Here is a 55954-nt window from a genome sequence, read left to right on the forward strand (position 1 = left end):
GTGCGAATCTCGCCGTAGGTGACCTGGAGGTTGTGCCGCGCCAGCAGGTCCTGGCGGGTGTCGTCGTCCATCCCGCGAAGCTCGACCGGCGTGTGGGACGTACAGACCGGGCAGTGACAGGGGAACTGGTCGAGTTCGTCGAGCAGTTCGGTGCCCCGGACCGTGAGATAGCGGTCGTCGCGGGCGTATAGCGCGTAGGCGGCCGAGTCAAAGAGGTCACAGCCAAGCGCGGCGGCCATCGCGAACATCATCGGGTGGCCGGCGCCGAACAGATGGACCGGGCCGACCTCGCCCAGCCCGCGCTTGCAGGCCGCGACGACGTCGGCGAGGTCCGCGTAGCGATACTCGTTCATGAGGGGGACGACCGCACCGAGCGGGAACACGTCGAGCCCGGTCGTCGTGGCGTGTTCGCCGGCCCGCTCGCGCAGGTCGGAGTACGTCGACCCCTGGACCGGCGCGGAGACGAGCATCTCGCCCGTGTCGGTCGTGGCGGCCCGCTCCAGACGGTCCTGTGTCGTTTCGAGTTCGGACTCGGCGCGCTCGCGGTCGACGTCGGGCGGCGTCGGGATGTCCACCGGCGTCCCGATGTCGCTCCCGATGTCGTACTGGAACTGGAGTATCTCCTCGGTCGTGACGTCGATGTCGCCGTATTCGGCCAGCTGGAACGACCCGGAGTCGGTCATGATAGCGCCGGAGAAATCCAGCAGGTCGTGCAGTCCCTGTTCGAGGGCCGGTTCGCGGAGTTCCTCGGAGCCGTGGAGGATGTAGCTGTTCGTGATGAGAATCTCGGCGCCAAACTCTGACTCGAGTGCCGACGGGTCGACCGTCTGGACGTGGGGGTTGACCACGGGGAGGATGGTCGGCGTCTGGACGGTGACGCCGGCGCGTGGCACTTCCAGTTCGCCCAGGCGGCCCGCAGCGTCGTACTGACGGACCTCGAAGTTGGTCATTGTCCGTCGTGGGTGGGGCCGGCGCCTAAGGGTTGTGTTCCCTGGCCAGGTCGGCCGGGTCGGTCCGGTCGACGAGCCCGTCGAAGTCGTCGTCGAAGCTGAGGACAGTGTCGATGTCGTGTGTTTCGGTAAACGCGACTGTGGTCGCGTCGGTGAAGCTCAGCTGCTGGTCGTCGTAGCGTTCGAAGCTGTCGACGGCAGTCTCGAACACTGCTTTCGAGAGGTTCTGGAGGCGGAACAGTTCGGGAAAGTCACCGGCTCCACGGAGTCGGCGGCCGACTCGCATCGCTTCGGCGTGGCTGTCGGTCCGCGTGAGCGTCAGCGTCACCGTTTCGTCGTAAATGTAGTCCGTGACGTACGGCTGTCCATATCCGCCCTCGAGTATGGCCGATAACGCCGTCACTGCCGTATCGTGTCGGCTTGCACCTCGGTCTGCATGCGCGTAGAACACCCCGGAGTCGACGACGACCGTCATCCGTAGAGGATGTCGTCGATATCTTCTTCGTCGGTCTCGACACCCGAGTCGAAGGTACCATCGAGAAAGGCGTCAATCTCCGCATCGGACGCAGGCACGGTCGATTCTCTAAACGAGTCGACGACTTCCGCACGCGATTCGTAGGCGTCGTCGATGAGCCGAGAGAGCAACTCCTGCTGTGTCACCTTCCTGTCGGCCTCCAGCCGTATCTTGGCCTGTAGCTCCTCGAGGCGGGCCTTGGCCTCGTCGTCGACCTTGACTGCGGTCGTCATAGTAACTCAGTTACTTCCGTTACTGAATAAATGTTCGGAGGTCACCGCTCGAACAGCGCGTAGTACATGATACCGACGGCCGAGCGGCCGTCCCGCAGTTCTCCCTCCCGAACCGACTCCAGCAACTCGTCGAAGGCCGTCGTCTCGACCCGAATCGATTCGTTGAAATCGAGGTCCTGCTCGGCAGTCGGTTCACAGTCCGCAGCGAGGAAGTAGTGGAAGACGGAGTCGGCGTAGCCGTTGGCGGGCTCGGCGGTGTAGAGATGGTCGACTGTCTCGGCCTCGTAGCCGGTTTCTTCGCGGAGTTCGCGGGCGACGGCGTCGCGGGGCTCGTCGTCGCTGTCCTCCACGCTCCCCGCGGGCAGGGCGCGGTTGACCCGCTTGACCGCCTGGCGCCACTCCTCGATGACGACCACCTCGCCCTCGGGGGTCAGCGGCAGGACGACGACGCTGTCACCCTCCCGCAGGAAGTCGAAGTCGGTCTCGGTCCCGTCGGGCAGTGCGACGTCCTCGTGGACGATGTCGAACCCCGGACAGCTGTAGGGGATGTCGGCGGCGAGGGTCTCCCAGGCGAGTTCGTCAGTCATACCGGTTCCTGTGGCCCCAGTAGTAAACTGGTTACCGTCTCTCGCTCAGAGCTTCTCCTGGTCGCGAGCCTGCTGGTTCCGCCGCGTCGCCTGGTCGAGACGCTTCCGGGCGGCCGCCGACAGCGGGTCCGGCAAGTCGCCGCTGGCCTCGGTTATCTTCGTGCTGACCCGTTCGAGACGAGCGGCGACGGTCTCCAGTTGTCGGTCCGCGTTGCCGCGGTCGCCGTCTTCGGCCCGCTGGGCGGCCCGTTCGGCCGCATCGACGACGGCCCCGAGCGCCTGTGCGAGCCCGCCGATAGCGTTCTGCTGTCCGCCGCTGTCGTCATCGTCGTCATCGTCGGTATCACCCTCCTGGAGGTCGGCCACCTGTGTCTGCGTCTCCGCGGCGATATCCGCGACGAACGTCGCGAGCGATGCCTTCCCGGTGTTTGGCGCCCCGAGACCGACCGAGTCGTCGGCGTCGGGGTCGGGGTTGACGCGGACGGCCCCGACCGCGTCGTCGGTGTCCCTGACCTCCGTGGTGTAGGCGCCGCCCTGATGGACGTAGGCCGCGTCGGGGCCGTCAAGCGGCGCGTCGTACAGCCGCCCACCGAAATCGTCCTCGATGGCGAGCCGGTTCAGCTCGCTGTCGGCGTCGGCGGGGTCGAGTTCGAGCTTCCGTGCGTGCTCGCGTGCGACCAGGGGAATCTCCCCGTCGACGCCGGCCGGCGCCTGCACGCCGTCGTCGGTGACTGACACCGATTCGCTGTGGGGGCCGCGCCGGCCCGGTTGACGGTCAGCCGGTGGTCGCCGGCGGGGACGTCCGTGACGGCGGCGACCCCGCCGAAGGTCGGGACTGCCTCGGGGTCGCTCTCCAGCAGTGCGACGCCCTCGAACGCCGAGGACTGCGTGGTCACCCCCTCGCCCTCGGGCGCGTCGTCGTCGGAGACGGCCTCCGAGACGCTCGCGACGACGGTGTTGACGGCCGCCGCCTCGCCGATGGCGTCGTAGCGGTCGGCGAGAGCCGACCGGTGGTTGGGCTCCGAGATGTCCGCCGCGGGGTTCTCGTACCGGGCCTGCCCCCACGGTGCGCCGGTCGTCGAGATATGGCCCGAGACGGCGTCCTCACCGAACTCCGGGACCGCGAACTCGAAGCTCAGCTGCGGGCCGGTGAAATCGGTGATATGCTCTATCTCGGCGGTCGGCGCCAGTTCGTACTCGATGTCGGCGTCCGTTCCGGACCGCTCGGCGTGGTCGAACACCAGCCCAGTCTCGCGGTTCGGGAGTTCCGGCAGCGAGTCGGTGAGCGTCTCGAGCGAGCGCACTGTCAGCGCCTCGGAGACGAGGTCCGAGCGCTCGACCGACGGGAGGTCGTCGTGTTCGTACAGCGGCGCACCCTCGTACTCCGGAACGAGATAGGGGAGCCTGGACCCCTCGTCGCGGGGGAGCCCGTAGGCGAACGGAATCGCCGCGATGTCTTCGACAGTCTCGATGGCGCTGTTGGTGATGTCAGCCAGCCCGCCGCTGTCAGAGACGCGCTGGAACTCCGATTCGGCGTCGTTGAGCGACAGCGCGCTGGAGTGGGAGCCAAGCTCCGTGAGGATTCGCGGCACCGTCCCCGGGTCGGGGTCCAGAAACTCGTTGTTCGGGACCTTTCGCGAGTGGGAGCTCGCGACGTAGAGCTGTGGTTCGTCGGTCTCCGTGTCGACGAAGACGTGCAGGACCTCCCAGTCGTGCCAGTGGAAGTTCGTGGTGAACTGGTCGAACGCGGAGTAGACCCAGAACTGGACGGCGACCAGCGGGGAGTCCTCGTAGCTGACGGCGTTGTAGAACAGCATCGGCGCGGGCGGCTCCGAGCCGGTAAAGGCAGCGTGGTACCCGTCGAGCGCATCGAACCCCGTGACGACGGTCTCGCCGTCCTGTTCGCTGGTGTACGGGCGCGGGTCGGTCGGGAACCACGGCTCGTTTTCGTCGAAGTACAGCGTCGGAGCGAACCGGGTCGCGAGCTCTCTGGCGGCCTCGGGTTCTACCGCCGTCGTCTCGCTGTCCGCACCCGGCGAGAACAGCGGACAGCCGGCGAGTGAGGCCGTGCCGGCGCCGGCGACCGTTCCGAGTACCCGTCGACGACTCAGTCGCTGGTCGGTCACGGCTCACCGACACCTCTGGCCGCGTCGCTCACTGGCGGTCCCACGGCCACCGGGAGGAAGCTGTGACTGCATTCGAGTCTACGCAGGCTACGACATGATAAAGGCGTTCTGGCAGTCACCGGTGCCGGGCTGTAGGTCGGGCGTCGCCGGGATTTGCGTCCGTTCTGCTCAGTACCGCTCGAACCCGTCGGTGTCGAGGTAGTTGTGCGCGACGGTGATGGCGTGGTCGGCGTGGAGCGGCTCCGGCCCCAGCGAGAGCCGCTGTTCGGTGTGGCCCTCGATGGCGGCCGTCTCGGCCTCGCTGAAATCGTGGTGGTCCGAGAGCACGAACACGGGGTCGGCCGGCGGGTCGACGTCGACGACGGGGTCGCCGTCCTCGTGGAGCTGGACGACGGTTCCCTCGCGGGCCACGTCCTCGAGCGTCGCGGCGAAGCCCCGCCGGGTCAGCGAGACGCCGGGCGAGGTCTCGACCGGGACGTGACCGATAGCTTCCTCGCGTTCTTCGAGGGCCTTCCTGACCAGCGCGGCCGTCGACCGCTCGTCGGGGTTGAGCCGCCGGAGCTCGCTCCCGTCGAAGGTGACCGTGTACTCGTCGGCCAGCACGAGGTGGACCCGGACGGCCTCGCGGATGGCGTGAGAGAGAAAGAAGGCGCTGGTGACACACCGACACAGCACGTCCAGCCGGCCGGCGCCGCCGGCGAGGTCGTCGAGCGAGAACTCCGGTGTGGTGGGCGCGTCGTGGCCGATGACGACGAACTGGCGCATACTTCACCGTGTCGCCGGGCCGGGTTAGCCCTGTCGAAGCCTACTCCGGGTCGACGAACTGGCCGTTCTCGACGCCGATGAGGTCCCGGGAGACGGCGGCCTCGATGACGGCGTCGAACTCCTGGGGGTCGATGTCGTAGGCGCTCGTTGCGACTTCGCGTATCTCGGCCTTCTCGACCGGGAACTGTCGGTTCTGGAGGAGCCGCATCACCTTGTTGTACTCGAGTTTCGTCAGCCGCGGCTCCGTGCCGCTCGTGTCGTCCTCGGGGGTCGAACTGTCGTCGCCGGCGTCCTCGCTGGCTGCAGCGGTGGGCTCCGTCGTTTCTTCCCCGCCGCCGATCTGCCCACTGTCGGCCTCAGTGTCCGGTTCGCTATCGCTGTCAGCGTCAGCTCCCGGAGATTCCCACTCCTCGGCCGTAGTGGTCGGTTCCTGCGATTCGGGGTCCCTTCCGTCGTCCGCTCCCGCTTCGAACAGTGAGCCACCGCCATCGTCGCCCGACTCGACACCGCCTTCGGTGTCGGCTGGGTCGGACGCTGCTGCCCGGCCGGTCGTCGTCCCGTCGACGGCTGCCTCCCCTTCGGCCGCGTCCACAACCGCCTCGACGACCGCGCCGAGCTTCCGCCGGCAGGCGCCACAGAGGACGACCGTCGGGCCGTCTTCGCCCGGTTGGAGTTCCTTCGGAACGACGGCGTACTCGGAGAGCGATGCGTCGAAGGCGTCCCCACAGAAGTAACACGAGGCGAAACGGTCCATACCTGCGTGTGTCGCCCGTTCGATATAAACCCTGTCGGGCCAGTTCCGCCCGGTGACGGGTCGCTTTCCGGTGGCCGCGACCGACCGGCCTGGATGTCTGGCCCCGAAGCGTTGAAACGTCCGAGCACGCTACGGACTAGCATGAGTGTCGCAGGCCTCTGTGAAATCTGCCAGCAGCCCGACGTCGAGCACGGCTGTGACCGCTGTGGGCAACTGGTCTGTGAGCGCCACTGGGACCGCCAGCTGGGCGTCTGCATCGAGTGTAGCAGTCAGGTCGGCGGCCGCGGGGGCCAGGACTCGACGGAGAACCTCCCGGACGGCGTCGATACGTTCCGGTTCTAGAGAGCGCTACCGGAACTGATTGAGCTGTTCTTTCAGCTGCTTCGCCGACTTCCCGGCGGCCTCGAAGAACTTCTCGGGCGCGCCGCGGTCCGCTGCTTCCTCTCCGGCGAAGATGATTCCGCGCGAGGAGTTGACGAGCCCGACGCCGTCGGCCAGTCCGTGTTCGACGGCGGCCTCGGCGTCCCCGCCCTGGGCACCGACGCCGGGGACGAGGAAGGGGATGTCGGGGACGAGTTCGCGAATCTCCTCGAGTTCGTCGGGATTGGTCGCGCCGACGACCAGCCCGACGTTCCCGTTGTCGTTCCAGAGGTCGGCCAGGTGGACCACGCGCTCGTACAGTTTCTCCCCCGAGGCCAATTCGAGGTTCTGGAGGTCCGCGCCGCCGGGGTTGGAGGTGCGTCCGAGGACGAAGACGCCCTTCTCCGCTCGCTGGAGGAACGGCTCCAGCGAGTCCCGGCCGAGGAAGGGGTTGACGGTGATAGCGTCGGCCGCCGGCCCGTCCACGTCGTCGAGAACGCTCGCGTACTGGCGGGCGGTGTTGCCGATGTCGCCCCGTTTGGCGTCGAGCAGGACCGGGACGTCCTTCCCGTGTGCGTACGCGATGGTCTCGCGAAGCGCCCGCCAGCCGTCGGCGTCCTCGTAGAACGCGGCGTTGGGTTTGTAGCAGGCGGCGTGCTCGTGGGTCGCGTCGATGATGCGGCGGTTGAACTGCCAGCGGGGCAGGTCGGCGTCGGCCACCGCCTCTGGCAGGCGGTCAGGGTCGGGGTCCAGTCCCACCGAGACCACGCTGTCGGCGGCCGCGATGCGGTCGGCCAACCGGTCGAAAAAGTGCATACCTACCGCGGCGATGGGGACGGATACAAGCGTTTCCCTCTGCCGCCGAGTATCACCGGTGATAATTTGAGGGCGTGGTATTTTATACTGCGTCCGAAAGCTCGCATCATGGACCGTTCCCTCGACGTGGCACACGTCGCGGAGACACTCCCGGACCTGGCTGGAGCGCTGGAGGACTCGCGGCTCAGGCCCCTCGGAGTCGTCGTCGGCTTCGCCATTCTCACCGTCGGTGCACTGCTGTCGATTGCCCCGACGACTGGTCAGTGGGCGTTCTGGTCGAACGCAGTCGCGGCCACGCTGGTGTTCGTGAGCGTGCCGCTGTTCTGCGTCGGGCTCGCCGCCCCGGACCCGCCGAAGGGCTCACGCTTCCACATCGGTGTGAACCTCTCGCGCAAGCAGCGTCAGGCGGTCGCCACCGGCTCGCTGTGTATCACGCTCTCGCCTGTGGTCATGGCGCTTGGCTCGCCGCTCGGGCTCTCGACCGTGGTACTGGCGACGGCTGCGACGCTTGCGTTCGTCGGTGCGTCGCTCGTGCTGACCGGCTTCGTCGCGTGGACGAGCGAGTCACTGACCGGCCCCGCCTAATCGACGGTCGCCGCGACCACGTCGACGAGTGTCTTGACCGCGGCCCCGCTGTGGGCCACGACCACCCGCCCGCCGCCCTCGACAGTCACGTCTTCTCGCTCGCTCTCGAAACTCGTCTGCGTCTCCAGGGCCAGCCGCGCTGTCCGCTCGGTCACGCTGACGGTTCCAAGCACCTCGTCGTCGGCCGCGACGCGGAAGGCGTAGGCGCCCTCGGCCGTCGGCTCGACGTCCGGCTCGGCGTCTTCGACTGACACCGCGCCCAGCGATCCCCGCTCAAGTCCCGTCAGCTCCGACGCAAACAGCTGTCCGATGCGCTTCCCGTCGGTAATACGTCCTTTGACCATCAGATTTCCTCCCGGACTTCGGCGGCGATACCGCCCACGTCGACCCCCTCGCTGCGGGCGTAGACGACCGCCGCGGCGTCTAAGGTCACGCCCAGCTCCGATTGCAATCGGTTGATGCCCGCGACCGCAGTCTGCTTCTCCACCCCTTGCTCGACGACCGTGTCCAGTACCTGCTCGAACGCCGACCGGGACTGCAGTATCTCCTCGCCCGGCTGGAAGCCGTCGGGAATCCTCGTCGCGGTCGCGTCGAAGCCCACGACCAGCGCGTCCTCGTCTCGCTCTAAGAGCCCCTCGCTGGTGGCCACGTCGACGAGCGTCTTAGCCTGGTCCGGCGAGAACCAGTTGCGGTCCAGCGACAGCGCTACGACAAACTCGCTCTCGGCCATCCGGTCGGTTCCCCGCTGACGAAACGGCGCGGCCACGGCCGTCTTCAGACTCATCTAGTACACTGGCGGGTCGGTCCGGGTGTAACGGTTGCGATTGCTAGCAGTGAGTGATGCTGATTTCAATTGTGAGTGTAGGTATGACTACAGCCAGAAAGCCCCGGCCGGTTACACTCCCACGCCTCGCTGCGGTCCTCACTCACTGCGTTCGTTGCGGTCCTTGTGATCTGAAAATCGCCGCTGGCGATTTTCATCATCCCGCAAGAGCGCAGCTCTTGCGAGGACGTCGTCGGGATTCGTGTAACCGGCCGCCCCTTTCAGTCCCACCCAGGCGGTTGACCAACCGGCTACGGGTGGACTGAAAGGGGCGAGTGGCTCCGGGAAGGCGGACGAAGCAAGCACCGAAGGGAGCGGAGCGACCGAGGCGCACAGCGAGTCCCCCGACCGGAGCCACTCGGGGCTTTCTGGCTGTACCGTTCGCTCGCTGTACTGTTTCTTTCGCCTCGTCAGCGGTCGCCTGTACTCCCGACCAGTCCTGTAACTAGCATCGAACGCTTCAAGTAGTCGCTCGGCCACGTACCCGATATGAAAGACCAGGGACGCTCCCCACGCAAGCGGACAGGCGGTCGACGACGGCCGAACCACAAGAAGAAGAAACACGAGCTGGGTCGCCAGCCCACCGAGACCCAGGTCGGCGAGCAGAAACTGAAGGTCCTCGCTGCCCGCGGGAACACGAACAAGGTCCGCGCCGTGACCACGAACGTCGCGAGCGTCGCCGACGGCGCCGAGACCGTCGAAGCGACTATCGAGCAGGTCACCGAGAACCCCTCGAACCCCAACTACGCCCGTCGTAATATCATCACGAAAGGCGCCATCGTCGAGACCAGCGAGGGCCAGGCACGGGTCACGTCCCGACCCGGCCAGGACGGACAGGTCAACGCCGTCCTCGTCGAGTAACGGAGCGGTCTTTTGGCGGTTTTCACGACGCCGTAGCGACCGCTGGGTGAGCGGTGCGAGGAAGAGACTCGTGGTTACGGGCGCGGCGCGGCTTTCTGGAGGGCGCTCTCGGCGATGTTCCCGCCGTAGTCGGCGGTCCGGGAGAGCGAGTCGACGATGCGGCCCAGAATCTGGGCGCTCTCGGGGTCGGCCTTGCGGACCTTGCTGTCGATGTCGCGGGCGGTCTCGTCGACGGCCGGAATCCGGCCCTGGGCGTCGTTGGCTTGCTCGACGGCCGCCTCGTTGTCGTCGGTCAGCAGCGCGTCCATCGCCATCTCTGGGACGACCGTGGCTTCGGACTCCAGCTCGCGCAACAGGTCGGCGGTGTCGCCGCTTATCTCGCCGATTTCCAGTGAGAGACTCGCTATCTTGGTGGCGTGGTCGGCGATGCGTTCGAGCTGGCGGGCGCTGGACTGGTAGTCGAAGACAGTCTCGCGCGGGAAGCCAATCTCGTTTGCGGCCGTGGGGTTCCGGAGGACGGTGCGGAACACCCGCGAGACCATATACCAGAGCCGGTCGACGTCGTCGTCACGCTGCATCACGTTGGCCGCGAGGTCGTCGTCGTCCTCGATGAGCGCCTCGACGGCGTCGGAGAGCATCGTCAGCGAGACCAGTCGCATGCGCGTGATAGCGTTGTGGATCGACAGTTCCGAGGAGTCGAGCAGGTCCTGCAGGACGATGCGGTCGGAGGTCTCCTCGATGACCTCGAGCCCGACCAGGCCCTGCGTCGCGTCCCGGATGATACGGCGCTGTTCGGCCGTGATACGGGTGGCCTCGAGCTGGATGACGTCGAAACCACTGACGTACATCGTCATCACCGCGCGCGTGAGTTTGTGTGAATCGTCCAGCCCATCGATGTCCAGGGCCCCCTCGATGCGGTCCTCGTCGCTTTTCGGTGCGAGCAACAGCAGATCCCTCTCGGCGTGGAACTCGACGACGCTCCCCGCGCTCACGTCGTTCGATGTCGCCCAGTCTTTCGGTAACGACACGGTGTACGTCGAGCCACCCGTCACCTGCACCTTGCGAGTCTCCATGGGCGTTTGTATATGCCCTCTCCGTATAAATCCATCTCTATCTATATATTCGACAACGGTTTAGGGGTGGGGCCGCGTATATCTTCGAGCTGGAGGCTGAGCTGCCCGTTTGTATCGCTCAGCTGTTCGAGACACTCACTTATCAAAGATATTCGCCAAAACGCAAAATCCGGGAAGCTAAAGGGACCGAAACCGCTATTCAGGAATTATACATAATTCATAGTGATATCCGTGTATGCTGTCATCATGGAATTACTACATAGATAATATAGATACTCTAGTCGCTCATAGTAGAGTATTTATTTAGTTCTCGTCTTACTCTTGGTGATGTCTGACTCACTGAACTCTTCTGTCTTCCCTACCGTCCTCGCCAGCGTCTCCACCTTCGTTTTCGGCGTCAGCACGGCCATCTACCTTGAGGAGTACCTGCCGTCGAGTGGCCTTCTCAGAACCGCCACGCGGCTTATGAACGTCAACATCTCGAACCTGGCCGGCGTCGCCACGCTACTCATCGTCCTGCTGTCGATGAACAGCGTCGCGATTCTCGTTCGGAACAAATACCAACAGGAGGCTTACTAATGACAACAGAGAACATGGCGACAGACGACGAGGAGACAGACTCGCTGGTCACGACCGACCCGGGGGCGGGCGGCCTCAGCGAGAACGACGACCGCGGGGCGGCCATGACGGCCGACACTATCATCGAGTCCCGCGACCTCGACGTGTTCTACGGCGAGACACAGGCCCTGCAGAACATCGATCTGGCCATCCCAGAAAACCAGGTCACCGCGATGATAGGCCCGTCAGGCTGTGGGAAATCGACGTTCCTGCGGTGTATTAACCGCATGAACGACCTCATCGATATCTGTCGCGTCGACGGCGAGCTCACGTTCAACGGCAAGAACGTCTACGACGAGGACGTCGACCCCGTCGCGCTCCGTCGGCGTATCGGGATGGTCTTCCAGCATCCCAACCCCTTCCCAAAGAGCATCTACGATAACGTCGCCTACGGGCTCCGTACCCAGGACAAGACCGAGAACATGGACGAGGTCATCGAGGAGTCCCTGAAGAAGGCTGCGCTGTGGGACGAGGTCAAGGACCGTCTCGACAAATCCGCACTCGACCTTTCCGGTGGCCAGCAACAGCGGCTCTGTATCGCCCGCGCCATCGCCGTCGACCCCGAAGTCGTTCTGATGGACGAGCCCGCCTCCGCGCTCGACCCCATCGCCACCTCCCAGATCGAGGACCTCATCGAGGAACTCGCAGCGGAGTACACGGTCGTCATCGTCACCCACAACATGCAACAGGCCGCCCGCATCTCGGATAAGACGGCGGTCTTCCTCACAGGCGGGGAGCTCGTCGAGTTCGACGACACCAACAAAATCTTCGAGAACCCCGAGAGCGACCGCGTCGAGGACTATATCACCGGCAAGTTCGGATAAGCCGTCCCCGGCGGTGGGCTGGCGTCGTCTGTCTGTCCTTTCGGTCCCCGAGCTAATTTATCGTCCCGATTTTACCGGCCCGTATGTCCCTCCGAGAGCGTGATATCGTGTGAGCGTCCGCGACGAGTTCGCTGACGACAGTCGGGACCGGGAGATGAAGCCGAGCACTGGCTGACCGCCAGGAGGGCCCTGTCCCGGATACCGGTCGAACATGGCGAGGCAGTGCTCGTCCTCGGGACGGGGAGCGGGTACGCTGCCAGAGCGCTCTCGGAGGCCACAGCGGTCGGTCGGGCCATCGGGTTCGACGCGGCACCCGGGATGGCACGGGCCGCCAGTACGCGCACGGACGACTCCCACGACAGGATGGTCGAACGGTACCGTGAACTGGGGACGCTTCTCACTGTCGGCGTCGTGCCGTAATTCGCGCCCGGCAGATTCCTGTTCGGGCCGCTGTCCTGCCCTCCACCAGTCGCTCCAGTCGCAGGTCGACGTGTCGCTATCGCTGGCGTCCGCCATCCACAGATATCCTGATTTCCTATAGCGGAATCTGATTTATTTGCCTCGCCGCTCGCGGCCGTGTTCGTTTCGGATATAAACTGAGCGGCCTGGAAAACGCCGATTACCGCGACAGCGTCGCTTCGGTGTCGATTCCGTACACGGCTTTGGGCGTTTCGACGTGTGCGGTCCGTACGGCCTCGTCCTCGCCCTGTTCCAGCAGCCATCGCACCCGGCGAGGGACCGTCTTCGGCCCGAGCACCGCGCCCGGCCGCTCCGGGTCGTCTATGTAATCGGTCTCCATCAGGAACGGTTCGTCTTCCTCGATAGCGAGTTCCAGTTCGTCTTTGTCGGCCAGAACCGACTTGGTCGGTCCCTGCAACCGGCCGCCCGAGTAGTGTTTGACGACCTGCCGGCGGTCAAGCCCCCGTTGCTCGGCCCACTGGGCCACCTGTTCGAAGTCCTCGCCGCCCTCGGTGTGTAGCTGGACGGCGAAGTCGCCGTCGGCGGCCAGCTCGAACGCGTGACACATAACGTCGTTCGAGGCGTCCCAGACGGCGTCGTCGACCTCGTAGTGGGGCCGGCCGGACTTGATAGCCAGCGCCAGGCCGTCGGTGACGTACTCGGCGGCGATGTCGAGCCCCATCCGCATGATATCCCGGGCTTCGTCGGGGGTGTAGCCGTCCTCGACCAGCCGGGAGACGAGCCCTGGATGCACGCCGAGTACCGACCAGGCGCGGCCGGGAAGCACGTCAGTTGCGTCTGCGGCCGCGTCGACCGTGAGGTCGAACACTTCGCGGAACGTCTCTTCGTCTGTGGCTGCTTCGACGAGATGCCACGAGGGCTTGTTGAGCACGAGTAAATGGGTCCCGCCGTGGCCGGCAAAGTCCTCGACGGCCTCAGTGTTGCGACCCTGGACCGGGTCGAGATGGAGGTGGTTGTCCAGCACCGGCGTCTCATCGATGTCCATACCCGGGGTCGGGGTTCCCGAGGCAAAAACGCCACTGCTCTCCGTGTCGCTTCGTCCCGGTTCGCTTCGAGGAACCTCACTCCGTTCGTTCCTCGTCACTGCTCCGCGGTTCGTCCGAGGCTCATTTCGTTCGACTCGGTCTCTCCGCGTCGCTTTCGAGACTTCTCACTGCGTTCGAACTCTCACTACTGCTCTCCGTGTCGCTTTCGAGACCTCCCGTGGTCGGCATCGCTGCTCACAGCTCGCTTTGCTCGCCGTTCGAGGGCTCGGAGACGCCTCCCGTTGGTCGGCGTCTCCTACTCGACATCCGCCGAGAGCGAAAGCCCGTCCTGAGCCGCGTTCTGGAGGGCATCGGACTTCCCGTGTTCGCCCGGCGCGAGCGCCACGGTGCGGACGCCGTTGCGGGCGGCGACCTCCAGTGCGGGCTTGAAGTCGGTGTCCCGGGAGGCGACGACCAGCACGTCGATTCGGTCGCTGGCGACGGCCTCGGTCGCGTCGACGGCCAGACGCACGTCCACGTCGCCGCTGGTGGTTATCACTTCGAAGCCACGCGCTTCACCGGCCTGGATGAGGCCCGGCGAGGCGTTCTCGTCGAGGTAGAGTCGCGTCGCGGCCAGGGGGCCATATGACTCGCCGATGGTTCGGACCTCGTCGAGGTCGACGTCGAACTCGCTGCGCAACACGTTCGGTCCGTCGACGTACAGGCCGACGCGCTCTGTATCGTCGCTGTCGTCGCGAAACCGACTGAGGAGGCTCATACCGCCATCTCACCGACGATTGAATTTAGCTCTGGTGTTTCTGTGCGTGGTGATTCCCTGGGAGTAATAAATCAGATACAGCTATATGGAACGGCTCTGGCTGCCCGAGCCCTGTGGCCACAGGTCGGTCTGTGACCGGACGCGCGGGCAGGTCGATTCCTCGGCCACGACGGCGATGCCGTTCGCCGACCGGTTCGGGCGGTCACGGGACGTTTTTCATGACGGTGTTCCATACGCTGACAGGACTATTCTAATAGACGATTCGTCCAGGCCACCAGTGCGGCTCGTAGGCCACGTCGAACAGGTCGACCACGAGCAAGCGCGCGACCGTCTCGAACGGCTCGCGGCCGTCCCGACCGAACTGGTCGGCGAGGACCTCGCCATCGGCTACCCGACGACGGCCGGATTCTCCTCGACGGGGAGCGGGTGCAGTCGTTCGGCTCGAAGGAACTGGCGCGCGAACTGGGCTTGCTCTCCCAGGAGAACGAGTCGCCGGGCACCAGTACCGTCGAGGACCTCGTCTCCCACGGCCGCTACCCGCACCGGGGCTTCTTCGAGTCGGTCACCGACGAGGACCAGGCGGCCGTCGACCGCGCTATCGACCTGGCCGGCGTCGACCACCTCCGCGACAGCGAGATGAGCACTCTCAGCGGCGGCCAGAAACAGCTCGCCTGGATCGCGATGGTGCTCGCCCAAGAGACCGACGTCCTGTTGCTCGACGAGCCGACGACGTTTCTGGACCTCCACCACCAGCTTCGCGTGCTGTCGGTCGTCCGGACGCTGAACGAGGAGGTGGGCGTGATCGTCGGTATCGTGCTCTACGACATCGGTCAGGCGGCCCGCTTTGCCGACAACCTCATGGCGATGCAAGACGGGTCGCGGTACGACTGGGGACCACCGAACGAGGTCGTGACCGAGCAGCTGCTTGCCGACGTGTTCCGCGTCGACGCCTCGGTCGACAGCGAGAGCCCGACCGGTCCACACATCGCCCCGCAAAGCGCGATAGAGGAGTAAGACGTCTCGACAGCCAGACGAGGCGGTTCGGGTCCACACGCGCCGCCAGCGCACATGGGCTCGCGCTTTTCGCGCCGTACTGACCGCGCTGAGTCGACCGTCCCGCCGAAGCCGGCACGCTGGCGGCCGCGACTCGATTTACTATCGCGCTATACGATTTACGCGCTCGGCCGAAATCACCCCGAAGGCCAACTCGTAAGGTCGCAGGGGGCGACTCACGACCTATGACACTCCGACAGTCCCCGCTTGCGGGGGTGTACGAGGAACCGACGCTCACCGGCTTTGGCGGCTGGGAGATGCCCGTCGAGTTCGACTCGATTCGCACTGAACACAACGCTGTCCGCGAGACGGCCGGGAAGTTCGACGTCTCGCATATGGGTCAGGTGACCGTCTCCGGACCGGACGCGCTCGAACTCACGCAGCGACTGACGACCAACGACGTCGGGGCACTCGACCCCGGCGACGCCCAGTACGCGGCTATCACCGACGAGGACGGTGTCGTGATAGACGACACCGTCGTCTACCGGTTGCCTGCAAAATCCGACGACGACTACCTCTTCATCCCGAACGCGGGCCACGACGGGGAGATGACTGAACGGTGGGTGACTCACCGCGACGAGTGGGGCCTGACGGCGACAGTCACCAACCGGACAGAGGAGTACGCGATGGTCGCGTTGCAGGGTCCCGACTCGGAGTCGCAGCTGTCTGCGGAGACTACACTGGACCTGACGACGGTAGGTCGCTTCGAGGTGGTGAGTACGACCGTAAGCGGCGTCGAGAGTCTGGTCGCAAGGACCGGCTACACCGGCGAGCCGGGATTCGAGATACTCTGTCCGGTAGCCGAGGCCGAGACGGTGTGGACGGCCCTCGACTGCCAGCCCTGTGGGCTCGGTGCGCGGGACACCCTCCGACTGGAGATGGGCTTTCTGCTCTCCGGGGAGGAGTTTCACCCGCGAGACGAACCCCGGACCCCCTACGAGGCCGACATCGGCTGGACGGTCGCGCTGGATACCGATTTCGTCGGCCGGGACGCCCTGGCCGCCCAGGACGGGGACGGTGTCGACGAGAAACTGGTCGGGCTGGAACTGCTGGACCGCGGGGTCCCGCGTCACGGCTACGAGGTCACCGATCCGGACGGTGCGACGCTGGGGCACGTCACCAGCGGGACGATGAGTCCGACTCTGGGCGTGCCTATCGCGTTGACTTACCTACCGACGGCATACGCCGAGCCCGAGCGTTCGGTCGAGGTGGTCATCCGCGGCGAACCGAAGGAAGCACGTACCCGGGCGACGCCATTCATCGACAGATGAGCTTCGACGTACCCGAGGACCTTCGATATCTGGAATCACACGAGTGGGTCAGCACCGACGACGACACCGCGCGGGTCGGTATCACCGACTTCGCACAGGACGAGCTGGGCGACGTGGTGTTCGTGGAACTGCCCGCTGAGAGCGACGAACTGGCGGCCGGCGAGGAGTTCGGCGTCGTGGAGTCCATCAAGGCAGTCTCTGACATCTACGCGCCCGTCTCCGGGACCGTCACTGCGGTCAACGAGGCCCTGTTCGACCAGCCGGAACTGGTCAACGAGGACCCCTTCGACGACGGATGGATGCTCGAGGTCGAGCTTAGCGACGAGAGCGAACTGGCCGAGCTGCTGGACGCCGCGGCCTACCGCGACCAGATCGAGTGAACTCTCGGTTCGGGTAGTACGATTCTCGGTGTTCGACCGAGACTGTGGCTGTGGGAACCTATTTTCACTCGCTCAGCTGTCTGCGCGGAGCCCACTGGAGCCGCTCGACCGTCTCTGAATAGCAGCGAGTAGCAGAAACCGGTTCAGAAGCCCCACGGGCAAGGACTTGCTGAGGACTGGGTTTCCTACGTTCTGACGCGATATACTAGTCAGTGCTATACGAAACGCCCGCGTCGCCGGCGGAGGTAGCGAATCGAGATAATCATATGCGGCCGGCCGCAACTGTGGCACATCAATGTCCGCTCGCTGGATCGCTCGACTGCGGTTGCAACGGCTATCATGACCAGCCCCTACGCCCCACACACCGAGGCGGAGACAGAAGCGATGCTCGAGGCCGTCGGTGTCGACGACATCGAGGCGCTGTTCGACGTGCCCGACGCCGTCGCCTTCGACGGTGCGTTCGGGATTCCCGCCCACGGCGAGCGGGAGGCCCGTCGGGAGGCGGCCAGACTCCTCGGCCGGAACGACGACCTGACGGAGTTTCTCGGCCGGGGTCACTACGCTCACTACGTCCCCAGCGTGGTCGACGACCTGGCGAGCCGCTCGGAGTTTCTGACTTCCTACACGCAGTATCAGCCCGAGGTCGCCCAGGGATTCCTGCAGGCCCTGTTCGAGTACCAGTCGATGCTGGTCGAACTGACGGGCCTGGACGTCGCCAACTGCTCGATGTACGACGAGGCGACGGCGCTGGGCGAGGCGGCCACGCTCTCCCAGCGCGTTCGGTCGGTCTCGGGCGAGACGATTCTGGTGCCCGACCACCTCCGCTCGGGCAAACGCGCCGTGCTGGAGAACTACGCCGACGGCCCCGGGCTCACTGTCGGGTCGTATCCAATGGCCGACGGGCAGGCCGACGTGGACGCACTCGCCGAACTGTGCGACGACGACGTGGCGATGGTGTACGCCGAGACGCCGACGGTCCGGGGGGTAATCGAGGAGCGCCTCGCCGACATCGGCGCCCTCGCCGAGGACCACGACGCGCTGTTCTGTCTCGGCTCGGACCCTGTCGCGCTCGCACTGTTAGAACGGCCCGCGGACGTCGGCGCAGACGTGGTGGTCGGCGACGCCGCGTCGCTGGGCACGGGGACGGCCTACGGCTTCGGGCTGGGGATGTTCGTCACGCGCGAGGAGTACCTGCGGCAGGTCCCCGGGCGCCTCGTCGGTGCGAGCGAGGACAGCGATGGACGACGGGCCTACACGCTGACGTTGCAGACCCGCGAACAGCATATCCGAAAGGAGCGGGCGACCTCGAACATCTGTACGAACCAGGCGTGGGTCGCGCTGCGGGCCGCGATGCACGCGGCGTGGCTCGGTCCCGACGGACTCGTCGACCTCGCCGAGGACTGCGTGACCCGCCCGCGCGACCTCGCCGAGCGGCTCGACGAGGTGGTCGGCGTGCAGTCGCCGGTCCACGACGGACACAACTTCCGGGAGGTCGTCGCACATACCGACCAGCCCGCCCACGCGGTCGTCGAGGACCTCGCGGCGGAAGGGTACGCCGTTCACGAAATCGGCGAACACATGATTCAGGTCGCTGCCACGGAGGTGACCGCCGAGGCCGAAGACGGGCTCATCGGCGCACTCTCGGAGGTGGCCAAATGACGATATATTCGCAAGCCAGTTGGACCGACGAGGACGGCGACCGCTACGAGCCGCTGCTCTCGGAGAAGGCGTCGAAGACGGTCGATATCGAGGACTCGCCGTTGCCCGACGAGCTGACGCGGGACTCGCTCGAACTGCCCGCGCCCGCCGAGCCGGAGCTGGCCCGCCACTACACCCGGCTCTCCCAGATGAACTATGGTGTCGAGAGCGGACCGTTCCCGCTTGGCTCCTGTACGATGAAGTACAACCCTTCCTTCACCGAGGATATCGCGGCCCTGCCGGCAGCCGCCGTCCACCCGGACCGGCCCGACCGCACGGTCCAGGGGACGCTCGGGCTCTCCTACCGGTTGCAGGACTACCTGGGCCGAATCGGCGGGATGGACGCGGTGACGCTCCAGCCGCCCGCGGGCGCCGCCGGGGAGTTCACCGGTATCCAGATTGCCAAGGCCTACCACCAGCACAACGGCGACGACCGCTCGGAGGTCGTCATCCCGGACTCGGCCCACGGGACCAACTTCGCCACGGCGGCGATGGCCGGCTACGACGTCGTGGAACTGCCGAGCGGTGACGACGGCCGCGTCGACATCGAGGCGCTCGAAGCGGCGGTCAGCCAGGAGACGGCGGCGCTCATGCTGACGAACCCCAACACGCTGGGCCTGTTCGAGCGTGACATCGAACGTATCGCGGATATCGTCCACGACGCGGGCGGCTTGCTCTACTACGACGGGGCAAACCTCAACGCCCTGCTGGGGCGGGCCCGGCCCGGCGACATGGGCTTCGACGTGATGCACTACAACGTCCACAAGACGTTCGCGACCCCCCACGGTGGCGGCGGGCCGGGCGCCGGCCCGGTCGGTGTCACTGAGGAGCTGGCACCGTTCCTGCCTGACCCCCACGTCCGACAGAGCGACGGCGGCTACGAGTACTACAGTCCCGACCACTCCATCGGTAAAGTACACGGCTACTACGGCAACTGGCCGGTGCTCGTGAAGGCATTCGCCTACATCACCCGGCTGGGCGACGCCGGGCTCGCGGACGCAAGCGCGAAGGCCGTCCTGAACGCGAACTACCTCGCCGAGCGGATTCCCTACGAGGTGCCCTTCGGTCCCTTCCACCACGAGTTCGTCGCCAGCGCGGGCGAGCAGGACGCCGCGGACGTGGCCAAGGGGATGCTCGACCACGGCGTCCACCCGCCGACGACGAAGTGGCCCGAAATCGTCGACGAGGCGCTGATGACCGAGCCGACGGAGGGCGAGAGCAAGCGCTCGCTGGACCAGCTCGCGGCCGCCTTCGAGGCTGTCCACGCCGAGGACGACGGGACGCTCGCGTCGGCGCCCCGCCGGACCGCCGCGGGCCGTATCGACCAGGTCTCGGCGGCCCGGAACCCGCGGCTGTCGTGGCAGTCACTCGATTCCGACGACTGATAATCTCGGCCGCCCATTTATGTGGATGTAGGGGTCAGTTCAGGTACTGACGCGCATGTCCGAGCAGGCAGTTATTCTCCACGTCCGCCCCGCGCCCGCGCCCGACGGTGGCGGCTCACCGCCCCTGGCCGACCGACTTGACCGACCGGTTCGGACCGCGAGTTCCACGGACGCGGCGCTCGGGGTCCTCACCGAGACCGACGTCGCCGCCGTCGTCTGTGACCACGCCCCCGAGGACGGGCTGGACGGACTGGCCGCTCTCGAAGCGATTCGGGCCGACTGCCCGTCGCTCCCGGCGGTGCTCGCGACCGACGAACCCGACGGTCGCGTGGCCGCCGAGGCGACCCGCCTCGGGGTGAGCGAGTACGTCCCTCGGAGCGAGGTCGACCCCGCAGACCGGGTCCGCGAACTGGTTCGCGGGGGCTCGGGCCCCGCGGTGCCGGGGGCCCGCGAACGGGAACTCGAGCGAAACAACGAGGCGCTGCAACGGTTGACCGAGCTGGCGTCGTCCGATTCGCACACCGACGACGACATAATCGACCGGGTCCTCGAGATCGGCGCCGACCGGCTCGGCCTCTCGCTTGGCTACCTGAGCCGTATCGAGGGGCGCGACTACGAGGTCGTCTCTGTCGTCGGCGACCACGACATCATCCGGGCCGGCACCGAGACCGACCTGGAAAACACCTACTGTCGCCGTATCGTGGACCGCCAGGACAGCTACGGCATCACCGACGCGGCCGCGGAGGGGTTATCGGACGATCCGGCCTACCGGATGTCGGGTATCGCCTGTTATCTGGGCGGCAAGGTCGTGGTCGGCGGCGAACTGTACGGTACGCTGTGTTTCGCCGACGACGAGCCCCGGACCGAGCCCTTCTCCGAGAGCGAGCAGACGTTCACCAGACTGCTCGCCGAGTGGACGAGCCGGGAGATCGAACGCCGCCAGCGCGAGGCGGACCTCGAACAGTACGAGAGCGTCATCGAGGCCGTCGACGATGGTATCTACGCTCTCGACGAGACGGGCCACTTCGAGCTGGTCAATGACGCGATGACCGACCTCACCGGCTACGACTCCGAGGCCCTGCTGGGCGCCCACACCAGCCACATCAAATCCGACGAGGTCGTCGAACGGGCCGAGTCCATCGTCCGGGAGATGCTATTCGACGAGCGCGAGGCCGACGAGGAGACGTTCGACCTGGCGATACAGCGGGCCGACGGCACCTCGTTCCCGGCCGAGGACCACATGACGCTGCTGTGGGACGACGACGGCGAGCGCTTCGGGGGGACTGCGGGCATCATCCGCGACATCACCGAACGCAAGGAGCGAGAGCGAAAGCTTCGGGAGGCTAACCGCCGCATCGAGCAGATACTCGGACGCATCGGCGCGGCCTTTTTCGCCGTCGACGACGACTGGGAGCTGACCTACTGGAACCACCGCGCCGAGGAGGTGCTCGGTCGGCAGGCCGAGGACGTGATGGGCGAAGACCTCTGGGAGATGTTCCCGGACGCCGTCGACGCGACGTTCTACGAGGCCTACCACGAGGCCATGGCGACCCAGGAACCGGCCGACTTCGAGGAGTATTACCCCCCGGTCGGTAAGTGGTTCCGGGTCAACGCCTACCCCTCGTCGAACGGGCTCTCGGTGTACTTCCACGACATAACCGACCAGAAAGAGCGCGACCGGAAGCTCTCCGGGCTGCTGGAGACGACGCGGTCGCTGATGCAGGCCCAGACCGCCGAGGACGTGGCCGAGACGGTCGTCGCGGCCGCCGAGTTCGAGCTGGGCTTTGACCTGAACCTCGTGCGGCTCTACGACGAGGAGACGGAGACCCTGCAACCGGTCGCCGCAACCGACGGGATGCCCGAACGACCGGTGTACGACGCCGACGAGGCGTACCCGGGCGAGGCCTACCAGCGCGGGGAGATCGTCCGCATCGACGACTTCGACCAGGTGCGAAACTACGACGACCGGGGCGCAAAGGCCGCGATGTACGTTCCACTCGACGACCACGGTGTGTTGAGCGTCGCAACCTACGACCAGGAGCGATTCTCCGACGCGGACGTCTCGGTCGCCGAAATCCTCGCCTCGAACGCGGCGGCCGCTCTGGACCGCGTCGAACGCGAGCAGGACCTCCTGCGCTACGAGGCCGTCGTGGAGAACGTCCGTGACATGGTGTACGTCCTGGACGAGGACGGCGGGTTCCAGCTCGTCACGGAGGCGCTGGCCGACTGGCTGGGCTACGAGCGCGAGGCGCTGCTCGGCCGACACCCACGGATGGTGCTGGACGACCAGGCGGTCGAGACCCTCGCCAGACAGGTCAGGCAACTCCGCGACAGCGACGGGGCAGCGACGGCGACGGTCGAGACGACGCTCCGGCGGGAGACCGGTGCGGAGCTCCCGGCCGAAATCGAGCTCTCGCTCATCGACGAGGCGGCCTTCAGCGGCACCGCCGGCGTCGTCCGCGACCGGACGGAACTGGAACAGACCCGCGAGGAGCTGCGCGACGAGCGGGACCGCTTCTCGTATCTGTTCAACAATCTCCCGGACGCCGTCGTCGAGACGGAGTTCACCGAGGACACGTCGCTCGTCCGCTCGGTGAACCCGGCCTTCACCGACGTGTTCGGATTCGACCGGCGGACCGTCCTCGACGGCGACCTCAACGAATACATCCTCCCGCCGAGCGACGACGCCCAGCGGGAAGCCGACTGGCTCGACGAACGGGGTGCCGCCGGCGAGACCGTCCAGGCCGAGGTCCGCCGTCGGACCGCCGACGGGTTCCGTGATTTCCTCTTCCGAGGCGTCCCCTACCGCCGGGACGACGGGCGCGTCTGGAGCTTCGGTATCTACACCGACATCACCGACCAGATCGAACGCGAACGACGGCTGGAGGTGCTCAACCGCGTGTTGCGACACAACCTCCGGAACGACCTGACGGTCGTGCTCGGCATCGCCGACGAACTCCGCGAGCGGACCGACGACGAGACCGTCCGCTCGCTGCTCGAACGGCTCCTCGGGAAGGCCGAACAGATTGCCTCGCTCAGCGACCGCGCCCGCGAGATAGAGCGCTCGGTCCGCCGCGACGACGCCGACACGGCGCCGCTCGATGTCACTGCGCTCGTCGACGAAGTCGCCACGCGGTACGCCAAGCAGTCCGAGGCGTCCGTGGACATCTCGGAACCGGAGACGACCGTCATGGCCGGCGATGGCCGCCTTGAGCGGGTCGTCGGCGAGCTGCTCGCAAACAGCGTCGAACACGCCGGCGAGGCGCCCGCGGTGTCCGTCGACGTCGACCCGTCCCCCGAGACGGTGTCGGTCACCGTCACCGACGACGGCCCGGGCATCCCGGACCACGAACTCGACGTGTTGACCGGCAGCGAACCCATCACCCAGCTGCGCCACGGGAGCGGGCTGGGCCTGTGGCTCGTCATCTGGGTGACAGAATCCTACGGCGGAACCGTGCGATTCGAGAACACGGCCGACGGCGCGTCGGTCACGCTGACGCTCCCCCGGACCGACAGCTAGGTCGCCGCGCGTATCTTTTCTGCCAGCTCTGCGTACTGTTCGGTCCCAGTCCCTTTCTGGACGAACCCCGTCACGCCGGCCTCCTCGGCCGCCGGGCGGACGTCGTCGGGCTCGCGGGCGCTAAAGAGGAGAAAGGGGAGCGACCGGTCCCGGTCCCGCAGTTCCCCACACAGCTCCAGCCCGTCGAGACGCGGCATCTTGTAGTCGCTGACGACGACGTCGTACCCCCCCGAAAGCGCCAGCTCCAGTGCCGTCTCCGGGTCGCCTTCGCTGGTCACGTCGAGGTCGTCCTCCTGTTCCAGAAAGGTCTGGACGATTTCGAGTACGTCTCTGTCCTCGTCGACCAGGAGAACGTCGATACTCATCTACACGCACTTCTCCCTTCTGAAATAAAAACCTACGGTCACCGCATCGACGACAGTCCGACGACCGCCTCGTAATCCGCACTCAGCCACGTCGACATCCGTGCGTCACCTGTCATGTCTGGTGGATAGATGGTACAGCGGTCCGGCCCGTCCGCGTAGCGAACGACGGTCAGAGACAGTTCCACGTCCGGCCGGTCGGTGGCGGCCGTGGCCGCCGCGGTTGACTCGAGACTCATCCACCTGGATTGACCGAGAGGGAGAACAAAACCGCTGCTAAGACCTCTCAGTACCGATATATAGCGTTCAGGCGCTCTGGGCCGTGTCGACCTCGCCGTCGATGCGGACGAAACCGTAATCGCATTCGCCACAGTGCCACTTGACTTTCTGCCCGAGATGCATCGTCGTGCTGGCGACCTTCCAGAACTCGCGGTACTCCTCGCACTTCGGGCAGTAGTGCTCCAGTTCGAGGCTCATGACACGCTCTTGTGTGTGGGTGCCATTGAAGCTCCCGGTTCTCGGAGACGTTTGACTGATGCTTTGGTCGGTGTTGGGGGTCAGTCTGCTTCCCGCAACAGCGAGCTTTCTCTCTCAGTACAGCTAGAAAGCCCCGGTGGGCTACACTCGGGGGTGGTTCGAGAGAGCAAAGCTCTCTCGTCATCACGGAAGACCTCCGGTCTTCCGAACGACCTCGTTGCGGTCCTCGGCCTTCGGCCTGCGGTCCTTACGTCGTCCGCCTTCGTGTAGCCCACCGCCCCTTTCAGTCCCACCCCGTGTAACAGCCGACCGGGCGGGACTGAAAGGGGCCGGACGCTCAGGGTGCGAGACGACGCAAGCACCGCAGGGAGCAGCGCGACCGAGGAGCGCAGCGAGTCGGAGCCCCTTAGCGTCCGGGGGCTTTCTGGCTGTAGTCAGAGTCGCTACACCTCTGCCTGACAGTCCATCCGTCGTTCACACCGCCAACTGTCGTTACTAGACCCGAACAGGCAAACCGTCAGCCCACCTATCACACGACATGACCACGGTCGCAGACGACCAGCCGCCACTCACGGCACTCGACGTCGACGCCGAGGCGCTGCCGCCCGCTGACACCGAGACGGCGACGTTCGGGATGGGCTGTTTCTGGGGGCCGGACGCCCGCTTCGGCGCGATGCCGGGCGTCGTTCGCACGCGCGTCGGCTACGCGGGCGGGACGGACCCGGACCCGAGCTACTACTCGCTGGGCGACCACACCGAGGTCGTACAGGTCGAGTACGACCCCGAAACGGTCGATTATTCGGACCTGCTCGACGTGTTCTGGGCGAACCACAACCCCTTCGGCGGGGCCCACAAGCGCCAGTACCGGGGCGTCGTGCTGGTCCACGACGACGCCCAGCGCGAGACGGTCGCGGCGTCGGCGGCGGCACTGGAAGAGCGAACGGGGCAGTCCGTCGAGACGGCTATCGAGTCCCTCGAGTCGTTCACGCTTGCGGAGGACTACCACCAGAAGTACGAACTCCGCTCGACGCCGGTGCTTGGCGACGAGCTGGATGATATCTACGGGCCGGCGCTGGTCGATTCGACCGTCGCGGCGCGGCTGAACGGCTTCGTCGCGGGTCACGCTGCCCCCGACCAGCGCGAGGCGCTACTCGCCGACGTCGCCCTCTCGCCGGCGGCGCTGTCCGAACTCGAACGGCGGCTTTGAGTGTCACCGCTGGACGGGACCGGCGTGACGAGAATATAAGACCGTGGCAGCCCCAGCCACGTGTATGACCATCTACACCGGCCGCGGCGACCAGGGCCAGACCGACCTGCGGACGATGGACCGCGTCTCGAAAGACTCCCGCCGTATCGAGGCCTATGGCACCGTCGACGAGGTCAACGCACTGGTCGGGGTCGTCCGGCCGACGGGCTACGATGACATCGACGACGACCTGCGGACCATCCAGAACCACCTCCACATCGTCCAGGCCGACTTCGCGAACCCCAGTCCCGGCGAGGACGACCCACAGATAACAGAGGAACACGTCGACACTATCGAGGACATGATAGACGAGGCCGACGATGAGCTGGACGCGCTGGAGTCCTTTATCCTCCCGTCGGGGTCGGAACCGGGCGCCAAGCTCCACCACGCCCGCGCAGTGTGTCGCCGGGCGGAGCGGCGCTGTGTCTCGCTGGCCGCCGAGGAGGCCGGCGTCAACGGGACCGCGATAATCTATCTCAACCGACTCTCGGATACGCTCTTTACGCTCGCCAGGCTCGTCAACAAGCGCGAGGGTGTCCGGGAGGAGAGCCCGGAGTACTGACAGTCGTACTGGACCGGCTCGCGCCGGCCCGGGTCGGCGCGACCAGCCATACGCTACAGTCGTCGTGTGCCAGCGTGGAGTGCCGCCGTCGAATTGCGGGGAGCCGTGGGGGGCCTGCGAGTCAGCGGGGGACTGAGCCCGGCGGGCGCGCTCAGTTGGCGGCTTCAGCCAGTACGTCCCAGTCCTCTTCGCGAACGTCGAAGCCCCGCGAGCGTAGCGCCGCGGCCAGCTTCCCGGTGTCTACGCCGCCGTAGCTTGCGGCCTGCTCCAGGCCGAGTGTTCCGCCGTAGTACAGCGTCAGCGCCGTCGTGAGGGAGGTGTATGACATCGTTTCCTCGTCTGGAACGTAAAGGGACACGGTATTAAAGTTTCTTAGACAATAGGTAACACAGTTCTGCTGTTAGTGGTTGTATAATAGCAACTCTAGACAGAAGAAACCAAAATATCTGGACGTACGTCTTGATAGACAGTCGGAACAGTCGCCCGGCTCCGTGTTCGTCCTACGCCGGCCGGGTTCGCAATAGCAAAGTGACCGGCCCGGAACGGTGAACTATGAAAGCGACCGCGAAGGCTCACCCCATTCAAGGGCTGGTGAAGTACCACGGGATGCGCGACGAACAGCGGCGGATGCCGTACCACGACAGCATCTCGGTCAGCACGGCGCCGAGCCGGACGAAGACCACCGTCGAGTTCGACCCGTCCCTCGACGGCGACGAGTACGTCATCGACGGCGAGACGGTCGAGGGTCGGGGCGCCGAGCGAATCGACTCGGTCGTCGACCACGTCCGCGAGCTGGCCGGTATCGACGACCCGGTTCGCTTCGAGTCGACCAACGACTTCCCGACGAACATCGGCTTTGGCTCCTCTTCGTCGGGCTTTGCCGCGGCGGCGACGGCGCTGGTCGAGGCCGCCGGGCTCGACATGACCCACCCCGAGATATCGACGGTCGCGCGCCGGGGCTCCGCCTCGGCCGCTCGCGCCGTCACGGGCGCGTTCTCCCACCTCAAGACCGGCGTCAACGACCAGGACTGTCGCAGCGAGCGCATCGAGACCGACCTCGAAGACGACCTGCGCATCGTCGCCGGGATGGTTCCCTCCTACAAGGAGACCGAAGCCGCCCACAAGGAGGCCGCCGACAGCCACATGTTCCAGGCCCGGATGGCCCACATCCAGTACCAGATCTCGGATATGCGCGACGCCCTGTATGACGCCGACTTCGAACGGGCGTTCGAGCTGGCCGAACACGACTCGCTGTCCCTCGCGGCGACGACGATGACCGGCCCCGCCGGCTGGGTGTACTGGCAGCCCCGGACCATCGAGATTTTCAACACCGTCCGGGAACTCCGCACCGAGGAGGACATCCCGGTGTACTTCTCGGTCGACACCGGCGCGAGCACCTACGTCAACACCACCGAGGAGTACGTCGACCGCGTCGAAGAAGCCGTCGCGGACTGCGGTGTCGACACCAGAATCTGGGAGGTCGGCGGGCCTGCAGAAGTGCTGGACGAATCCGAGGCGCTGTTCTGAGTAGCAGCTAGTTCGGTATTCTTTGTCGCTGCGTGCCAGAAAGCCGTGCCGGGCACGGTGTCTCTTCAATCCGACACTGCGGGGGATTTCTGGTTGGACATCGCAGCACCTACCGCGCCAACGTCGCCGCCCCTCGGAAACAACATTATCCCCGTTCAGTCCTAACCCCGGATAATGCTAGTCGCCGTTCTCGGTGCCGGCTACGCCGGTCTGACGCTCGCACGAACGCTCGAACGGACCCTCCCCAGCGACGTCGACCTGGTCGTCGTCGACGAGTCACAGGACCATCTGGTCCAGCACGAACTCCACCGCGTCGTTCGCCGGCCGTCGCTGGCCGACGAAATCACGGTCTCCCTCGACGACGCACTCGACTGTGAGGTCCGGCAAGCGACCGTCACCGGCCTCGACGCCGACGCCGGCGAGGCGACGCTCGAAACCCCCGGCGGCGACGAGGAGACGCTTTCCTACGACGTGGGCGCGGTGTGTCTGGGCGCGCGGACTGCCTTCTACGGCCTCGAGGGCGTTCGCGAGCACGCCACGCCGCTGAAACGGCTCGCCGACGCCCGGGAAATTCGACGGGACGTTCTCGACCTGGGGGACGGCGACCGAGTCGTCGTCGGTGGCGCGGGTCTCTCTGGCGTGCAGGTCGCGGGCGAACTGGCGGCGCTTTCCGACGAGGAGGGTGTCGACGCCGAGGTCTGCCTGCTCGAACAGGAGCCCGAGGTCGCCCCCGCGTTCCCGGCCGCGTTCCAGCGGGCCGTCCACGACGCCCTGCTCGACGCTGGGGTGTCGGTCCGGACCGGCACGGCCGTCGAGCGCGCCGACGCGGAGACCATCACGCTCACGACCGGGAGCGACCTCGAGTACGACCAGTTCGTCTGGACCGGCGGCATCCGGGGCTCGCCGGCACTGGACGACGACCGCCCGGTCGTGCGTGCAGACCTCCGACTGGGCGAGGCGACCTTCGCGGTGGGTGATGCGGCCCGGGTCGTCGACAGCGACGGCGAAGCCGTCCCGGCCAGCGCGTCGGCGGCCGTCCGGGAGGCCAGCGTGGCCGCCGAGAACGTCGAGCGGCTTGTCGACCACCGCCGCGCGGACGCCGGGGGTTCGAGCCACGGCTCGCCCGCTACCGGTTCGACGTGCCCGGCTGGCTGGTCTCAGTCGGCGACGACGCCGTGGCGAAGGTGGGGCCGACAGTCCTGACCGGCCGGCCGGCACTGGCGCTGAAGACGACCGTCGGCGCGGGCTACCTGGGCAGCGTCGGCGCGATACGGGAGGCGACGGACCTCGTCCGTACGGAACTGGGTATCGGCGACGAGGCGGCCGCCGAGACGGTTCCGGACGACATCGTCGACGTCTCGCAAGCGGAGTAGCTACCCGGTGTCGAGTTCGAGGAACGTCGTCGACCAGTTGTCCTCGTCGGTGAGTCGGACCGCCTCGGGCGCCCAGGAGTCCAGTGCCCGGACGAGATGTGCGCGGCCGTCCCGGAGATACGACAGTGGCGGCTCGCCCTCGCGGTAGAACCCCTGTGCCCGGAGAACGGCGCCGGGAACCGTCGATGGTGCGACGAAGAGGTCAGAGCTCTGGTAGTTGTCCCGCACCTCGGCCAGCAACGCTCCGAGCAACTGCTCGCGGTCCTCGTGGTCGGTCAGCGGCACCACGTCGGCCACTCTGGTCGTCTCCGGCCCGTACAGCTTTCCCGGCGGCGGCCGCGCGACGACGAGGGCCGCGCGCTCGCCACCGGACTCGCCCACGAACGCCGAATAGTTCCAGTTCGGGTTCGAGAGCCGCCACCGGTAGAAGGCTGGGTCCCGGCGGGCGTGAATCGTCACCGGCGCGGTGTCGGCGTAGAGCGCCGCCAGCGTCTCGACTGGGACCGACTCCTCGTGGCGGACGGACACCTCGGCCGACGTGGTCGCCCGCCGGTCCCGGAGTCGGTTGTGTGCCGAGACCAGCCCCGTGGCGACGGTGCCGGCGAGCTGATGACCTGGCGCTGTCGTCTGCGCGGAAAGCAGCGGCGCCACGTCCTCGACGCGGTAGGCGGCCGGGACGGTCCCGACACGTCGCCAGCCCAACTTCCGGTTGCCCTGCAGGGTCAGCTCGTTGGGGAAGTTGAAGAAGAAGGCGTGCTCCCGGTTCTCGTAGCGGTCGATGGCCCGCTCGGTCATCCGCGTGAACAGCCCCTGCCGTCTGTGGTCCGGGTGGACCATGGTGTCACAGGGCTGGAGTGCCGGGTACCGCTCCCCGCCGACGACCATCGGGAGCGCGAAAAAGGAGCGCGCGCCGACCAGGTCACCGTCAGCGGTGGCGACGACTATGGGGACGTGGTCGACGTAGGGGTTCGAGACGTACTTCCAGTCGAACCACTCCGGGCTGTGCTGCCAGGAGCCCAGCACGTCGGCGTAGAGGTCGATGTACTGCGCTCTGTCGGCTGCTCGGTACCAGCGGATATCGTAGCGTGACATAGGAAACAGCGCGCGCAGTTCGGCGGACGCGATACTTGTTATGAGATACTTGCAGCCGCGGGCTGGCCCACCCGCGGCTATAACTCGCGCCATCGTTCCCTACGGCGACCTTACCGGTGGGAGTAGGGACATGGCCGGCGAGTAATCGAGGTATCAAACGGCTGTAACGGGTCAGCGGCGGCGGGCGAGGAGCGCCGTGGCTAGGACGGCGACGACCGCGCCGACGGCGGTGAAGCCGGGGCCACTTCCGCCGGAGGCGTCGTCATCGACTGTCGCAGGGGTCGTGCCCTCGACGGCAGAGCGCTGGACGTAGACACCCTCGTCGTACCTCTCGGGGTAGAGCTGTCGGGTCACGTTGTGGACGGCGTTGACCACGCTCCGGGGCGCCGGCTGGCTCATGTCACGTTCCCGCACGGTGGCGACCGCGTTCTCCTGGCCGGCCGTCGTGCTGGCGTACGGTTCCTCGTCGACGAGGTAGCTGGTCTCCTCGTGGAGGACGAGGTTGTCGGGGTCCATCCGGAGTATCACTTCGTCGTTCAGCTGTGGGTAGTCGGCGTACTCGCTGGCGGCGTTGTCGGCGCCGGCGGTGGCAAGCACCGAGTCGACGAAGGTGCCGGAGGCAGCGACGTAGCCGCTGCCCAGTGGGTAGAGCACGTCGGGGCGGTCGTCGACGTCGGCGGTCACGTTCCGGACGGCGTCGACGTTGGCGGTCATCCACGCGTTGGTGTCGGCTGCGCCCTGACAGTTGCCGGTCAGGCGTCCGATACGCGTGGTCGCCTCGCGGATGTCCTCGATGTCGGTCGGCGCGGGGAGGTGATAGACTGTCAGGCCGGCGTCACGGAGCCCCTGGACGTCCCCGGCACTGGAGTTGGGTGCGATGACGAGATCCGGGTTCGTCCCGGCGACTTTCTCGCGGCTCACCCCGAAGCCGGCCGAGACGTTCGTCCGGCTCTCAGAGCCCTCCAGATAGTCGGCGTACTGGGTGAGACCGACGACCTGGTCGCGGCCGCCGATTTCCCACATCGTCTGGGCGGCCGAGGGGTTCGTCGTCACCACTCGCTCGGGTCGCTCTTCGATGGTCACTTCGGTCCCGGTCGCGTCAGTCAGCGTCACCGGGAACGAACAGTTCTGGCCGGACTGGCCCGCGCTCGCGGCCGCCGGCGTCGCGGAAAGCGACGCGAGCACGAGCAGGCCGGCAACGAGTGTCACGAGTCGTCGCATCGTCCCTACCGCTGACGCCGAACAATAAATATTTACCTACTGCAAGTGGGTTTTCAGACGTGCGAACCCCCGGAAAAACGGCCCTCTGGTCGATTGCGCTCACGGCGCTGCTGGCCCTCGTCATCACGGCGAGCGCCGCGGTGGGCCCGGTGTGGATTCCGCCCGACGTGGTGGCCCAGGTGCTCCTCAACGCTATCGCGGTGCCGACGGCCTTCGAGGTCTCCGGGGCGGCCCTCGAGGTGACGACCCAGCCGGTCTTTCGGTTCCGCGTCTCGCGGCTCCAGCGGCTCATCGTGATGAACGTCCGACTCCCGCGCATCCTGCTCGCCGCCGTTGTCGGCTTCGCCCTCGCCGCGGCCGGCACCATAATGCAGGGCATCTTCCGCAACCCGATGGCCGACCCCTCCATCATCGGCGTCTCCTCGGGCGCGGCCGTCGGCGCCGTCGGCTTCATCGTCGTCGGGGCGAGCCTCCCCTTCGGGCTGGGGCTGCGCGGGGCCGCCTTCGCCGGGGCGCTCGTCGCCGCCTTCGGCGTCTACCTCATCGCGACCGAGAACGGCCGGACGCCCGTGGCGACGCTGCTGCTCGCGGGCGTGGCCGTCCAGACGTTCCTGGGCGCCGTGGTCTCCTTTCTCCTGCTTAACGCCGGCGAGAGCGTCCGCCGGGCGCTGTTCTGGCTGATGGGTCACCTGAAGGGTGCCGCCTGGCCCGACGTGTGGTCCAGTCTCGTGCTGGTCGTGGTTCCGTTCGCCCTCCTGCTCGTCTACGCCCGTGACCTGAACGTCATGCTGCTGGGCGAGGAGGACGCCCAGAGCCTCGGTATCGAGGTCGAGCGCACGAAGCGGATACTGCTCGCGCTGGCCTCGCTTGCCACTGCCGCGGGCGTCGCCGTCGCCGGTATCATCGGCTTCGTCGGGCTCATCGTCCCTCACGTGATGCGACTGCTCGTGGGGCCGGACCACCGCATCTTGCTGCCCACGTCGGCCCTGGCCGGGGCCTCCTTCCTCGTGGCGACGGACACGCTGGCTCGCTCCGGGAGCACGGAACTGCCCGTCGGCATCGTCACCGCCGCGCTCGGGGCGCCCTTCTTTCTCTACCTGCTGCGAAAGCGGGAGGTCCACGAGCTATGAGCGACCCCAGCCCGGGACCGGACGGCCACGACGGCGAGCCGATTCCGATGCTCAGCGCCACAGACGTCTCGGTGTCGCTGGGCGGGACACAGATACTCTCGGACGTCTCACTGGCCGCCGAGTGTGGCGACGTGGTCGGCCTTGTCGGTCCGAACGGGGCCGGCAAGACGACGACGCTCAGGGTACTCCGGGCGACGCTCTCGCCCGACAGCGGCCTCGTGCGTGTCGCCGGCGACCCAATCGAGGGGCTCTCCTCGAAGCAGGTGAGCCAGCGGGTCGCCAGCACGCCACAGGCGACGGAGCTGGCCTTCGAGTTCACCGTCCGTCAGGCGGTCGAGATGGGGCGGACCCCCCATCTCGGCCGGTTCGAGCGGGCCGACAGCGGCGACCGCGAGGTCGTCGAGGCGGCAATGGAGCGGGTTGACGTGGCCCGCTTTGCCGACCGCCTCGTCACCTCGCTGTCCGGCGGCGAGCGCCAGCGGGTGCTGCTGGCCCGTGCCCTCGCCCAGGAGACGCCCGTCCTGTTGCTCGATGAACCCACCTCGAACCTCGACATCAACCACGCCGTCAACACGCTGGAGCTGGTCGCCGACCTCGCCCGGGAGGGCAAGACCGCCGTCGCGGCCATCCACGACCTGAACCTTGCCGCGCGCTACTGCGACGAACTCGTCTTGCTTGCCGACGGCGAGGTCCGCGCCGCGGGCCCGCCACGCGAGGTGCTGACCGCGCCAACGCTCCGGGACGCCTTCGACGCCGAGACGCTCGTCACCGGCCAGCCCGCCACCGACGCGCCGCTGGTGACCGCCCTCGCCGACCGCGGGTCGGTCGACCGGACCGTCCACGTCGTCGGCACTGGCGGGCAGGCCGCCGGCGCTGACCCGCCTGGTCGCCGCCGGCGCCACCGTCTCGGTCGGCGTGGTCCCCGCCGGCGACGCGGCCGCCGAGCGCGCCAGCGAACTGGACTGTGAGGCCGTCACGGTGCCGCCGTTTGCCGGGGTCGACGACAGTTCCCGCGAGCGGGCGACCGAGTTGGCCCGGGCGGCCGACGCCGTGGTGGTCGCCGGGGACGTGGGCGACGCGAACCAGTCGGTCGTCGCGGCGGCTCGGCGGTGTGTCGCCGTCGACGGCGAAGGCGTACCCGCCGTCGAGTCCCCACGGACGATAGTGGCGACCGTCGACGAACTCCCGGCGGCCGTCGCGGGGGTCGCCACTCGCGAGGGCGAGCCGGACGCGATGCGTCGCGTCGAGTCGAGCGAACAGCAAGACGGATAGCGGTCTAGAACCTACGCCGCCCGTGGACGACACTATCGCGTGGCTCCGCGGCCGGCCCTACTACGAGGGCCAGATAGTCGACGAGCGGACGGTCCCCGGCCGGGCGGCGACGACCGCCGACTGCGACCTCGAGGCCCGTCTGGACGGTGTGCTCAAAGACGAGGGCATCACTGACCTCTATGCCCACCAGGCCGCCGCTATCGATGGCGTCCGGGACGGCGACAACGTCGTCCTCGCTACTGAAACCGCGAGCGGCAAGAGTCTGGCTTACACGGTCCCGGCCTTCGAGCGGGCGTTGGACCGCCGTGCGACAACACTCTACGTGGCCCCGCAGGTCGCGCTCATCAACGACCAGACGGAGACCTTATCCGAACTGGCACAGGGCCTTGGCTTCGCCTCGGGCGTCTCCGTCGCCCAGTACACCGGCCGCCAGTCCAAAAGCGAGAAGGAGGCCATCCGCGAGCGCCAGCCCACGGTCTTGCTGACGACGCCGGATATGCTCCACTACGGCATCCTGCCCCACGCCCACCGGCTGTGGGACTGGTTCTTCGGGCGGCTCGAAACTGTCGTCATCGACGAGGTCCACGGTTATCGGGGCATCTTCGGCAGCCACGTCTCGCTGGTGATGCGGCGGCTCGCCCGCATCGCCGAGCGCTTCGACAGCGACCCGGAGTGGGTCTGCTGTTCGGCGACCATCGGGAACCCGGTCGAACACGCCGCCACAGTCACCGGCCAGCCCGCCGACTCTTTCGCGCTGGTCGACGAGGACACCTCCGCCAGCGGGCCCCGTCACTGGCTGCTGTGGAACCCGCCCGAATACGAGACCAGGAAAGGATGGGGTTCCGGCCGCCGCAAGTCCAGCCACGTCGAGACCAGGCGACTGTTCGTCGACCTCGTCGAGCGGGGGCTCCAGACGGTGGTCTTCGCCGGATCGCGCCAGACCGCCGAGCGCTACGCGGGCGACAGCGCCGACGAGCTCCGCTCGCGGGGTCACCACGACCTCGCCGACGGCGTGGGCGCGTATCAGGCGGCACTCACGAACGAGAAGCGCCGCGAGCTGGAGTCCCGCCTGCAGTCCGGCGACCTGCGCGGTGTCTGGTCGACCAGCGCGCTCGAACTCGGCGTCGACGTGGGCGGGCTCGACGCCGTTCTCATCGACGGCTACCCCGGCACGCGGATGCGAGCCTTTCAGCAGGCCGGCCGCGCGGGACGCGGGACCGACCCAGCCCTCGTCGCGCTGGTCGGCGGCGAGGACCAGCTCGACCAGTACGTCCTGCGAAACCCGGAGACGCTGTTCGAGAAGCCGGCCGAACAGGCCGTCACGAACCCCGAGAACGACCAGTTATTGCCCGACCACGTCTTGGCGGCGGCGGGCGAGAACTGGCTCTCGGCCGACGACGACCGCCACTTCGGGGAGACTTTCCCGGACGTGGTCGCGGACCTCGAATCCGCTGACAAGCTGGAGCGCCGCAGCACGGACCGGGGGATTCGCTGGACCTCGAACGGCCGGCCCCACCACGACATGAGCCTCCGGACGGTGGACGACCGCGAGGTGAAACTGGTCGCGAGCGGCGACGTCATCGCCCGCCTGCCATTCGAAGACGCACTGCGTGACGCCCATCCCGGCGCCGTCTACCACCACCAGGGACGGCGCTACGAGGTGACCGACCTCGACCTGGCCACCGGCGTCGCCGAACTCGACCGGACGTGGGCCGACTACTACACGCGCGTGCTTCACGACAAGACCATCACCGTCGAGGCCGACCTGCAAGAGCGCCCCCTCCCTACTCGCGCGGACGTTCCCGTCCGCTTTGCCTCGGTGACGATGCGAAAGCAGATTACGGGCTACGAGCGCCGCGACGGCTCCTCGGGCGAGGTACTGGGCCAGCGCCCGCTCGCCCTCCCAGAGACCAGCCTGGAGACGAAGGCGATGTACTACACGGTGCCCGAGGACCTCCACGCCGAGATTCTCGCAGGGGAGTACGGCGAGCCGGCCGACGCGGCCGACGCCGCCACCGACGGCGGGACCGGCGATTTCCCCGGCTCGATTCACGCCGCCGAGCACGCCATGATATCGATGTTCCCCTTCGAGTATCTCTGTGACCGGGGCGACATCGGCGGGCTCTCGACGCCCGAACACCCCCACACCGGCGAGCCGACCGTCTTCATCTACGACGGCTACCCCGGCGGTATCGGCCTCAACAGAGCGGCCTACCACGACGTGGCGCCGCTCATGGAGACGACGCTGTCGATGCTCCGGTCCTGTGACTGCCAGTCGGGGTGTCCGGCCTGCGTGCAGTCCCCCCACTGTGGCAACGCCAACGACCCGCTGGACAAGCACGGCGCGATACATCTGCTGTCCGGCCTGACCGGCGAGTGAGTCAGTCAGAAACCCCGGGCGCGTCGGGGTCCCTGACGGCCAGTTCGCCGTCGATGGCGTGCTGGGTCGTCTCGCTCAGGTCGATTCCCGCCGCGCGACACTCCTCGTTGACGCCCCGGACGAACGCCGAGCGCACGGCCGGGAGCCGGTTCCGTCGCTCGTTCGGAATCCACACGCGGCCGACGACGACGACCGCGGTTGGCTGACACCCACAATCGGCTCTGGCTCCTCAACGACGTGGTTGAGCTCGCTCGCGACGTCCCTGACGATACTCTCTAGCGCCGAGACGTCCGTTCGTAGGGAATGCCGAATTCGTAGGAGACACCGATAGGGCCCGTCGAGGTCCGGTTGGTCACCGTTCCGGTCGCCAGTTCGGTGTTCGGGACGACGATGCGTTCGTTGTTCGGTGTCCGGACCCGCGTCACCCGCAGGTCGATGTCGACGATGACGCCGCGCTTGCCGTCCCACTCGATGGTGTCGCCGACGTTCAGGTCAGGGTCGGTGACGATGAACGCGCCAGAGACGAAGTTTCCGAGAACGTCCTGAGCGGCCAGACCGACGGCGACGGTGAGGCCGGCAGCGACGAGGGGCCTTTCCGGGGCCCGCGTCATGAACCCCGGTTCCCGCTACCCCTCCGAGAACCGCTCGAATTCGGCCCACGCCGGGTCGCTCTCGGGGGCCGACAATCGGTCGCCGTCGACGAAGACCCCCTCGCCGTCGGTCACAGAACCCACCACGGCGGCGGGTGTCCCACCGTCACGGATTACCTCGGCTACCGCCGCTCCCCGGCCGGCTTCGACCGCACACAGGAGTGTGCCGGCGCTCGATACCTGCCACGGGTCCACGCCGACCGCGTCACACACCGCCGCGACCCCGGGCGCGACGGGCACCGCGTCGCCGTCGATATCGAACCGGACGCCCGCGCCGCCGGCCATCTCGACCAGGCCGCCCGCGATACCGCCCTCCGTCGCGTCGTGCATCGCGGTGACGCCGCCGGCCGCGAAGGCCGCTCGGGCGTCTTCGACCGCGGCGATATCTTCGACGCGCTCCTGTGCGGTCGCGACGGTTTCGGGGTCGAGCCCCAGTCGCTCGGGAAACAGTGTCGAAAACAGACCTGTCACCTCCGCCCCCGGGCCGGTCGTCACGACGATGTCGTCGCCAGGCGTGGCGCCGTCCGGCCGGACGATATCGTCGTGGTCCCCGACCCCCAGCACCGTCGCCCCGCCGACCCAGGAGCTGTCGATGCCGGGGTATCGGGCCGTATGTCCCGAGACGATGCTCACGCCGAGGCGCTCGGCGTGGTCCGCGAGACCGGTCCAGAGCGCTTCGAGGTTCTCGTCGCTCCAGGCCGGCGGGAGCGTCAGGTTGATTGCCAGGTGGGTCGGTGCGACGCCGGAGACCGCGACGTCGGTCAGGACGATTTCCAGGGCCAGCCGACCGGCTCGCTCCCACCCCAGTTCCGGCAGGATGGAGATGGGGTCGGTCGCGACGACGATAGCGCGCTCGCCTATGTCCAGGACACCGAAATCGACGCCGTGGCGGGGGCCGACCGATACGTCCGCCCGCGGTGCGCCCAGATTGGGGTAGATGACGTCGTCGAACGTCTCCCGGTCTATCTTCCCGAGGTCGCTCATTGTCTCACTCTCGCCCGGTCCGGTCTAAAATACCCCGACTTAGATGACGTATGCATCGGCCCTGTCGAACCGAAGCCGAACCTCACCACTTGGCGGCTCCGACGCCGCCGTTTTGACTTCGACCCGCCGGTCCTGCCAGCGGCAGTGGGCCCGGTAGGCGTCCCCCAGAAACTCGACGGTCTCGACCGTCGCTTCGAGTGTCGTTTCCACCGACCCCGAACCGTTCGCTCCGTCGACCACCGCGATGGCTTCGGGCCGCACCGCGAGGGTCACCGACTCACCCGCCGATACGCCAGCATCGGCCGGCAGCGGCAGCTTCGCTCCGTCGACGATGATACATGTCCCGCCGGCCGTGACGGTGCCCTCGAAGAGGTTGTTGTCGCCGACGAACTCGGCCACGAAGCGGGAGGCGGGGTCCCGATAGACGGTCTCCGGGGCCGCGAGCTGCTCGACGTGGCCATCGTGCATGACGGCCACCCGGTCGCTGAGCGCCAGCGCCTCGGCCTGGTCGTGGGTGACGTAGATGGTCGTAATCGCCAGTTCCTGCTGGATGGTCTTTATCTGGACGCGCAGCCGTTTGCGGAGCTTCGCGTCCAGCGCCGACAGCGGCTCGTCGAGCAGGAGCACGTCGGGTTCGGGCGCGAGCGCGCGGGCCAGCGCGATGCGCTGCTGTTGCCCGCCCGAGAGCTGCTCGGGCGACCGGTCGGCGACACCCGAGAGGTCGACGAGGTCGAGCAACTCGGCCACGCGCTCGTCCTCACTGCGGTCGTCCCCGAGGTCGTGAAAACGCAGCCCGTAGGCGACGTTCTCGTGGACGCTCATATGCGGGAACAGGGCGTAGTTCTGGAACACCATCCCGACGTTGCGTGCTTCGGGCGGGGCGTCGGTCACGTCCCGGCCGTCGATGGCGACGCTGCCGTCGGCCCCGTCGGTCAGGCCGGCGATGGCGCGAAGCATCGTCGTCTTCCCACACCCCGACGGCCCGACGAGGGTGAAGAACTCCCCGGGCTCGATGGACAGCGACACGTCTTCCAGTGCGGTCACGCCGTCGAATGCGACCCGCATCCCCTCCACCTCGACGCCGGGCTCGTTCATTGGTTCCACCCGCTGCCGACGCGGTCGATGAGTACGAAGCTGACGGTCGTCACCGCGAGCAGGACGGTGCCCATCGCCGTCGCCGGCCCGAGGTTCGGGCCGAGCGAGCGGTTGCCGGTGTAGCGTTCGAGCGCGACCGGCATCGTCGCGCTGTCGACCCCCTCGGCCAGCAGCACCGTCGAGTCGAACTCGCCGATGCTGATAGCGAAGGCGAAGGCCGCGCCGGCGATGAGCGCCGGGACGACGAGGGGCAGTTCGACGTCGAGCAGCGCCGTGGTCCGGTCGGCCCCGAGCGCCCGGGCGGCGTCGACGAGCCGGTCGTCGATGCTCCCCAGCGCCGGCGTGACGTTGCGCGAGACGAAGGGGTAGGCCGCGACGGCGTGGGCGGCGACGATGGCCACCGGCCCGGTGACGGTGACGCGGTAGCCAAACAGCGTCGTCCCGAAGACGAGGGTACGCAGCATCCCGAGTCCGAGGACGATGCCGCTGACGGCCAGGGCGCCGTCAGCAGGGCCTCCCAGAGCCGGGAGCCGCGACGCTCCCGGGTCGCGACGACGGAGACGACGACGCCCATCGGCAGGGCGAGCAAGAGTGCGCCGACGCCAAAGAGCAGCGAGTTCGTTATCGCGGGCAGCGGGCGAGTCGTCCCCGCCGCCGTCGAGGCCTGCTGGGCGAGCAGGAACTCGTAGTACCGGAGCGTGACGGCCCCATCGGGCGTGGTGACGCTCTCGACGACCAGGCTCACCAGCGGCCCGACGAACAGCACCAGCGCCGCGCCGGCGTAGGCGAACAGCGCCACCCGTTTCGGGTCGACGAGCGAGCGCCAGCCGGCGAACAGCGGGGTCCGCGCCCGGCCCCGCGATTCGCCGCGTGCGTTCAGTTGCGCGGCCTCGAAGCGGAGATAGACGTATATCAGCCCCAGCGAGAGCGCGGTCTCGATGGCCCCCAGCGTGGCCGCCTCGGCCAGGTCGAGACGCTGGACGCGGGCAAAGAGCCACACCTCGACGGTCGCGAGTTCGAGCCCGCCAAGGGCCAGTACGATGGGGAACGACATGAACGTGAAGATGAACGTGAGCACCGACGCGGTCAGCAGCGCCGGTAGGAGCTGTGGCAGCGTCACGTCACGGAACGCCCGCAGGGGGGTGGCCCCGAGGGTTCGCGCGGTCTCGACGCGGGCCGGGTCGACCGACTCCCAGGCGGCCGTCACCAGCCGCGTGACCAGCGGCGCGTTGTAGAAGGCATGCGCCAGAACGATGATTTCGAGCGTGAACGTCAGTTCGACCGGCCCCAGGCCGACGACCGTGAGCACGTCGTTTACCAGCCCCGTCCGACCGAACATCGCCAGGAAGCCGACGGCGACCATGATAGAGGGGAGGACGAAGGGGAGGATGGTCACCGAGCGGAGGAACCGCCGGCCGGGGAACTCGAAGCGGGCGAGCAGATAGGCCCCGGGGAGCCCGACGACGACGCTGGCGACGGTCGACAGCAGCGCCTGGTAGGCGGTAAAGGCAAACAGGTCGTGGTAGAACGGGTCACCGAGTACAGCGGCAAGCGGCGCAGTCGTGAACCGGCCGGCGTCGGAGACGGCGCTGGCGAGCACGCTCCCGACGGGGTAGTAGAACACGACGGCCAGCGTCGCCAGCGTGGCGGCGACGGCTACCGGGAGTACCCGGTCGTCCCGGGCGGACATTCAGTTGCTCGCTATCTCCCGGCCCCAGTCCTCTATCCAGCCGTCGACGTTGCCGGCGAGTTTGTCGTAGCTGAACGTGACGGGTTCGGGCGGTTCCAGCGCGTACTCGCCGAAGTCGCCGCCGGGCTCGACGCCCTCGACGGCGGGGAACTGGACGTTGTTCACGGCGATTTCCTTCTGGGCCTCCTCGGTGAGCATGAACGACATGAACTCACGCGCAAGCTCTGGGTTGTCGGCGTCTGCGAACTGCGCCATCCCCTCGGGGTTCGCATAGCCCTGGTCGTTGAGGAAGCCGACCTGGTGGCGCGACATATCGACGCCCTCGCCGTGGTAGTACACCTGGTCCGTGGAGTAGGAGACGACCATCGGGGCCTCCTCGTTCGTGTAGGCGTTGTAGGCCGGTTCCCAGTCCGAGAGAATCTGCACGCCGTTGTCCGAGAGGTCGCGCCAGTACTCGAGATAGCTGTCGGGGCCCTTCTCGTGGATGGTCCACAGGAGGAAGGCTCGTCCGGGGTCGGACTGCTGGGCGTTCTGGGCAATGAGTCCGTCCTCGTAGGCCGGCTCCAGCAGCGCGTCGAAGGTGCCGGGATTCTCTACTTCGCCCTCGTCGTAGACGAGACTGATGTAGCCCGTGTCGTAGGGGACGACGCGGCCGTCCGGGTCGAAGTTGAGTTCGGACTTGACCGAGTCGGCGCCCTCGACGTCGGCCGTCGCGAACAGCTGCTGGTCCAGCTGTTCGTCCGCACGAACGAGCTCACCGGTGTTCAGGCCGACGAACACGTCCGCCTCGACCGGCGCGCCCTCGGACTTGCGCTGGATGAACTGGTTGATGCCGCTCTCGGGCGTCGTGAACTCAACCGTCGCGTCGCGGTCGGCTTCGAAGTTCGATTTGAGCCAGTTGCCCGCGGTGTCTTCGCCGGTAAAGGAGGAATACGTCGCGACCGTGAGCGTGTTGTCCGACTCACTCTCACTCGGGGTAGTCGTCTGGTTCACTGGTTCGGCGCTACAGCCCGCCAGCGCGATGGCGCCCGTCGCACCGACTCCGGAGAGGAACGTCCGTCGTTTCATACCTCGGTGGTTACACCAAGTAATACTTGAACCCTCGCTTTCCCAATCAGGCCAGTTACGCGCCGATTTCGGTGAATAAAGCGTTTCGGCGTCGCTCGCGGCGTCGCTGGGGCGGTTCCCTCGAATCCCTCGGCAGATGGCACAACCGGCTTGACGCAGACGCGAACCGGGAGTCACTCCACCAGTTCGGGGAACTGCCGTTCCACGTACGGGCCGAGGGGGTCTGACTCCGCCCAGAGCGCCTCGAAGAGGTCCCGTCCCCACTGGACCGCCGACTCGGTCTCCGAGACGAACAGGGCGGTGGTGCCGGCGACCGAGCCGTGTTCGGACGTGTCGGTCGCCCCGCTCTCGGTTTGTCGGTCCGTCCTGCCCTCGCTCACCGCGGGCAGCTCGAACTTCAGCTTGTTGTTGGTGACGACGGATGCGAACTGGGAGTCTGTCAGTCGGAGCGTCGCCGGGTCGAGGTTGTTCAGCTCCTCGCGGTGACCGTCCCTGTACCGCTGGAAGCTGACGTCGATTGCCTCTCGAGTCACCAGCAAGCGCGTCTCCGGATGTGTGGGGATGGCCTCCTGGTGGCGCCGCGAGTAGTACGGCGTCGTGAGCTCACAGGCGTCGGCCGATTCGAGCATGCTGATGGCGACGTCCTCGCACCTGTTAGGCTCCTGGGGGACGTCGCGGACGATTTCGTACTCGCCGATCTCCGGCAGTCGCCGACGGAACGCTGCCGGGATAACGTCTATCTGATGGTTCTTCCAGAACGCCGGGTCCGTCGCGCGAAAGTCCTCCGCGGAGAGCCACTCCGAGACGCTGTCGGCGACGAGGTGCCCGTGCGCTGTGGGTTTCCAGCCTTCGTCGCCCTCGGTGAGCAGCCCGCGGCCCCTGAGCGTCGAGAGCGCGTCGTAGACCGCGGAGTCGCTCGCATCGATTCCGGACAGAAGCGCGTCGGTCGGCGTCGGGCGCTCGGCCACTCGAAGCACGATTTCCGTCCGCACCGACGAGGTGAGGACGAACTCGTTTGGCGACTGGGACGGCATTGTCCTTACTCCTGTCGTCATCACACTTAAACTATCAGATTACACACCCGACGGACCAGCCGCCAACCGGTTGACCGCTCACCCACCAGTTCACCGCTCTTCCCGGAGATACTGCGGGGTTTAAGACTATACTGATATGCATGAAATAACATGGGAAATGTGGGCGACGGAACCTACGACTACGTGATAGTCGGCGCGGGGCCGGCGGGCTGTGTGCTCGCGAATCGGCTCTCGGCCGACGAGGACCGGGTGCTGCTACTGGAGGCGGGCAAACCGGACGAGAAGCGAGAGATAGGCATCCCGGCTGCGTTCGTGGAGCTGTTCGAATCCGACGTCGACTGGGAGTACGACACCGAGCCCCAGACAGAACTGCACGACCGGGAACTCTACTGGCCCCGCGGGAAGACGCTCGGGGGGTCGAGTTCCATCAACGCGATGATATACGCTCGCGGCCAGCCCGAGGACTACGACCACTGGGCCGAACTCGGAAACGACGGCTGGGCGTACGAGGACGTCCTGGACTACTTCAAACGGGCCGAACACAACGAACGCGGCAGCTCAGAATACCACGGGACCGGCGGACCGCGGAACGTGGCCGACCAGCAGTCGCCAAACGTTCTCAGCGAGGCCTTCGTCGAGGCGGGGCAGACGGTCGGACTCCCACACAACGAGGATTTCAACGCCGGCGAGCAGTCGGGCGTCGGCCGCTATCAGGTGACCCAGAAGGACGGGGAGCGCCACAGCGCCGCCGACGCCTACCTGAAATCGGTTCTGGACCGACCGAACCTGACTGCCGTGACTGGAGCGCAGGTGACGCGTGTTCGGTTCGACGGCCAGGAGGCAGTTGGCGTGGAGTATGTTCGCGACGGGAGCGACGAGCCGGAGACGGTCGACGCCAGCGAGGAGGTGATTCTCTCGGCGGGCGCTATCAACTCGCCGCAGCTGCTCATGCTGTCGGGGGTCGGGCCAGCGGAACACCTCACAGACTACAACATCTCGGTCGTCCACGAGCTCCCCGGTGTCGGCCGAAACCTCCAGGACCATCTCAACGTCAAGGTCAACTACGCCTGCGAGAAGCCGGTCACCCTCGACGATGCGGACTCGCTGTGGAACCTGCTGAAGTATCTGGTGCTGAAACGGGGGGCGCTTACCTCGAACGTCGCAGAGGGTGGCGGCTTCGTCTCGGTCTCTGATGCGGATGACCGGCCCGACATCCAGCTCCACTTCGGCCCCTCGTACTCTGTCAATCACGGGTTCGACAATCCCGACGGCCACGGCTTCTGGCTGAGTGCGCTTTGCCTTCGCCCGGAGAGCCGCGGCCGGATTTCGCTTCGCTCTGCAGACCCGCTCGACGAGCCGTGCATCGACCCGCAGTATCTCACCGAGGAGAGGGACCTGGAGATACTGCTCGAAGGGGTCAAACTGGTCCGCGAGATTCTGCAGGCCGAGCCCTTCGACGAGTACCGCGGCAGGGAGGTGTCGCCGGGACCCGATGTGCAGTCGGACGAACAGCTAATCGAACACATCCGCGAGGCGGCAGAGACGCTCTATCACCCTGTCGGCACGTGCAAGATGGGTGACGACGATATGGCGGTGGTCGACGACCGTCTCGCTGTCCACGGCGTCGATGGCCTGCGCGTCGTCGACGCCTCGGTCATGCCGACGATTCCCAGCGGGAACACGGACGCCCCGACGACCATGATAGCCGAGAAGGCGGCCGACCACATTCTGAACCATCGGTAGCCGTACGTCGCTATCCCACTCGCTCGTCCAGAATCAGCCTCAGTCGGCGAATACTCGTCCCCAGGGTGGGTTCACTGCTGCTCGCGGCTCCGCCGCTCGTTTATCGAGGTCGCTTTGCGACCTCGCTCTGTTCACCCAACCCGCTCGTCGAGGATTAGCCTCGTCTTCGTACTCACCACTTCCTCGAGCTCCCGCGCTCGGGTGATGAGTTCGTTGACCGCGCCGGTGTCGGCCGCGTCGACGACGACGACGATGTCCTCCTCGCCCGAAACTTGCCAGACGAAGTCGACGGCGGGCCACTCCGCGATGTGGTCGGTGACGGCCTCAGTGTCGACGTTGACGTCCACGCCGACCTCTATCATGGACTTGACGTTGCCGGTGCGGGTCGCGACGGTAAAGCGCTCGATGATGCCGTCGTCGACCAGCCGGTCGACGCGGTTGCGCACCGTCCCCTCGGAGGTCCCCACCTGGTCTGCAATCTCCGTGTAGGGCGTGCGGGCGTCCCGCCGGAGTATCGACAGTATCTCCCTGTCCAGTTCGTCCATGGAGATACGAAGTTTCCGCCCCACCTGACTTGAGGATTACGAAAATCGTAACTCGGCTTCGAAAGCAACCCTTATGCCGGCCAGTCCTGTACGCATCTCGTAATGGCTGATGCATACGTAGCGCTGGAGGGGGACCGTGTCATCGAGGCGCGTGCCCGCGCTCCTGGGACGACACGCGGTGAGGTCGTGTTCACGACCGCCTACACCGGGTACGAGGAGAGCCTGACCGACCCGTCCTACGAGGAACAGATTCTCACGTTCTCCTACCCGCTCATCGGGAACTACGGCGTCCGGGAAGAGCGCTTCGAGGACGACCGCGTTCACCCGCGTGGCGTCGTCGCCCGCGAACTCACCGACGACGTCGCCGAGTGGCTCGAAGGCGAAGGTGTGCCCGCCGTCGACCACCTCGACACCCGGGACATCGTCACCGAGATTCGCGACGAAGGGGCCATGAAGTGCGGTATCGCGGCCGGTCCCGACGTGACCGAGCAGGACGCGCTGGACGAACTCCACCAGTGCAAGCACATGTCCGACCACGTCGACATCGGCGCGCAGGTCTCCGTCGACTCCGTCGAGACCTACAACGAGGGCGGTGACGGGGCCACCGTCGCCCTGGTCGACTGCGGCGCCAAGGGCTCGATAATGAGCTCGCTGGTCGAACGCGACGCCGTCGTCCACGTCTTCCCCTACGACGCCAGCGAGGACGACATCGCCGAGGTCGACCCCGACCTCCTCTTTATCTCCAACGGTCCCGGCGACCCGGAGAACTTCCAGCAGGCCGGCGAACTCGTCGAGACCTACGTCGGCGACGTGCCGCTTGCGGGCATCTGTCTCGGCCAGCAGGTCGTCGCCAACGCGCTGGGCGGGGAGACCGAGAAGATGGAGTTCGGCCACCGCGGCGTCAACCAGCCCGTGCGTGACCTCCGGAGCAACAAGGTCGTCATGACGACCCAGAACCACGGCTACACCGTCGCCGACCCTGGCGACAAACTCGACGTGACCCAGGTCAACGTCAACGACGACACCCCCGAAGGGCTCGAAAACGACGACCTGGGCATCATCACGCGCCAGTACCACCCCGAAGCCAACCCCGGCCCCCACGACTCACTCGGCTTCTTCGACGACGTCCTTGCGATGACCCAGGACTAGCGACTCCAGGTTTCGGTTTCCTGCACGGAGAGACTGCACAGCGGTGCATCTCTCGCCCGGGTGGCTCACTCCCCGTCGTCGACCGGCAGCCCGCGATACATCACCGTCTGTTTCTCGCCGCTTGCGGTCGGTTCCTCCTTCGCTGACTGCTGTCGCATCGGGAGGCCACGGTACATCACGGTACCGTCCTCGCCGACGCTCTCGGGCGTCTGTCCCTGTCGGTCCTCGATGAACGCGGTCACCGCCGCGAGCAGGTCCTCGTCGGTCTTCCGGGTGACCCAGCAGTGATAGATGTTCTGCGGCGTCGTGAGTGCGAGCCGGTGGGCGCGAAAACCGGTCCTGTAGCTGGTGTCGGCGATGGACTCGTGGGGTATCTCGATGACCCGGTCGGTCGACCCCTGGCCGACGAGACAGAGCGTTCGCCGGCCGGTGACCAGGACGACCGTCTCGTGGTCGCGGCTGGGGGCGACTGTGTTCCGTTTCGAGCCGAGCCCGACGCCCCGTTTGGCGTTCGAGAGCACGAACGCGGGTGACTCGGCCGGTTCGAGATACGAGACCGGCGGCTCGTGCAGCGGGGGTGTACAGAACCGACCCTCGACACCGGACAGTAACGGCGCGGTCACCGTCTCCGACGGCGCTATCTCCGCCAGCGTCTCTGCCCGATCGTAGGTGGCCCGGTCCGTCATCTCTGCGTACCCCGCTCGGTAGGTCCCTGCATACTCTCGTGAAGACGCTATCGTCCGCATCTAATCATGGTTCTGTATGTAGTGTTATTACTCTGGAAGGAGGATATTTGTCTCGAAATAAACTAAATTATAAACTATACGTGGTGAAAGGGCGAAAACTGACGCTCTCCCGGCTCCACTGGTTTCGCACCTGCTCGCGGCTCGCTTCGCTCACCGCTCGTACTGTCCGAGGAATCTCCCTCCGGTCGCTTCCTCGCTATTGCTCTCCGGCTCCGCCGCTCGCACGTTCGGAGAGTCCTCACTCCGTTCGGGCTCTCCTACTCTTCGCCCCAGTTGCGCGTCGTCTTCGGGCGCTCGCTGATGGCCTGCACCGCGAGTGGCTGGTTGTCGGAGTTGATAGCCTCCAGAGCCGCCTCGGTGCTCTCGCGGGTCGAGAAGTACGTCACCGTCTCCTCGACGCAGGCTTCGAGCACGTCGCGGTCGCGCGAGGCGACCAGGTCGATGTCGCCCGCTTGGATGGCCTCGACGACCGCGTCGGTGTCCTCGAAGTCGTCGAGGCCCACCACGTCGAAGTGGTCTTCGTAGCCACGCACGCCGAAGTCGACCAGCGCGGTGCCCTCGAGCGGGATATCCTTCCCGACGCACATCTGGGCCTTCTGGTAGGCCTTGCCGAAGGAGCCGGCGGTGCCCATGACCTCGCCGGTGGATTTCATCTCGGGGCCGAGACGCGGGTCCGAGTTCGGCAGGCGGTCGAAGGGCAGGACGACCTCCTTGACCGAGACCTGCTCTGGAATCTGCTCCTCGATGTCCAGTTCGGCCAGGCTCTCGCCGGCCATGACGCGGGCCGCTATCTTCGCAATCGGGACGCCCGTCGTCTTCGAGATGAACGGCACGGTACGGGACGAGCGCGGGTTGGCTTCGAGGACGTACACCTCGCCGTCACGCACGGCGAGTTGAACGTTCAGCAGGCCAACGGTGTCGAGCGCGTCGGCGATGTCCTCGGTGACCTCGCGGATGCGGGGCATCACGTCTTTGATCTCCTGGGAGCGGGGCGGAATCATACACGCCGAGTCGCCCGAGTGGACCCCGGCGGTCTCGACGTGCTCCATCACGCCACCGATGAGCACGTCGTCCTCGTCGGCGACGGCGTCGACGTCCAGCTCGACGGCGTCGGCGAGGAACTCGTCGACCAGGATCGGCTTGTCCGGGGAGACACGCACTGCTTCCTCGATGTACGTCTCGAGGTCGTCGTCGTTGTAGACGACGTCCATCGCACGGCCACCGAGCACGTACGAGGGGCGCACCAGCACCGGGTAGCCGATGTCGTGGGCCAGCTCCAGGGCCTCTTCCTTGCTCGTCGCCGTGCCACCCTCGGCCTGGGCGATGCCGAGTTCGTCCATGAGCTTGTTGAAGCGGTCGCGGTCCTCGGCTAGGTCCATCGCCTCGACGCTCGTTCCGAGAATCTCACAGTCCAGGTCGCGACGGGCCAGTTCATCCTCCAGGGGTTCGCCGATGTCGACGGAGGTCTGGCCGCCGAACTGGACCATCACCCCGTCGGCGCCGGTCGATTCGGCCACGTCCGCGACCTCCTCTGCGGTGACGGGTTCGAAGAACAGTCCGTCGGAGGTGTCGTAGTCCGTCGACACCGTCTCGGGGTTGTTGTTGACGACGTGGGCCTCGATGCCCATCGCCTCCAGCGCCTGGACCGCGTGGACCGAACAGTAGTCGAACTCGACGCCCTGCCCGATACGGATGGGGCCGCCGCCGACCACGACGACGCTCTCGACGTCGGGGTCGACCAGCAGTTCGTTGCGGTCGATGCCCGAGATGGGGTCACGGGTCGAGTAGTAATACGGCGTCGTCGCCTCGAACTCGCCGGCGCAGGTGTCGACGAGCTTGTAGTCTCGGTGGACGGTCTCGCTTTCGACGTCCTCAATCTGGACGCCAGAGCCGTCCGTCGCGGTCTCGATTTCGGCCTCGCCGCCGTCCTCGGCGTCCAGTCCAGCGGGTAGCCACGAGACGTGGGTGTCGTTGAACTCCCCGCCCGCGAGCGCGGTTATCTCCTGGTCGGTGAAGCCAGCCGCCGCGGCGGTCTCGTAGTCGCCCGCGATGGCCGCCTCGGCCGCGTCGGCGACCTCCTCGAAGCGCTCGACGTACCACTCGTGGATGTCCGTCAGCGCGACGACCTCCTCGACCGTGTAGCCGCGGAGGAACGCCTCGAAGATGGCATAGGGGCGGTCGGGCGACGGGCGGACGAGATACTCCGTTTCGAGTTCGTCGTCGCCGACCGTCTCGAAGTCCACTGCCGGGTTGTACTCCGAGGAGCGCAGCGCCTTCAGCAGCGATTCGGGGAAGGTCCGGCCGATGGACATCGCTTCGCCCGTCGACTTCATCGCCGTCGACAGCTCGAAGTCGGTGTCGGTGAACTTGTCGATGGGCCAGCGGGGCACCTTCGTGACGATGTAGTCGATGGCCGGCTCGAAGGCGGCGGTGGTCTCGCCGGTGATCTCGTTTTCTATCTCGTGGAGGCGCTTGCCGAGTGCGACCTTCGCGGTGACGCGGGCGATGGGGTAGCCCGTCGCCTTCGAGGCCAGCGCCGAGGACCGGGAGACGCGCGGGTTCACTTCGACGACGCGGTACTCGCCGCCGGGCGTGCCGTCGTCGCGCCAGGCGTGCTGGATGTTACAGCCGCCCTGGATGCCGAGTTCGCGGATGACCTTCAGCGCGGAGTCGCGCATCTGCTGGTGGCCCTCGTCGGGGATGACCTGCGAGGGCGTGACAACCGTCGACTCCCCGGTGTGGATACCCATAGGGTCGATGTTCTCCATGTTGCAGATGATGATACAGGAGTCGTCGGCGTCGCGCATGACCTCGTACTCCAGTTCGACCCAGCCGGAGATGGACTCGGTGATGAGCACCTCGCTGTTACGGGAGAGTCGGAGTCCTTTGCGCACGCGCTCGACGAGCTCCTCGAAGTCGTCGACGACGCCGGAGCCGGAGCCGCCCAGCGTGTAGGTTGTGCGGGCGATGACCGGGAGCCCGCCGACCTCGTCGACGGCGTCCTGGATGCGCTGACGAAAGTTCGCCTCGTCGAAGTCCGTGACCGACTCGTCCTCGTCGAGTGAGATAGTGGTCGAGCGGGGGACCGGCTCGCCGATCTTCTCCATGCGCTGGCGGAACAGCTCGCGGTCCTCGGTGGCGTAGATGGTGTCGAGCGGCGTCCCCATCACGTCGACGTCGTACTCCTCTAAGACGCCCTCCTCGGCGAGTTCGGCGGTGACGTTGAGGCCGGTCTGGCCGCCCAGACCGGCGATGACGCCGTCCGGATTCTCTTTCCGGATTATCTCGCTGATGGCCTCGGTGTTGATCGGTTCGAGGTACACCTTATCGGCCATGTCCGGGTCGGTCATGATGGTCGCCGGATTGGAGTTAACCAGTACCACGCGCGCGCCCTCTTCCTGGAGGGCCCGACAGGCCTGGGCGCCGGAGTAGTCGAATTCGGCTGCCTGGCCGATCTTGATGGGGCCGCTCCCGATAAGCAGAATCGTGCGGTCTTCCTCGGCTGTCATTACCCGTTCCGAGCCTACACATCGTAATAAGCCCGGCGAAACGGTACGCTTCTCGAAGCTCGGTTTCGAATATCGTAATGCGACACCCTCACACGGGGGTGGCTATCACCCGCTCACTCCTTACTGGTTCTCGCCGGTCACGCTGTAGCGGTACGGCTGGTCCCGGATAACCTCTACCTCGCCGGTCTGGGCCCGCCGACCCAGAACGGTAGCGACTCGGTGTGCGCTGTCGAACTCCTCGCCCTCGTCCTCCAGCAGCTCCAGAATCTCGCGGGCCGTCAGCGGACCGTCTGCGTCGGCGTCGTCGAGGACTTCCTGGATGCGCTCGAACTCGCCGTGACGGATGGCCATACAATCATACAATAGCCGAAACCCCATATAACACCGTCAGACTGGTGTCTGACGACGCTTTAGCCGAAATCGAAAGACGGCGACGGGACGCGTTCTGCCGATTGTTGTCATACGCTGTCGGCGATTACATCAAACAATCGTCAGGTTATCACCACTTGATACCACCGGCTGTCGGGGTGGCGTGTCGGGCTCCATCAGCGGCGACACACCCCGACTCAAATCTGCGAATCGTGCTCGTCCTCGAAGCACCGGTGAGCAAGCTCACCGAGGCCCCACTCGCGGGGCTCGTGGGGCTCCCAAGGGATTTCTCGTCCTGCGCACGATTCAGACCGCTGAATCGTGCTCGTCCTCGAAACACCGAAGACTCGCTCCGCTCGTCTTCGAGGTCTCGCTCACTACGTTCGCGAGACTCCCTTCGGAACGTCTCGGACGAACACGACTCAAACCGCTGAGTCGTGTTCGTCCTCGAAATCCCGCTCCGCGCGGTACTGGTCGACGAAGGCGCCGATGTCGAACTCCAGCATCTGTTCCTCGAACTCGGCGGCCATCTCGTCGTCCTCGGCGTGGGAGACGGCGTGGTCCATCAACTCGACGATGAGTTCGACGACTATCTCGTGGAGCCGTCGAGCGTCGAAGTCGGTGACCCAGGCCATCGAGAAGCCGACGGCGCCGTCCTCCGTCGCGTCGGCGACGGCCACCTTCTCGGGGAACTCCTCGATGACGACGCCCAGCAGGTGGGCCATCGTGAACTCGTCGTGGTCGTCGGCCGGCTCGATGGTCTCGGTGAGCACCTGCTCTAAGAACTCCGGGACGAAGCGGGCCAGCGGATGCATATCGAGCACGACGGCGTGACTCGCCCCGCAGGCGCAGTCGTACTCCCGCATCCCGAGGTCTAAGTCGTCGTGGGTACTGATGACCTCGCCACAGGGGAGTTCGAGCTCGGACTCGCGCCCGCCGGGCACGCGCGGTTCTGCCATTGTCCGGTATAGTGGTGTCCGGTGGTTAAACGCCGCGATACAGTTCGGTCACTCGGCTCCGGCCGCGTCCTCGCCGCCCCGGACTTGCAGATACGCCTCGGTAATCGCCGCAATGGAGAACGTGCTCAGGGCCGCAGACAGGACGCGGTTGAGTACGTCGACAAGCACGGAGTGCGTGGTGCCGGTCCGTACGGTGACGACACGGGTCACGACTGCGCTCGGGAGGATGGCGAGCTGTCCCAGTACGATAAGCAACAGGAGGAGTCCGAAAATCTGAACGGGGGCCCTGCGGAACCGGGCGAGGCTGTTGCGGACCGTCTCGGTGGGTCCGGCCGCCGTCAGCGCGATCTCCTGTCGAAGGTAGACAGTGACGAGGAGTATCGGCGCGACCGCGACCGAGACGAACAGCGGGGACCGTATCCCCATCTCGAACCCCGGCCCGTACCAGAACACCAGGAGGGCCTGCCTGACACCGTACACGGACAGCGCGACCCCGCCCCCGACTGCCAGGAGGATACGCGCCCGCTCCTGTAGTGTCGGGACCGGGCTCTCGGCGAACTGCTGGATGGCCCAGAACCGAACCGCCTCGTGGGAGACGACAGCGGCCACAGTCAGCGCGACGAGCACCGACAACGGCAACTCGAACGCGAGCATGTCGATGTCGAACGGCGGCGTGAAACCCCAAGGGGCCTGGACGCCCGGCGCCGTCACCAGTAACTGCTGGCGAAACGACTGGCTCACGGCCTCGTAGCCGATATTGAACACCAGCAACACCGTGAATACGTTGTACCCGGCCGTACTGGTGAGGTCGTCGTAGCCGGCCTGGAGGGCCTGACGGATGTCCAGGGACACAGGCAAATTTGCAGCTACCGGGAAATAAAAACAACCGTTCGGCCGTCGCTGCCCTATGGCCAGTCGTCGCGTTCCTCGTCCGCTTCGTTGGCCGTCGCCTCGGGGGGCTGTGGTTCGCCCAGTTCCCAGTCGGCCGCCTCGGCGGCGTCCTCGACGGGGAGGAACTCCCAGCCCGCCGTCTCGGCCAGGTCGGCGTCGGCCTCACCGCTCCCGACGAAGACGTACCGGTCCGTGTCGAACTGCTCTTTGACGTTCACGAGACTCTCCTCGCGGCCGCGGGGCCCCGAGAAGAAGTCTTGTCTGATGCGGTGTTTCCGCGTGAAGTTGGTCACGACGTAGGTGGGCTGTTCGGAGATGACGCCGACGTACTCGGACCACTGGCGCGCGTCGGTGAAGACGCTGTCCGGGTAGGCCAGCTCTTTGAGGGCGTCGAGGTCGAACGCGAGTGTCATATCGCCGCTGCCGCCGTCCATAGAGGTAGCTCCGCCCCGTGTCGAAAAAAGGGCGTCGTTCCCGTTCGGGTTCGCCGGCAGTCGCCGCTACACGTCGAGATGTGTCGTGTCGCCGGAAAAGGCCAGCTCCCAGTTGCCCCGGTTCCGGTCGAGGCGGGTCACCCCACATAGCGGCGCGTCCACGCCGTCGGTCGACCCGACGAGCCCGTCGACCACGCCGCCCACGGTCAGGCCGTGCCCGACGAGCAGCAGCGAGCCGTCGGTGTCCGCAGCAATCTGCCGGGCGACGTTCCCGGCCCGGGTCATCGCCGCCTCGTGGCTCTCGGGGAACTCGGGGACGAGATAGGGGTCGTGGTCGAGCACTATCGGCTCGAACCACTCGGCGAGGTGTGTCTGCGGGACGGTCTCGGGGTCGGCGTCGAACCACTCCGAATTCCGATGTTCGCCCAGCCCCGGCTCCAGCAGGGCGTCGTTGCCCGTCTCGCGACAGATTTCCTCGGCGGTCTCGGCCGTCCGCAGGAACGGCGAGGCATACACCGCGTCGAGGTGGATGCCCGCCTCGACGAACCGGCGCCCGGTCCGCCAGGCCGCCCACCGCCCGAGGTCTGTCAGGGGCGGGTCGTGGACGCGGTCGGCGTGGTCGTGCCACGAGGGGTCGACGCTGTCCTGTCGCTGGCCGTGTCTGACGACCCAGACAGTGTCTGCCATATCTGGTCAGGTTGGCACTGCGTCATAATCAATCTGCGCTTGCCGTTTGGTTACCGCCGGAACTGCTCTTGCTCGTCCAGCATCTCCGCCTTCTCCTGTATCTGGGCCATCTCGCGGGCGGCCTCCCCGCGGCCGCCGTCGTGGCCGTAGTACATCGACCAGTCAAGCATAGAGCCGGCAAAGCTACTCTCATCGCTGCTCTCGGTGCCGTCGTCCTCACCGGACAGTGCCTCCAGGAGTCGCCGGAGCAGTAGCCTGGTCATGGGCGAACGTTCGAATTGAACGTACAAAAAGGCAGCGGAAATTTTGAAATATTCTGGGAATTGGGGCGAATATGCGCTATTCGGCAGGTGTGGCGGTGTTCGCCTTCACTTCTTCCAGGTCGACGTCTTTCTCAAGGAGCAGTTCCTTCTGGTCTGCGACCTGGCGTTCCTCGCGGATGAGCTTCTTGTACTTGGACTGCTGGGAGAGGTCGCCGATGAGCACGCCGCCGATGAGCTGGCCGTTCTCGAAGGCGAGCCGTCGCCACTCGCTGTCGGAGTACTTGCGCTCGGCCTCGTCGTCGCCGCGTGCGGGGTGGCCAAAGGAGAGGAACGGGAAGTCGAAGTGGGTAATCGAGTACGAGGAGACCCAGCGGAACTCCTTTTCCTCCGCGTCTTCGACCATGTTCTTCCCGGCGACCGACCCCTGCTCCTTGGCCGAGCCCCAGGCGCCGTTCTGGGCGCGGGAGTTCAGGATGGTGTCGTAGTACTGGGTGAGGTCGCCAGCGGCGTAGATGTCCTCGACGCTCGTCTGCATGTACTCGTCGACGATGATGCCGTCGTCCTCCTCGATGCCCGCGCCGTCGAGGAACTCCGTGTTGAAGTTCAGGCCGATAGCGACGCCGGCCCACTCGCCGTCGAACTCCCGGCCGTTGGGGTCGACGGCCCCGCTGACGTGCCCGTCGTCGTCGACCGTGAAGTGGTCGACGCCCGAATCGAAGACTGGCTCGACGCCGTTCTCGCGCAGGGCGTCGTGGATAATCTCGGCGCCGTCACTCGAGAGCGCGTAACGCCACCACCGGTCGCCGCGCATGAGATACTTCGCGTCGATGCCCTGGGCCGCACAGACGGCCGCGAGGTCGATACCCAGCAGGCCCGCGCCGACGATGATGCCCTGGTCCGATTCTTCGGCGTGCTCGCGGATGCCGCGGGCGTCCTGGAACGTCCAGAAGTGGTGGATGCCGTCGGCGTCGCTGTTCTCGACGGGGAGCTGTGCGGGCGTCCCGCCGGTCGCGATAAGCAGCTTGTCGTACTCGTAGGTCTCGCCCTTGTGGGTGTGCACTTCGTGGGCGACCGGTTCGACGTCCGTGACGTGGGTGTTGAGCTGGAGGTCGATGTCGCGCTCGTCGTACCACTCGGGCTCGTGGATGGAGATGGGGGCCTCGGGCAGTTTCCCCTTCGCGAACTCCTTGATGAGAATCCGGTTGTAGAGGGCCTCTCCCTCGTCGGTGATGACGGTCACTGATGCGTCAGGGTCAGCTTCCCTGATGGTCTCGGCCGCGGAGGCTCCCGCGATACCGTCCCCGATAATCACGTGCGACGTGCTCATGTTCGGACGCTTCGGTACGACGCCTAATGTGGATTGCTATCTGCGTATCGTTTGCGATATTGGCTAGCAGTGAACTCCGATGTACCTCTCGGGATGCGTGAGAGCCAGAAAGCCCCCGACCGTTCGAGTACTGGGACTCGAACGGGTGGCCCCCTTTCAGTCCCACCCACCCCGGCTGACCAATCGGCTACGGACGGTGCTTTCTGGCTGTCTGTCTCCACAGTTCAGATTCTCCGTCCACAGGCGCTCACTTTCGGTAGCGAGCCTTTCAAGACGCTCGAATCCTAACGCTCGGGCGATGAAACTCCGTCAGAACGTCAGACACTGGGCCGCAAAGCGGGCATTGACGCTCCCGGTCGTCGGCGAGAAGGTCAACGACCGGCTGGTCGACCTGCACACCAACGTCTTCGCCGGGAAAGCCGACGCCGACCGGGCCGACGAGCGCCGGGACCACCTGGACGACTTCTTCGACGCGACGATGGACACGTACGTCGCCGCGCTCGAAGACGACTTTCCCGAGGCCGAGGCCCGAGAGATCACCCACATCCAGGCCAACTTCGACTTCTATAACCACGGCTGGACGGAGATGATGGAGTTCCCGGCCGACGAACTGCAGGCCCACTACGACCGCTACGAGGACTTCTTCGGCAAGTACGGCATCACCATCTCGGACCCGCTGGGCGAGTTCCGACCCGCGGGCGGCATCGCCGAGGCCCCCTCGACGCCCGAGAAGCTAGAGGACCCAGAGCA

At 66.5% G+C, this 55954-nt stretch carries 52 protein-coding genes and 6 pseudogenes (2 of these 58 only partly in view); 22 read left to right on the forward strand and 36 right to left on the reverse strand.

All coding sequences use genetic code 11. The features are described 5' to 3' along the window. The 7 genes and pseudogenes from tgtA to P1K32_RS12650 all read right to left on the reverse strand — a co-directional run. Positions 1–950, reverse strand: the 5' portion of a protein-coding gene (gene tgtA / locus P1K32_RS12620) for a tRNA guanosine(15) transglycosylase TgtA (RefSeq protein ID WP_276250076.1). The gene continues 523 nt to the left of window position 1, outside the view; the window shows 950 of its 1473 coding nt (coding positions 1–950); it begins with the start codon at positions 948–950; its stop codon lies off the left edge, out of view. A 25-nt stretch (positions 951–975) separates the two neighbouring features. Continuing rightward, positions 976–1425, reverse strand: a complete 450-nt coding sequence (locus P1K32_RS12625; RefSeq protein ID WP_276250077.1) for a type II toxin-antitoxin system VapC family toxin — start codon at positions 1423–1425, stop codon at positions 976–978. Continuing rightward, positions 1422–1697, reverse strand: coding sequence for a hypothetical protein (locus tag P1K32_RS12630; RefSeq protein WP_276250078.1), 276 nt, complete (start codon positions 1695–1697; stop codon positions 1422–1424). Before P1K32_RS12630 ends, P1K32_RS12625 begins: the two co-directional genes overlap by 4 nt. 41 nt (positions 1698–1738) lie before the next feature. Beyond that, positions 1739–2284: an NUDIX hydrolase gene (locus P1K32_RS12635; RefSeq protein ID WP_276250079.1), complete on the reverse strand. Its 546-nt coding sequence runs from the start codon at positions 2282–2284 to the stop codon at positions 1739–1741. A 45-nt stretch (positions 2285–2329) separates the two neighbouring features. Beyond that, positions 2330–4410 (reverse strand): annotated as a pseudogene (locus tag P1K32_RS12640) (hypothetical protein). Positions 4411–4578: 168 nt separating this feature from the next. Next, positions 4579–5175 (reverse strand): tRNA (pseudouridine(54)-N(1))-methyltransferase TrmY, encoded by a 597-nt coding sequence (gene trmY / locus P1K32_RS12645; RefSeq protein WP_276250080.1) that lies wholly within the window; start codon positions 5173–5175, stop codon positions 4579–4581. 40 nt (positions 5176–5215) lie between these two features. Then, positions 5216–5929 carry a hypothetical protein gene (locus tag P1K32_RS12650; RefSeq protein ID WP_276250081.1) on the reverse strand — a complete coding sequence of 238 codons (714 nt, stop codon included), beginning with the start codon at positions 5927–5929 and terminating at the stop codon, positions 5216–5218. 141 nt (positions 5930–6070) lie between these two features. Between P1K32_RS12650 and P1K32_RS12655 the strand changes: the two genes are divergently transcribed. Then, positions 6071–6271, forward strand: a complete 201-nt coding sequence (locus P1K32_RS12655) for a hypothetical protein (RefSeq protein WP_276250082.1) — start codon at positions 6071–6073, stop codon at positions 6269–6271. A gap of 6 nt (positions 6272–6277) precedes the next feature. On the opposite strand, the gene pyrF is transcribed toward P1K32_RS12655, so the two are convergent. Then, on the reverse strand, positions 6278–7105 hold the full coding sequence (gene pyrF, locus P1K32_RS12660) for an orotidine-5'-phosphate decarboxylase (RefSeq protein WP_276250083.1): 828 nt from the start codon (positions 7103–7105) through the stop codon (positions 6278–6280). Positions 7106–7213: 108 nt separating this feature from the next. Between pyrF and P1K32_RS12665 the strand changes: the two genes are divergently transcribed. Next, positions 7214–7690 (forward strand): hypothetical protein, encoded by a 477-nt coding sequence (locus tag P1K32_RS12665; protein ID WP_276250084.1) that lies wholly within the window; start codon positions 7214–7216, stop codon positions 7688–7690. Here P1K32_RS12665 and P1K32_RS12670 read toward each other — a convergent pair. Both P1K32_RS12670 and P1K32_RS12675 read right to left on the reverse strand, forming a co-directional pair. Beyond that, positions 7687–8034, reverse strand: coding sequence for a DUF7993 family protein (locus P1K32_RS12670; RefSeq protein WP_276250085.1), 348 nt, complete (start codon positions 8032–8034; stop codon positions 7687–7689). The two genes, P1K32_RS12665 and P1K32_RS12670, sit on opposite strands and share 4 nt — an antisense overlap. Beyond that, positions 8034–8474, reverse strand: a complete 441-nt coding sequence (locus P1K32_RS12675) for a DUF2240 family protein (RefSeq protein WP_276250086.1) — start codon at positions 8472–8474, stop codon at positions 8034–8036. The genes P1K32_RS12670 and P1K32_RS12675 overlap by 1 nt, the downstream gene beginning before the upstream one ends. A gap of 528 nt (positions 8475–9002) precedes the next feature. Between P1K32_RS12675 and P1K32_RS12680 the strand changes: the two genes are divergently transcribed. Further along, positions 9003–9374 (forward strand): 30S ribosomal protein S8e, encoded by a 372-nt coding sequence (locus P1K32_RS12680; protein ID WP_276250087.1) that lies wholly within the window; start codon positions 9003–9005, stop codon positions 9372–9374. A gap of 74 nt (positions 9375–9448) precedes the next feature. On the opposite strand, the gene P1K32_RS12685 is transcribed toward P1K32_RS12680, so the two are convergent. Continuing rightward, the gene (locus P1K32_RS12685; protein WP_276250088.1) at positions 9449–10447 is read right to left on the reverse strand and encodes a PhoU domain-containing protein; all 999 of its coding nucleotides are present in this window, start codon (positions 10445–10447) and stop codon (positions 9449–9451) included. Positions 10448–10774: 327 nt separating this feature from the next. Between P1K32_RS12685 and P1K32_RS12690 the strand changes: the two genes are divergently transcribed. The 3 genes and pseudogenes from P1K32_RS12690 to P1K32_RS17800 all read left to right on the forward strand — a co-directional run bounded on the left by P1K32_RS12690 (position 10775) and on the right by P1K32_RS17800 (position 12309). Beyond that, complete coding sequence (locus P1K32_RS12690; RefSeq protein ID WP_276250089.1) at positions 10775–11026, forward strand: hypothetical protein; 252 nt, start codon at positions 10775–10777, stop codon at positions 11024–11026. After that, entirely contained in the window at positions 11026–11889 is an 864-nt protein-coding gene (pstB, locus tag P1K32_RS12695; RefSeq protein ID WP_379691151.1) for a phosphate ABC transporter ATP-binding protein PstB, read from the forward strand. Before P1K32_RS12690 ends, pstB begins: the two co-directional genes overlap by 1 nt. A 109-nt stretch (positions 11890–11998) precedes the next feature. Continuing rightward, positions 11999–12309: pseudogene (locus P1K32_RS17800) on the forward strand (class I SAM-dependent methyltransferase). A 199-nt stretch (positions 12310–12508) separates the two neighbouring features. On the opposite strand, the gene P1K32_RS12705 reads toward P1K32_RS17800, so the two are convergent. Together P1K32_RS12705 and P1K32_RS12710 are read right to left on the reverse strand one after the other, a co-directional pair. Further along, positions 12509–13354 (reverse strand): TatD family hydrolase, encoded by an 846-nt coding sequence (locus tag P1K32_RS12705; protein WP_276250091.1) that lies wholly within the window; start codon positions 13352–13354, stop codon positions 12509–12511. A gap of 296 nt (positions 13355–13650) precedes the next feature. After that, complete coding sequence (locus P1K32_RS12710; protein WP_276250092.1) at positions 13651–14112, reverse strand: NYN domain-containing protein; 462 nt, start codon at positions 14110–14112, stop codon at positions 13651–13653. A gap of 390 nt (positions 14113–14502) precedes the next feature. On the opposite strand from P1K32_RS12710, the pseudogene P1K32_RS12715 reads away from it, so the two are divergent. The 6 genes and pseudogenes from P1K32_RS12715 to P1K32_RS12740 form a co-directional block, all read left to right on the forward strand. After that, positions 14503–15126, forward strand: a pseudogene (locus P1K32_RS12715) (ABC transporter ATP-binding protein); the annotation flags it as partial. Between the two features lie 224 nt (positions 15127–15350). Continuing rightward, the gene (gcvT, locus tag P1K32_RS12720) at positions 15351–16436 is read left to right on the forward strand and encodes a glycine cleavage system aminomethyltransferase GcvT (protein ID WP_276250093.1); all 1086 of its coding nucleotides are present in this window, start codon (positions 15351–15353) and stop codon (positions 16434–16436) included. Continuing rightward, positions 16433–16816: a glycine cleavage system protein GcvH gene (gene gcvH / locus P1K32_RS12725; protein WP_276250094.1), complete on the forward strand. Its 384-nt coding sequence runs from the start codon at positions 16433–16435 to the stop codon at positions 16814–16816. The genes gcvT and gcvH overlap by 4 nt, the downstream gene beginning before the upstream one ends. A gap of 339 nt (positions 16817–17155) precedes the next feature. Continuing rightward, positions 17156–18475: an aminomethyl-transferring glycine dehydrogenase subunit GcvPA gene (gcvPA, locus tag P1K32_RS12730; RefSeq protein WP_276250095.1), complete on the forward strand. Its 1320-nt coding sequence runs from the start codon at positions 17156–17158 to the stop codon at positions 18473–18475. After that, positions 18472–19899 (forward strand): aminomethyl-transferring glycine dehydrogenase subunit GcvPB, encoded by a 1428-nt coding sequence (gene gcvPB / locus P1K32_RS12735; RefSeq protein ID WP_276250096.1) that lies wholly within the window; start codon positions 18472–18474, stop codon positions 19897–19899. Before gcvPA ends, gcvPB begins: the two co-directional genes overlap by 4 nt. Before the next feature lie 55 nt (positions 19900–19954). Then, positions 19955–23419 (forward strand): PAS domain S-box protein, encoded by a 3465-nt coding sequence (locus P1K32_RS12740; protein ID WP_276250097.1) that lies wholly within the window; start codon positions 19955–19957, stop codon positions 23417–23419. Here P1K32_RS12740 and P1K32_RS12745 read toward each other — a convergent pair. The 3 genes from P1K32_RS12745 to P1K32_RS12755 form a co-directional block, all read right to left on the reverse strand. Beyond that, complete coding sequence (locus P1K32_RS12745) at positions 23416–23784, reverse strand: response regulator (protein WP_276250098.1); 369 nt, start codon at positions 23782–23784, stop codon at positions 23416–23418. The two genes, P1K32_RS12740 and P1K32_RS12745, sit on opposite strands and share 4 nt — an antisense overlap. Positions 23785–23822: 38 nt before the next feature. Further along, positions 23823–24020: a DUF7511 domain-containing protein gene (locus tag P1K32_RS12750; protein ID WP_276250099.1), complete on the reverse strand. Its 198-nt coding sequence runs from the start codon at positions 24018–24020 to the stop codon at positions 23823–23825. Between the two features lie 67 nt (positions 24021–24087). Next, complete coding sequence (locus P1K32_RS12755) at positions 24088–24258, reverse strand: DUF7838 family putative zinc beta-ribbon protein (protein ID WP_276250100.1); 171 nt, start codon at positions 24256–24258, stop codon at positions 24088–24090. 538 nt (positions 24259–24796) lie between these two features. Here P1K32_RS12755 and msrA point away from each other — a divergent pair. Together msrA and P1K32_RS12765 are read left to right on the forward strand one after the other, a co-directional pair. Continuing rightward, complete coding sequence (gene msrA, locus P1K32_RS12760; protein WP_276250101.1) at positions 24797–25465, forward strand: peptide-methionine (S)-S-oxide reductase MsrA; 669 nt, start codon at positions 24797–24799, stop codon at positions 25463–25465. 64 nt (positions 25466–25529) lie between these two features. After that, complete coding sequence (locus tag P1K32_RS12765) at positions 25530–26066, forward strand: cob(I)yrinic acid a,c-diamide adenosyltransferase (protein WP_276250102.1); 537 nt, start codon at positions 25530–25532, stop codon at positions 26064–26066. Between the two features lie 151 nt (positions 26067–26217). On the opposite strand, the gene P1K32_RS12770 is transcribed toward P1K32_RS12765, so the two are convergent. Then, positions 26218–26394, reverse strand: coding sequence for a DUF7317 family protein (locus tag P1K32_RS12770; protein WP_276250103.1), 177 nt, complete (start codon positions 26392–26394; stop codon positions 26218–26220). Between the two features lie 224 nt (positions 26395–26618). Between P1K32_RS12770 and mvaD the strand changes: the two genes are divergently transcribed. Both mvaD and P1K32_RS12780 read left to right on the forward strand, forming a co-directional pair. Beyond that, the gene (gene mvaD / locus P1K32_RS12775) at positions 26619–27593 is read left to right on the forward strand and encodes a phosphomevalonate decarboxylase MvaD (RefSeq protein WP_276250104.1); all 975 of its coding nucleotides are present in this window, start codon (positions 26619–26621) and stop codon (positions 27591–27593) included. A gap of 174 nt (positions 27594–27767) precedes the next feature. Then, positions 27768–28966, forward strand: a pseudogene (locus P1K32_RS12780) (NAD(P)/FAD-dependent oxidoreductase). On the opposite strand, the gene P1K32_RS12785 reads toward P1K32_RS12780, so the two are convergent. Then, entirely contained in the window at positions 28967–30058 is a 1092-nt protein-coding gene (locus tag P1K32_RS12785; protein ID WP_276250105.1) for a GNAT family N-acetyltransferase, read from the reverse strand. It lies immediately after the preceding pseudogene. A gap of 171 nt (positions 30059–30229) precedes the next feature. Next, positions 30230–31279 carry a PGF-CTERM-anchored ABC transporter substrate-binding protein gene (locus tag P1K32_RS12790; RefSeq protein WP_276250106.1) on the reverse strand — a complete coding sequence of 350 codons (1050 nt, stop codon included), beginning with the start codon at positions 31277–31279 and terminating at the stop codon, positions 30230–30232. A gap of 59 nt (positions 31280–31338) precedes the next feature. Here P1K32_RS12790 and btuC point away from each other — a divergent pair, with 59 nt between their 5' ends. The 3 genes and pseudogenes from btuC (at position 31339) to P1K32_RS12810 (ending at position 36061) form a co-directional block, all read left to right on the forward strand. After that, on the forward strand, positions 31339–32409 hold the full coding sequence (gene btuC, locus P1K32_RS12795; protein ID WP_276250107.1) for a vitamin B12 ABC transporter permease BtuC: 1071 nt from the start codon (positions 31339–31341) through the stop codon (positions 32407–32409). Further along, positions 32406–33681: pseudogene (locus P1K32_RS12800) on the forward strand (heme ABC transporter ATP-binding protein). The gene btuC and the pseudogene P1K32_RS12800 overlap by 4 nt, the downstream one beginning before the upstream one ends. A gap of 22 nt (positions 33682–33703) precedes the next feature. Further along, a complete protein-coding gene (locus P1K32_RS12810; RefSeq protein ID WP_276250110.1) occupies positions 33704–36061 on the forward strand; it encodes a DEAD/DEAH box helicase in 2358 nt (785 codons plus the stop codon). Position 36062: 1 nt separating this feature from the next. On the opposite strand, the gene P1K32_RS12815 is transcribed toward P1K32_RS12810, so the two are convergent. The 7 genes and pseudogenes from P1K32_RS12815 to P1K32_RS12845 form a co-directional block, all read right to left on the reverse strand. Beyond that, positions 36063–36236 carry a hypothetical protein gene (locus P1K32_RS12815; protein ID WP_276250111.1) on the reverse strand — a complete coding sequence of 58 codons (174 nt, stop codon included), beginning with the start codon at positions 36234–36236 and terminating at the stop codon, positions 36063–36065. Positions 36237–36336: 100 nt separating this feature from the next. Then, on the reverse strand, positions 36337–36672 hold the full coding sequence (locus P1K32_RS12820; RefSeq protein WP_276250112.1) for a mechanosensitive ion channel family protein: 336 nt from the start codon (positions 36670–36672) through the stop codon (positions 36337–36339). 15 nt (positions 36673–36687) lie between these two features. Then, entirely contained in the window at positions 36688–37695 is a 1008-nt protein-coding gene (locus P1K32_RS12825) for an AIR synthase family protein (RefSeq protein WP_276250113.1), read from the reverse strand. 39 nt (positions 37696–37734) lie between these two features. Next, positions 37735–38790, reverse strand: coding sequence for an ABC transporter ATP-binding protein (locus tag P1K32_RS12830; protein WP_276250114.1), 1056 nt, complete (start codon positions 38788–38790; stop codon positions 37735–37737). Further along, positions 38787–40480 (reverse strand): annotated as a pseudogene (locus P1K32_RS12835) (ABC transporter permease). Before P1K32_RS12835 ends, P1K32_RS12830 begins: the two are co-directional and overlap by 4 nt. Next, entirely contained in the window at positions 40481–41548 is a 1068-nt protein-coding gene (locus P1K32_RS12840) for a thiamine ABC transporter substrate-binding protein (protein ID WP_276250115.1), read from the reverse strand. Positions 41549–41721: 173 nt separating this feature from the next. Then, the gene (locus P1K32_RS12845) at positions 41722–42582 is read right to left on the reverse strand and encodes a helix-turn-helix transcriptional regulator (protein ID WP_276250116.1); all 861 of its coding nucleotides are present in this window, start codon (positions 42580–42582) and stop codon (positions 41722–41724) included. 150 nt (positions 42583–42732) lie between these two features. On the opposite strand from P1K32_RS12845, the gene P1K32_RS12850 reads away from it, so the two are divergent. Next, positions 42733–44325: a GMC family oxidoreductase gene (locus P1K32_RS12850; RefSeq protein ID WP_276250117.1), complete on the forward strand. Its 1593-nt coding sequence runs from the start codon at positions 42733–42735 to the stop codon at positions 44323–44325. A 131-nt stretch (positions 44326–44456) separates the two neighbouring features. Here the strand turns inward: P1K32_RS12850 and P1K32_RS12855 are convergent, their stop codons facing one another. Next, a complete protein-coding gene (locus tag P1K32_RS12855; protein WP_220589337.1) occupies positions 44457–44870 on the reverse strand; it encodes an Lrp/AsnC family transcriptional regulator in 414 nt (137 codons plus the stop codon). Positions 44871–44972: 102 nt separating this feature from the next. Here P1K32_RS12855 and carA point away from each other — a divergent pair, with 102 nt between their 5' ends. Beyond that, a complete protein-coding gene (gene carA, locus P1K32_RS12860; protein ID WP_276250118.1) occupies positions 44973–46019 on the forward strand; it encodes a glutamine-hydrolyzing carbamoyl-phosphate synthase small subunit in 1047 nt (348 codons plus the stop codon). 65 nt (positions 46020–46084) lie between these two features. On the opposite strand, the gene P1K32_RS12865 is transcribed toward carA, so the two are convergent. The 9 genes from P1K32_RS12865 to P1K32_RS12905 all read right to left on the reverse strand — a co-directional run bounded on the left by P1K32_RS12865 (position 46085) and on the right by P1K32_RS12905 (position 55204). Then, positions 46085–46705, reverse strand: coding sequence for a hypothetical protein (locus P1K32_RS12865; RefSeq protein WP_276250119.1), 621 nt, complete (start codon positions 46703–46705; stop codon positions 46085–46087). Positions 46706–47022: 317 nt separating this feature from the next. Continuing rightward, the gene (gene carB / locus P1K32_RS12870; protein ID WP_276250120.1) at positions 47023–50274 is read right to left on the reverse strand and encodes a carbamoyl-phosphate synthase large subunit; all 3252 of its coding nucleotides are present in this window, start codon (positions 50272–50274) and stop codon (positions 47023–47025) included. 120 nt (positions 50275–50394) lie between these two features. Continuing rightward, positions 50395–50625 carry a hypothetical protein gene (locus P1K32_RS12875; RefSeq protein WP_276250121.1) on the reverse strand — a complete coding sequence of 77 codons (231 nt, stop codon included), beginning with the start codon at positions 50623–50625 and terminating at the stop codon, positions 50395–50397. A gap of 440 nt (positions 50626–51065) precedes the next feature. Beyond that, a complete protein-coding gene (locus P1K32_RS12880) occupies positions 51066–51602 on the reverse strand; it encodes a DUF5815 family protein (protein ID WP_276250122.1) in 537 nt (178 codons plus the stop codon). Positions 51603–51650: 48 nt separating this feature from the next. Beyond that, complete coding sequence (locus P1K32_RS12885; RefSeq protein ID WP_276250123.1) at positions 51651–52454, reverse strand: hypothetical protein; 804 nt, start codon at positions 52452–52454, stop codon at positions 51651–51653. A 53-nt stretch (positions 52455–52507) separates the two neighbouring features. Beyond that, on the reverse strand, positions 52508–52927 hold the full coding sequence (locus tag P1K32_RS12890) for a DUF7124 domain-containing protein (protein ID WP_276250124.1): 420 nt from the start codon (positions 52925–52927) through the stop codon (positions 52508–52510). Between the two features lie 66 nt (positions 52928–52993). After that, positions 52994–53614: a histidine phosphatase family protein gene (locus tag P1K32_RS12895; protein ID WP_276250125.1), complete on the reverse strand. Its 621-nt coding sequence runs from the start codon at positions 53612–53614 to the stop codon at positions 52994–52996. Between the two features lie 50 nt (positions 53615–53664). Beyond that, complete coding sequence (locus P1K32_RS12900) at positions 53665–53877, reverse strand: hypothetical protein (RefSeq protein WP_276250126.1); 213 nt, start codon at positions 53875–53877, stop codon at positions 53665–53667. Between the two features lie 76 nt (positions 53878–53953). After that, positions 53954–55204: an NAD(P)/FAD-dependent oxidoreductase gene (locus P1K32_RS12905; RefSeq protein WP_276250127.1), complete on the reverse strand. Its 1251-nt coding sequence runs from the start codon at positions 55202–55204 to the stop codon at positions 53954–53956. 298 nt (positions 55205–55502) lie between these two features. Here P1K32_RS12905 and P1K32_RS12910 point away from each other — a divergent pair, with 298 nt between their 5' ends. After that, positions 55503–55954, forward strand: the 5' portion of a protein-coding gene (locus P1K32_RS12910) for a DUF6149 family protein (RefSeq protein ID WP_276250128.1). It continues 142 nt past the right edge of the window; 452 of the gene's 594 nt are visible here — the first part of the coding sequence; it begins with the start codon at positions 55503–55505; the stop codon falls past the right edge of the window.

Origin of the sequence: Haloarcula rara, assembly GCF_029338235.1 — an archaeon.
GTDB lineage: Archaea > Halobacteriota > Halobacteria > Halobacteriales > Haloarculaceae > Haloarcula > Haloarcula rara.

Bases quoted from the DNA above. Each gene is read 5' to 3' on its own strand.
- P1K32_RS12635 (WP_276250079.1), bottom strand. From the start codon at position 2,284: ATGACTGACGAACTCGCCTGGGAGACCCTCGCCGCCGACATCCCCTAC.
- P1K32_RS12840 (WP_276250115.1), bottom strand. From the start codon at position 41,548: ATGAAACGACGGACGTTCCTCTCCGGAGTCGGTGCGACGGGCGCCATC.
- P1K32_RS12820 (WP_276250112.1), bottom strand. From the start codon at position 36,672: ATGACGCGGGCCCCGGAAAGGCCCCTCGTCGCTGCCGGCCTCACCGTC.
- P1K32_RS12905 (WP_276250127.1), bottom strand. From the start codon at position 55,204: ATGAGCACGTCGCACGTGATTATCGGGGACGGTATCGCGGGAGCCTCC.
- P1K32_RS12675 (WP_276250086.1), bottom strand. From the start codon at position 8,474: ATGAGTCTGAAGACGGCCGTGGCCGCGCCGTTTCGTCAGCGGGGAACC.
- P1K32_RS12785 (WP_276250105.1), bottom strand. From the start codon at position 30,058: ATGTCACGCTACGATATCCGCTGGTACCGAGCAGCCGACAGAGCGCAG.
- P1K32_RS12630 (WP_276250078.1), bottom strand. From the start codon at position 1,697: ATGACGACCGCAGTCAAGGTCGACGACGAGGCCAAGGCCCGCCTCGAG.
- gcvPA (WP_276250095.1), top strand. From the start codon at position 17,156: ATGACCAGCCCCTACGCCCCACACACCGAGGCGGAGACAGAAGCGATG.
- gcvPB (WP_276250096.1), top strand. From the start codon at position 18,472: ATGACGATATATTCGCAAGCCAGTTGGACCGACGAGGACGGCGACCGC.
- P1K32_RS12790 (WP_276250106.1), bottom strand. From the start codon at position 31,279: ATGCGACGACTCGTGACACTCGTTGCCGGCCTGCTCGTGCTCGCGTCG.
- P1K32_RS12625 (WP_276250077.1), bottom strand. From the start codon at position 1,425: ATGACGGTCGTCGTCGACTCCGGGGTGTTCTACGCGCATGCAGACCGA.
- P1K32_RS12770 (WP_276250103.1), bottom strand. From the start codon at position 26,394: ATGTCATACACCTCCCTCACGACGGCGCTGACGCTGTACTACGGCGGA.
- P1K32_RS12740 (WP_276250097.1), top strand. From the start codon at position 19,955: ATGTCCGAGCAGGCAGTTATTCTCCACGTCCGCCCCGCGCCCGCGCCC.
- P1K32_RS12685 (WP_276250088.1), bottom strand. From the start codon at position 10,447: ATGGAGACTCGCAAGGTGCAGGTGACGGGTGGCTCGACGTACACCGTG.
- P1K32_RS12680 (WP_276250087.1), top strand. From the start codon at position 9,003: ATGAAAGACCAGGGACGCTCCCCACGCAAGCGGACAGGCGGTCGACGA.
- P1K32_RS12655 (WP_276250082.1), top strand. From the start codon at position 6,071: ATGAGTGTCGCAGGCCTCTGTGAAATCTGCCAGCAGCCCGACGTCGAG.
- carA (WP_276250118.1), top strand. From the start codon at position 44,973: ATGGCTGATGCATACGTAGCGCTGGAGGGGGACCGTGTCATCGAGGCG.
- gcvT (WP_276250093.1), top strand. From the start codon at position 15,351: ATGACACTCCGACAGTCCCCGCTTGCGGGGGTGTACGAGGAACCGACG.
- gcvH (WP_276250094.1), top strand. From the start codon at position 16,433: ATGAGCTTCGACGTACCCGAGGACCTTCGATATCTGGAATCACACGAG.
- P1K32_RS12850 (WP_276250117.1), top strand. From the start codon at position 42,733: ATGGGAAATGTGGGCGACGGAACCTACGACTACGTGATAGTCGGCGCG.
- P1K32_RS12670 (WP_276250085.1), bottom strand. From the start codon at position 8,034: ATGGTCAAAGGACGTATTACCGACGGGAAGCGCATCGGACAGCTGTTT.
- P1K32_RS12665 (WP_276250084.1), top strand. From the start codon at position 7,214: ATGGACCGTTCCCTCGACGTGGCACACGTCGCGGAGACACTCCCGGAC.
- P1K32_RS12710 (WP_276250092.1), bottom strand. From the start codon at position 14,112: ATGAGCCTCCTCAGTCGGTTTCGCGACGACAGCGACGATACAGAGCGC.
- carB (WP_276250120.1), bottom strand. From the start codon at position 50,274: ATGACAGCCGAGGAAGACCGCACGATTCTGCTTATCGGGAGCGGCCCC.
- P1K32_RS12880 (WP_276250122.1), bottom strand. From the start codon at position 51,602: ATGGCAGAACCGCGCGTGCCCGGCGGGCGCGAGTCCGAGCTCGAACTC.
- P1K32_RS12900 (WP_276250126.1), bottom strand. From the start codon at position 53,877: ATGACCAGGCTACTGCTCCGGCGACTCCTGGAGGCACTGTCCGGTGAG.
- P1K32_RS12875 (WP_276250121.1), bottom strand. From the start codon at position 50,625: ATGGCCATCCGTCACGGCGAGTTCGAGCGCATCCAGGAAGTCCTCGAC.
- msrA (WP_276250101.1), top strand. From the start codon at position 24,797: ATGACCACGGTCGCAGACGACCAGCCGCCACTCACGGCACTCGACGTC.
- mvaD (WP_276250104.1), top strand. From the start codon at position 26,619: ATGAAAGCGACCGCGAAGGCTCACCCCATTCAAGGGCTGGTGAAGTAC.
- P1K32_RS12650 (WP_276250081.1), bottom strand. From the start codon at position 5,929: ATGGACCGTTTCGCCTCGTGTTACTTCTGTGGGGACGCCTTCGACGCA.
- P1K32_RS12765 (WP_276250102.1), top strand. From the start codon at position 25,530: ATGACCATCTACACCGGCCGCGGCGACCAGGGCCAGACCGACCTGCGG.
- P1K32_RS12845 (WP_276250116.1), bottom strand. From the start codon at position 42,582: ATGCCGTCCCAGTCGCCAAACGAGTTCGTCCTCACCTCGTCGGTGCGG.
- pyrF (WP_276250083.1), bottom strand. From the start codon at position 7,105: ATGCACTTTTTCGACCGGTTGGCCGACCGCATCGCGGCCGCCGACAGC.
- P1K32_RS12855 (WP_220589337.1), bottom strand. From the start codon at position 44,870: ATGGACGAACTGGACAGGGAGATACTGTCGATACTCCGGCGGGACGCC.
- P1K32_RS12705 (WP_276250091.1), bottom strand. From the start codon at position 13,354: ATGGACATCGATGAGACGCCGGTGCTGGACAACCACCTCCATCTCGAC.
- P1K32_RS12890 (WP_276250124.1), bottom strand. From the start codon at position 52,927: ATGGACGGCGGCAGCGGCGATATGACACTCGCGTTCGACCTCGACGCC.
- P1K32_RS12755 (WP_276250100.1), bottom strand. From the start codon at position 24,258: ATGAGCCTCGAACTGGAGCACTACTGCCCGAAGTGCGAGGAGTACCGC.
- P1K32_RS12865 (WP_276250119.1), bottom strand. From the start codon at position 46,705: ATGACGGACCGGGCCACCTACGATCGGGCAGAGACGCTGGCGGAGATA.
- P1K32_RS12690 (WP_276250089.1), top strand. From the start codon at position 10,775: ATGTCTGACTCACTGAACTCTTCTGTCTTCCCTACCGTCCTCGCCAGC.
- P1K32_RS12750 (WP_276250099.1), bottom strand. From the start codon at position 24,020: ATGAGTCTCGAGTCAACCGCGGCGGCCACGGCCGCCACCGACCGGCCG.
- P1K32_RS12825 (WP_276250113.1), bottom strand. From the start codon at position 37,695: ATGAGCGACCTCGGGAAGATAGACCGGGAGACGTTCGACGACGTCATC.
- P1K32_RS12830 (WP_276250114.1), bottom strand. From the start codon at position 38,790: ATGAACGAGCCCGGCGTCGAGGTGGAGGGGATGCGGGTCGCATTCGAC.
- trmY (WP_276250080.1), bottom strand. From the start codon at position 5,175: ATGCGCCAGTTCGTCGTCATCGGCCACGACGCGCCCACCACACCGGAG.
- P1K32_RS12895 (WP_276250125.1), bottom strand. From the start codon at position 53,614: ATGGCAGACACTGTCTGGGTCGTCAGACACGGCCAGCGACAGGACAGC.
- P1K32_RS12745 (WP_276250098.1), bottom strand. From the start codon at position 23,784: ATGAGTATCGACGTTCTCCTGGTCGACGAGGACAGAGACGTACTCGAA.
- pstB (WP_379691151.1), top strand. From the start codon at position 11,026: ATGACAACAGAGAACATGGCGACAGACGACGAGGAGACAGACTCGCTG.